This is a genomic window from Actinomycetospora termitidis, assembly GCF_030286555.1.
Classification (GTDB): domain Bacteria; phylum Actinomycetota; class Actinomycetes; order Mycobacteriales; family Pseudonocardiaceae; genus Actinomycetospora; species Actinomycetospora termitidis.
The window spans coordinates 1-57,671 of sequence record NZ_JASVWF010000007.1 but is presented as its reverse complement, the minus strand read 5'-3'; the positions used below and the strand labels follow the sequence as shown (position 1 = coordinate 57,671).

52 protein-coding genes (1 of these 52 running past the window's edge) are annotated in these 57,671 nt (G+C 71.5%); 18 read left to right on the top strand and 34 right to left on the bottom strand.

Features of this window, described 5'->3' with window-relative positions; all coding sequences use genetic code 11:
* Positions 1-1,683: the 5' portion of a dynamin family protein gene (locus tag QRT03_RS25350; protein WP_286055901.1), read on the bottom strand. The gene continues 144 nt to the left of window position 1, outside the view; the window shows 1,683 of its 1,827 coding nt (coding positions 1-1,683); it begins with the start codon at positions 1,681-1,683; its stop codon lies off the left edge, out of view.
* Between the two features lie 110 nt (positions 1,684-1,793).
* On the bottom strand, positions 1,794-2,789 hold the full coding sequence (locus tag QRT03_RS25345) for an IniB N-terminal domain-containing protein (RefSeq protein ID WP_286055900.1): 996 nt from the start codon (positions 2,787-2,789) through the stop codon (positions 1,794-1,796).
* Between the two features lie 241 nt (positions 2,790-3,030).
* Between QRT03_RS25345 and QRT03_RS25340 the strand changes: the two genes are divergently transcribed.
* Positions 3,031-5,061, top strand: coding sequence for an Hsp70 family protein (locus QRT03_RS25340; protein WP_286056214.1), 2,031 nt, complete (start codon positions 3,031-3,033; stop codon positions 5,059-5,061).
* Positions 5,062-5,084: 23 nt separating this feature from the next.
* Positions 5,085-6,602 carry a helix-turn-helix domain-containing protein gene (locus QRT03_RS25335; RefSeq protein ID WP_286055899.1) on the top strand — a complete coding sequence of 506 codons (1,518 nt, stop codon included), beginning with the start codon at positions 5,085-5,087 and terminating at the stop codon, positions 6,600-6,602.
* A gap of 281 nt (positions 6,603-6,883) precedes the next feature.
* Here QRT03_RS25335 and QRT03_RS25330 read toward each other — a convergent pair whose 3' ends face one another.
* Together QRT03_RS25330 and QRT03_RS25325 are read right to left on the bottom strand one after the other, a co-directional pair.
* Complete coding sequence (locus tag QRT03_RS25330) at positions 6,884-8,641, bottom strand: putative bifunctional diguanylate cyclase/phosphodiesterase (RefSeq protein WP_286055898.1); 1,758 nt, start codon at positions 8,639-8,641, stop codon at positions 6,884-6,886.
* A 10-nt stretch (positions 8,642-8,651) separates the two neighbouring features.
* Positions 8,652-9,995: an amidase gene (locus QRT03_RS25325; RefSeq protein WP_286055897.1), complete on the bottom strand. Its 1,344-nt coding sequence runs from the start codon at positions 9,993-9,995 to the stop codon at positions 8,652-8,654.
* Positions 9,996-10,153: 158 nt separating this feature from the next.
* Between QRT03_RS25325 and QRT03_RS25320 the strand changes: the two genes are divergently transcribed.
* Entirely contained in the window at positions 10,154-10,465 is a 312-nt protein-coding gene (locus QRT03_RS25320) for a hypothetical protein (RefSeq protein WP_286055895.1), read from the top strand.
* Positions 10,466-10,493: 28 nt separating this feature from the next.
* Positions 10,494-11,690: an FAD-dependent monooxygenase gene (locus QRT03_RS25315; RefSeq protein WP_286055894.1), complete on the top strand. Its 1,197-nt coding sequence runs from the start codon at positions 10,494-10,496 to the stop codon at positions 11,688-11,690.
* A 330-nt stretch (positions 11,691-12,020) separates the two neighbouring features.
* On the opposite strand, the gene QRT03_RS25310 is transcribed toward QRT03_RS25315, so the two are convergent.
* The 4 genes from QRT03_RS25310 to QRT03_RS25295 all read right to left on the bottom strand — a co-directional run bounded on the left by QRT03_RS25310 (position 12,021) and on the right by QRT03_RS25295 (position 18,303).
* Positions 12,021-13,955: a S9 family peptidase gene (locus QRT03_RS25310; RefSeq protein WP_286055892.1), complete on the bottom strand. Its 1,935-nt coding sequence runs from the start codon at positions 13,953-13,955 to the stop codon at positions 12,021-12,023.
* Between the two features lie 10 nt (positions 13,956-13,965).
* Positions 13,966-14,610: a TetR/AcrR family transcriptional regulator gene (locus QRT03_RS25305; RefSeq protein ID WP_286055890.1), complete on the bottom strand. Its 645-nt coding sequence runs from the start codon at positions 14,608-14,610 to the stop codon at positions 13,966-13,968.
* Entirely contained in the window at positions 14,607-16,505 is a 1,899-nt protein-coding gene (locus tag QRT03_RS25300) for an MDR family MFS transporter (protein WP_286055889.1), read from the bottom strand. Before QRT03_RS25300 ends, QRT03_RS25305 begins: the two co-directional genes overlap by 4 nt.
* Before the next feature lie 133 nt (positions 16,506-16,638).
* Positions 16,639-18,303, bottom strand: a complete 1,665-nt coding sequence (locus QRT03_RS25295; protein WP_286055888.1) for a cation:proton antiporter — start codon at positions 18,301-18,303, stop codon at positions 16,639-16,641.
* 83 nt (positions 18,304-18,386) lie between these two features.
* On the opposite strand from QRT03_RS25295, the gene QRT03_RS25290 reads away from it, so the two are divergent.
* Positions 18,387-19,346 carry an ATP-binding cassette domain-containing protein gene (locus tag QRT03_RS25290; RefSeq protein WP_286055887.1) on the top strand — a complete coding sequence of 320 codons (960 nt, stop codon included), beginning with the start codon at positions 18,387-18,389 and terminating at the stop codon, positions 19,344-19,346.
* Positions 19,343-20,155 (top strand): ABC transporter permease, encoded by an 813-nt coding sequence (locus tag QRT03_RS25285; protein WP_286055886.1) that lies wholly within the window; start codon positions 19,343-19,345, stop codon positions 20,153-20,155. The genes QRT03_RS25290 and QRT03_RS25285 overlap by 4 nt, the downstream gene beginning before the upstream one ends.
* Here the strand turns inward: QRT03_RS25285 and QRT03_RS25280 are convergent.
* Positions 20,152-20,535, bottom strand: coding sequence for a hypothetical protein (locus QRT03_RS25280; protein ID WP_286055885.1), 384 nt, complete (start codon positions 20,533-20,535; stop codon positions 20,152-20,154). The two genes, QRT03_RS25285 and QRT03_RS25280, sit on opposite strands and share 4 nt — an antisense overlap.
* Before the next feature lie 83 nt (positions 20,536-20,618).
* On the opposite strand from QRT03_RS25280, the gene QRT03_RS25275 reads away from it, so the two are divergent.
* A complete protein-coding gene (locus tag QRT03_RS25275) occupies positions 20,619-20,975 on the top strand; it encodes a hypothetical protein (RefSeq protein WP_286055884.1) in 357 nt (118 codons plus the stop codon).
* Between the two features lie 557 nt (positions 20,976-21,532).
* Positions 21,533-21,784 carry a hypothetical protein gene (locus tag QRT03_RS25270; protein ID WP_286055883.1) on the top strand — a complete coding sequence of 84 codons (252 nt, stop codon included), beginning with the start codon at positions 21,533-21,535 and terminating at the stop codon, positions 21,782-21,784.
* A 19-nt stretch (positions 21,785-21,803) separates the two neighbouring features.
* On the opposite strand, the gene QRT03_RS25265 is transcribed toward QRT03_RS25270, so the two are convergent.
* From QRT03_RS25265 to QRT03_RS25200, 14 genes are all read right to left on the bottom strand, one after another.
* Complete coding sequence (locus QRT03_RS25265) at positions 21,804-22,007, bottom strand: hypothetical protein (protein WP_286055882.1); 204 nt, start codon at positions 22,005-22,007, stop codon at positions 21,804-21,806.
* 126 nt (positions 22,008-22,133) lie between these two features.
* Entirely contained in the window at positions 22,134-23,408 is a 1,275-nt protein-coding gene (locus QRT03_RS25260; protein ID WP_286055881.1) for an alpha/beta hydrolase, read from the bottom strand.
* Positions 23,405-23,647, bottom strand: a complete 243-nt coding sequence (locus QRT03_RS25255; protein ID WP_286055880.1) for a hypothetical protein — start codon at positions 23,645-23,647, stop codon at positions 23,405-23,407. Before QRT03_RS25255 ends, QRT03_RS25260 begins: the two co-directional genes overlap by 4 nt.
* Positions 23,644-24,276, bottom strand: coding sequence for a VOC family protein (locus QRT03_RS25250; protein ID WP_286055879.1), 633 nt, complete (start codon positions 24,274-24,276; stop codon positions 23,644-23,646). Before QRT03_RS25250 ends, QRT03_RS25255 begins: the two co-directional genes overlap by 4 nt.
* 31 nt (positions 24,277-24,307) lie before the next feature.
* Positions 24,308-25,042 carry a TetR/AcrR family transcriptional regulator gene (locus QRT03_RS25245; RefSeq protein WP_286055878.1) on the bottom strand — a complete coding sequence of 245 codons (735 nt, stop codon included), beginning with the start codon at positions 25,040-25,042 and terminating at the stop codon, positions 24,308-24,310.
* A gap of 32 nt (positions 25,043-25,074) precedes the next feature.
* Positions 25,075-26,007, bottom strand: a complete 933-nt coding sequence (locus tag QRT03_RS25240) for an amidohydrolase family protein (RefSeq protein WP_286055877.1) — start codon at positions 26,005-26,007, stop codon at positions 25,075-25,077.
* Between the two features lie 14 nt (positions 26,008-26,021).
* Positions 26,022-27,215: a cytochrome P450 gene (locus tag QRT03_RS25235; RefSeq protein ID WP_286055876.1), complete on the bottom strand. Its 1,194-nt coding sequence runs from the start codon at positions 27,213-27,215 to the stop codon at positions 26,022-26,024.
* A 108-nt stretch (positions 27,216-27,323) separates the two neighbouring features.
* Positions 27,324-28,619, bottom strand: a complete 1,296-nt coding sequence (locus QRT03_RS25230) for an MFS transporter (RefSeq protein WP_286055875.1) — start codon at positions 28,617-28,619, stop codon at positions 27,324-27,326.
* Positions 28,616-29,368 (bottom strand): maleate cis-trans isomerase family protein, encoded by a 753-nt coding sequence (locus QRT03_RS25225; RefSeq protein ID WP_286055874.1) that lies wholly within the window; start codon positions 29,366-29,368, stop codon positions 28,616-28,618. Before QRT03_RS25225 ends, QRT03_RS25230 begins: the two co-directional genes overlap by 4 nt.
* Entirely contained in the window at positions 29,365-30,942 is a 1,578-nt protein-coding gene (locus tag QRT03_RS25220) for a (2,3-dihydroxybenzoyl)adenylate synthase (protein ID WP_286055873.1), read from the bottom strand. The genes QRT03_RS25225 and QRT03_RS25220 overlap by 4 nt, the downstream gene beginning before the upstream one ends.
* Positions 30,939-32,549 (bottom strand): FAD-dependent monooxygenase, encoded by a 1,611-nt coding sequence (locus tag QRT03_RS25215; RefSeq protein ID WP_286055872.1) that lies wholly within the window; start codon positions 32,547-32,549, stop codon positions 30,939-30,941. The genes QRT03_RS25220 and QRT03_RS25215 overlap by 4 nt, the downstream gene beginning before the upstream one ends.
* Entirely contained in the window at positions 32,546-34,852 is a 2,307-nt protein-coding gene (locus tag QRT03_RS25210) for a hydantoinase B/oxoprolinase family protein (RefSeq protein WP_286055871.1), read from the bottom strand. The genes QRT03_RS25215 and QRT03_RS25210 overlap by 4 nt, the downstream gene beginning before the upstream one ends.
* Before the next feature lie 5 nt (positions 34,853-34,857).
* Entirely contained in the window at positions 34,858-36,957 is a 2,100-nt protein-coding gene (locus QRT03_RS25205; RefSeq protein ID WP_286055870.1) for a hydantoinase/oxoprolinase family protein, read from the bottom strand.
* 84 nt (positions 36,958-37,041) lie between these two features.
* Positions 37,042-37,989, bottom strand: a complete 948-nt coding sequence (locus QRT03_RS25200) for a helix-turn-helix domain-containing protein (RefSeq protein ID WP_286055869.1) — start codon at positions 37,987-37,989, stop codon at positions 37,042-37,044.
* 139 nt (positions 37,990-38,128) lie between these two features.
* Between QRT03_RS25200 and QRT03_RS25195 the strand changes: the two genes are divergently transcribed.
* On the top strand, positions 38,129-38,986 hold the full coding sequence (locus QRT03_RS25195; protein ID WP_286055868.1) for an alpha/beta hydrolase: 858 nt from the start codon (positions 38,129-38,131) through the stop codon (positions 38,984-38,986).
* 76 nt (positions 38,987-39,062) lie between these two features.
* The gene (locus QRT03_RS25190; RefSeq protein WP_286055867.1) at positions 39,063-39,461 is read left to right on the top strand and encodes a hypothetical protein; all 399 of its coding nucleotides are present in this window, start codon (positions 39,063-39,065) and stop codon (positions 39,459-39,461) included.
* Here the strand turns inward: QRT03_RS25190 and QRT03_RS25185 are convergent, their stop codons facing one another.
* A complete protein-coding gene (locus tag QRT03_RS25185) occupies positions 39,462-39,809 on the bottom strand; it encodes a DUF4253 domain-containing protein (RefSeq protein ID WP_286055866.1) in 348 nt (115 codons plus the stop codon).
* 462 nt (positions 39,810-40,271) lie between these two features.
* Between QRT03_RS25185 and QRT03_RS25180 the strand changes: the two genes are divergently transcribed.
* From QRT03_RS25180 to QRT03_RS25170, 3 genes are all read left to right on the top strand, one after another.
* Positions 40,272-40,730, top strand: a complete 459-nt coding sequence (locus QRT03_RS25180; RefSeq protein ID WP_286055865.1) for a hypothetical protein — start codon at positions 40,272-40,274, stop codon at positions 40,728-40,730.
* The gene (locus QRT03_RS25175; RefSeq protein WP_286055864.1) at positions 40,714-41,268 is read left to right on the top strand and encodes a DUF3558 domain-containing protein; all 555 of its coding nucleotides are present in this window, start codon (positions 40,714-40,716) and stop codon (positions 41,266-41,268) included. The genes QRT03_RS25180 and QRT03_RS25175 overlap by 17 nt, the downstream gene beginning before the upstream one ends.
* Positions 41,269-41,503: 235 nt before the next feature.
* The gene (locus tag QRT03_RS25170) at positions 41,504-41,779 is read left to right on the top strand and encodes a hypothetical protein (protein ID WP_286055863.1); all 276 of its coding nucleotides are present in this window, start codon (positions 41,504-41,506) and stop codon (positions 41,777-41,779) included.
* Positions 41,780-41,806: 27 nt separating this feature from the next.
* On the opposite strand, the gene QRT03_RS25165 is transcribed toward QRT03_RS25170, so the two are convergent.
* The 4 genes from QRT03_RS25165 to QRT03_RS25150 form a co-directional block, all read right to left on the bottom strand.
* Complete coding sequence (locus tag QRT03_RS25165; RefSeq protein ID WP_286056213.1) at positions 41,807-42,046, bottom strand: transposase; 240 nt, start codon at positions 42,044-42,046, stop codon at positions 41,807-41,809.
* A 95-nt stretch (positions 42,047-42,141) separates the two neighbouring features.
* Entirely contained in the window at positions 42,142-43,380 is a 1,239-nt protein-coding gene (locus tag QRT03_RS25160) for a hypothetical protein (RefSeq protein WP_286055862.1), read from the bottom strand.
* Between the two features lie 167 nt (positions 43,381-43,547).
* The gene (locus QRT03_RS25155; RefSeq protein WP_286056212.1) at positions 43,548-44,915 is read right to left on the bottom strand and encodes an RNA-directed DNA polymerase; all 1,368 of its coding nucleotides are present in this window, start codon (positions 44,913-44,915) and stop codon (positions 43,548-43,550) included.
* Positions 44,916-45,579: 664 nt separating this feature from the next.
* On the bottom strand, positions 45,580-48,618 hold the full coding sequence (locus tag QRT03_RS25150; RefSeq protein ID WP_286055861.1) for a DEAD/DEAH box helicase: 3,039 nt from the start codon (positions 48,616-48,618) through the stop codon (positions 45,580-45,582).
* A 100-nt stretch (positions 48,619-48,718) separates the two neighbouring features.
* Between QRT03_RS25150 and QRT03_RS25145 the strand changes: the two genes are divergently transcribed.
* The 5 genes from QRT03_RS25145 to QRT03_RS25125 all read left to right on the top strand — a co-directional run bounded on the left by QRT03_RS25145 (position 48,719) and on the right by QRT03_RS25125 (position 50,893).
* Entirely contained in the window at positions 48,719-49,225 is a 507-nt protein-coding gene (locus tag QRT03_RS25145; protein ID WP_286055860.1) for a hypothetical protein, read from the top strand.
* Positions 49,158-49,634, top strand: coding sequence for a DUF6247 family protein (locus tag QRT03_RS25140; protein WP_286055859.1), 477 nt, complete (start codon positions 49,158-49,160; stop codon positions 49,632-49,634). The genes QRT03_RS25145 and QRT03_RS25140 overlap by 68 nt, the downstream gene beginning before the upstream one ends.
* 5 nt (positions 49,635-49,639) lie before the next feature.
* Positions 49,640-49,903 carry a hypothetical protein gene (locus QRT03_RS25135; RefSeq protein WP_286055858.1) on the top strand — a complete coding sequence of 88 codons (264 nt, stop codon included), beginning with the start codon at positions 49,640-49,642 and terminating at the stop codon, positions 49,901-49,903.
* Between the two features lie 279 nt (positions 49,904-50,182).
* A complete protein-coding gene (locus QRT03_RS25130; RefSeq protein ID WP_286055857.1) occupies positions 50,183-50,533 on the top strand; it encodes a hypothetical protein in 351 nt (116 codons plus the stop codon).
* Positions 50,534-50,653: 120 nt separating this feature from the next.
* The gene (locus tag QRT03_RS25125) at positions 50,654-50,893 is read left to right on the top strand and encodes a hypothetical protein (RefSeq protein WP_286055856.1); all 240 of its coding nucleotides are present in this window, start codon (positions 50,654-50,656) and stop codon (positions 50,891-50,893) included.
* Here QRT03_RS25125 and QRT03_RS32250 read toward each other — a convergent pair.
* The 6 genes from QRT03_RS32250 to QRT03_RS25100 form a co-directional block, all read right to left on the bottom strand.
* A complete protein-coding gene (locus QRT03_RS32250; protein ID WP_425604900.1) occupies positions 50,785-51,330 on the bottom strand; it encodes a nucleotidyl transferase AbiEii/AbiGii toxin family protein in 546 nt (181 codons plus the stop codon). The genes QRT03_RS25125 and QRT03_RS32250 overlap by 109 nt on opposite strands.
* Positions 51,330-51,860 (bottom strand): helix-turn-helix domain-containing protein, encoded by a 531-nt coding sequence (locus QRT03_RS25120; protein WP_286056211.1) that lies wholly within the window; start codon positions 51,858-51,860, stop codon positions 51,330-51,332. The genes QRT03_RS32250 and QRT03_RS25120 overlap by 1 nt, the downstream gene beginning before the upstream one ends.
* 139 nt (positions 51,861-51,999) lie before the next feature.
* A complete protein-coding gene (locus QRT03_RS25115) occupies positions 52,000-55,137 on the bottom strand; it encodes an ATP-binding protein (protein ID WP_286055855.1) in 3,138 nt (1,045 codons plus the stop codon).
* A complete protein-coding gene (locus tag QRT03_RS25110; protein ID WP_286055854.1) occupies positions 55,134-55,763 on the bottom strand; it encodes a hypothetical protein in 630 nt (209 codons plus the stop codon). Before QRT03_RS25110 ends, QRT03_RS25115 begins: the two co-directional genes overlap by 4 nt.
* Positions 55,760-56,818, bottom strand: coding sequence for a hypothetical protein (locus tag QRT03_RS25105; RefSeq protein WP_286055853.1), 1,059 nt, complete (start codon positions 56,816-56,818; stop codon positions 55,760-55,762). The genes QRT03_RS25110 and QRT03_RS25105 overlap by 4 nt, the downstream gene beginning before the upstream one ends.
* Entirely contained in the window at positions 56,815-57,318 is a 504-nt protein-coding gene (locus tag QRT03_RS25100; protein ID WP_286055852.1) for a DUF4365 domain-containing protein, read from the bottom strand. Before QRT03_RS25100 ends, QRT03_RS25105 begins: the two co-directional genes overlap by 4 nt.
* Positions 57,319-57,671: the final 353 nt, after the last annotated feature.

Genomic DNA, 57,671 nt, shown 5'->3' with positions numbered 1-57,671 from the left:
CGCCTGCGAGGTGGCGTTGAGGGACCGCTCGAGCTGCTCGGCGGTCGAGGTGAAGTGGTCCCGCAGGGTGCGCTGGACCTCGCGGAGCATGTCGCGGGAGTTCTTGCCGGCCTGGAAGATGACGTCGTCGACGTGCCGCCGGACGGCCTGCTTCGCCTCGGCCTGACGACGGCGCAGGGCGCGCTTGCGCTCGTCGATCAGGGTCTTGGAGCCCAGCAGCAGACCCGCGCCGATCGAGAACGGGTTGATCAGGGCGAGCCCGGCCAGGGTGGTCATCATGCCGATCATCAGCAGACCCCCGTAGGACCCCCGCATCCCGATCAGCATCGACTGCGAGAACCCGAACTTCTCGTGGTCGGGCGCGGCCAGGAGCCCGACCGGGTCCGCCGACATCGGCTGCCCCTCCGGCGACGTCATCGGCGGCAGGACGCCCTCGCCGTCCTCGGCGAAGTGGGTCGCGACGCGCTCCGCCAGCCACCGGGTCCGTTCCTCGGCCCACACCACGTTCGTCGAGACCGCTGCCGATACCTGCTGGTGCAGCCACGGCGCGAACTGCTCCCACGTCTTGGCCGGGTCGGTGTCGTCGAGCGCGGCCTCGGCATCGGTGGTGACGGTGCGCAGGCGGTCGCGCAGGTCGTACTCGATGTCGGAGACGAGGTCCTGGGTGCCGTCGTTGAGGGTCTGCTGCCAGCGGGCGGCGCGGTCGCGCAGGGCGGCGACCCGGGCCGTCGAGCGCTCCAGCTCGTCGGAGATGCGCTGCGCGCGGGCGGGGTCGGCGAGGGCGTCACGCTCGGCGCGGAACCGGGCCGCCAGCTGCTCGCACACCACCAGCACCTCGTCGGCGGCCATCCGCGTCCGCCGGGCGTGCCGCCCACCGACGACGTCCTCGCGCAGCAGCCGCCGCACCTCGACGACGCCGGACTCGGTCACGAGCGACGCCTCGTCGTTCTCCGCCCCGTGCAGCGCGAGCGCCGACGACGTCGTCAGGACCGGGACCGCGCGGAGACGGTCACCCGCCCGGTCGAGGTGGGAGCGGTCGATCTCGGCGATGCGGCGCCACTGCGGGTGCAGGTCGGCGCGGGTCAGCACCACCGCGACCGTCGGGCACACCGCGGCCGCCGTCCGGACCAGCGCGAGCTCCGGCGCGGTCAGCTCCCGACCGGCGTCGCAGACCAGCAGCACCCCGTCCGAGCCCGGCATCTCGGCCATCGTCGAGACCGACGCCGGCGAGGCGAGACCACCGGCGCCCGGGGTGTCGACGAGGCGCAGGCCCTGCAGCTCCTCGATCGGCAGGCTCGCCTCCGCGTGCGACCAGCCCGCCGCGTTGTCGGGGTTGCCCTTCTCCGTGACGTGGTCGGCGAGCTGCGTCGGCGAGATCTGCTGCTGCTCCTGGCCGCCCTCGACCGCCCGGACCAGCGTCACCGACCGCTGCTCGCCGTGGACGCAGACCGTCGGGACCGTGGTCGCCTTGTGCGCGTCCGTCGGCAGGGCCCGGCCCCCGAGGATCGCGTTGACCAGCTCGGTCTTGCCGGCCTTGAACTCCCCCACGACGAGCACCCGGGCCCGGTCGTCCGCGACGGTCCGGGCCACGACGGCGAGCCGCGACTCCAGGTCGGGCCGCTCGTAGGCCTTCGCGGCCTGCCGGGCGGTGTTGACGAGATCGCCCAGGTTCTTCGTGCTCACGTGTCTCCCCCACACACACGAAGGCCGGGACACGGTGTCCCGTGTCCCGGCCTCGTCGTCACGCCGCAGACGTTACGCGGCCGTGATACCGCTCGAAGCGGTTAGCCCGTTCAGAGCGGCAGCAGCGAGGAGTGCGTGATCTCGCCGCCGTGGCTGGCGTCGTCGGTGTGGCTCAGGTCGTTGTCGCTGAGCAGCTTGTTGTCGTGGATCGACGAGTCGGTGTTCGTCGAGTTGTCCTGGTCGGAGTTGTCGACGTTGTTCGAGTCGTGCTGCGAGTTGTCGACCGAGTTGTCCTGGTCGGAGTTGTCGGTGTTGTTCGAGTCGTGCTGCGAGTTGTCGGTCGACGCGTCGGTGACGGTGTTGACGCCGGCGCCGAAGTTGATGCCGCCGTGGTCACCGGCGTTCACGTTGCCGGTGTCGAAGACGGAGCCCTCACCGAAGGCGGCGTTGGCGCCCTGGCCCGCGACCTGGTTCTCGTCCCCGACGACGTTGCCGTCCCCGTGGGTGATCGGGGCGTTGTTGTCGCCGCCCACGAAGGTGCCGCCGTCGCCGACGTTGGTCGTGGTGTTGTCGACGCGGATGTCCGCGTCGTCGCCGGCCCAGATCTTCGTGATGTTGTTCGTCGTGTTGTACGTGTCGTGCGAGTCGTACGAGTAGTTGTTCGTGACGTAGTTCAGGTGCGCCACGACCTGGTCGGTCGGGCTGCAGTGCGGAGCCGGGCGGCCCTCGTCGTCGCAGTCGATCGGCTTGTGGTGGTGGTGCTCGTGGCCGTCGTCGTGCCGGGGCTCGGAGTCCCAGCAGTCGTCGTCGTCGCAGTCGTCCTCGTACTTGGCGCACTTGTCGGCGTCGACCTTCTCGAGGACGACGGGCAGGAGCTCCTTGATGTCGTCGACGCACACGTCGCCGAGGCCGGCCTCACGCAGCGCGGCGTGCGGGTCGTCGCGGAACTCGGCGAGCGCGTCGTGGTTGTTCAGGAGGTCCAGCAGGAACTCGAGCAGCGTCTTCTCGGCCACGGCCATGGTGTGCCCCCACAGGTCGAAGGTGTTGGCGCTCTCGGCGGTGCTGCCGGAGCGGCGTGGTGAGAACAGTCGTCGTCGGGGGCCCACCGGCCATCGGGGCTCCCGCCGGGTTCGCCGGGCGACCCCCTAGGGGATTTCCGTGCGTCCCCCCGGTCGGCACCCCGGGGTCACGGCGAGTGACGCAGGTCCTCCGACCGAACGGAGCAAGCTCACACGATCGAGCTACGAACGTGTAACGACGCCGCGGAGCGGGTCGATGATGGCCACGAGTCAGCGACACGGTGCCGCCCCGTCCGGGCGGCCGGGGCGGATGGAGCTGGGCGTGACGATGGTGGACCCGCGCGCGGGGACGACGAGGCCGGGCACTCCCCTGGCCTACGACCTCGGTATCGACCTGGGCACCACCTTCACCGCCGCCGCCGTCCACCTCGACCACGCGCCCGACGTGCGCGTCGTGGGCCTCGACCGCGGCCGCGTCCAGGTCCCGTCGGTCCTCCTCGTCGACGACGACGGGTCCCTGCTCGTCGGCGGCGAGGCCGAGGCCCGGGCGCCGTGGGCGCCGCAGCGGGTCGTCCGTGAGTTCAAGCGCCGCCTCGGCGACGACACCCCGATCGTCGTCGCCGGCGAGGGCTTCTCCGCCGACGGCGTGGCCGCCGAGATGGTCCGTTGGACCGCCGACCGCGTCGCCGAGCAGCAGGGCCGCGAGCCGCGCCGGCTCGCCGTGGCCCACCCGGCCGGTTGGGGCGCCTACCGCCGCCGCGTGTTCACCGAGGCCCTCGCCGAGGTCGGGCTGCACGACGTCGTCCTGCTGACCGAACCCGAGGCCGCCGCGGCCGCGCACGCCGCCGCCGGCCGCCTGCCCGTCGGGCGCACCGTCGCCGTCTACGACCTCGGCGGCGGCACCTTCGACGCCGCCGTCGTCCGGGGCGTCCCCTCCTCCCCCGCCGCGCCGGTCGGCCTGACCGTCCTCGGCCGCGGCCAGGGCATCGAGGCCCTCGGCGGCATCGACTTCGACGAGGCCCTGTTCTGGCACGTCTGCTCGGAGCTCGGTGGCGCCGTCGCGGCGCTCGACCCGGCCGACCCCGCCACCGTCCGCGCCGTCGCCGGCCTGCGCCGCGCGTGCGTCGCGGCCAAGGAGCAGCTGTCGGTCGACACCGACGCCGTCGTCGACGTCCGCCTCCCGAACGTCACCACCCGCATCCGCGTCACCCGCGGCGAGTTCGAGGAGATGATCGCGCCGGCGCTGCGCCAGACGATCGACGTCCTCGGCGAGGTCCTCGACTCCGCGCGCGTCCGCCCCGCCGACCTCGACGGCGTCCTGCTGGTCGGCGGCTCCTCGCGCATCCCGCTGGTCGCCCGCATGCTCTCCGCCGAGCTCGGCCGGCCGGTCTCCGTCGACCCCGACCCCACGACCGTCGTCGCCCGCGGCGCCACCTGGGCCTCGGCCGCCGCCTCCGGCGTCGTCCGCCCCCCGACCGGACCCTTCCCGACGCCGGGTCGTGCCCCGATCTCGGGGCCCTTCGAACGGCCCGAGCCCCGCACCGAGTTCGTCGGCCCCGCCGCCGCCCTCCTGGCGCACGCCGACGCCGACCCCCGCACCTCCTTCGTCGGTCCCGCCGCGCTGCTCGCCGAGGCCGCCGACCCGGTCACCACCCCGGTGCGTCTCCGGCCCGCGTTCGACGAGCCGATCACCGACACCCTCGGCGGCGGGCTCCCGAGCCGTACCCCGATGCCCACCTCGGCCCTGCCGCCCGCCCGCGCGGCAGCCCCGATGGCCGCCCCCGGCCCCTTCGTCCCGACCGACGCGCCCGACACCCGCCGACGTCGGATCGCGATCGGCGCGAGTGCCGCGGCGGTGCTGGTCGCGGGCGGTGCCGTGGCGGTGACGGTGCCGATGGTCAAGAACACCGGCTCCTCGAGCGCCACGGTCGCTCCTTCCCAGGCCCAGGCGGCCGCCCCGGCACCGGGCGCGGTGCCCGCGATCGGCGACGCCGGCACGCTGCCGGCCGGCACCCTCGACCCCGCGACGACCACCGGCTCGGACGACGTCTCCCCCGCCGCCGCGACGAAGAAGTCGACGGCGACCAAGGCCCCCGTCGTCCCGGCCGCGGTGAAGCCGGCCCCGGTCGTGCCCGCGCCCGCCGTCGTTCCGCCGCCCGCCGCGCCGGCGCCGGCCGCACCGGCGCCCGTGGTCAACAACCCGACGCCGTCGACCCCCGGCACCACGACCAAGGACACCCCGAAGGTCGACCCTCCGCCGAACACCCCGCCGGTCTCGACCCCGCCGTCCTCTCAGCCGGTCACGCCGCCGGTGCAGAACCAGCCCGCTGACCCTGCGGCGCAGACGGCCGCGGTGTGAGCGCGCCCGAGCTGGAGCGCCCGATGACGTCCGACCTGGTCGCCGTCGCCGAACAGGCCGCGCTGACCGGCGAGCTCGTCGAGGCCGCCCGGTGCGCCGACGAGGTCCTGGCGTCCGACGCCCCGCTCCCCGAGCTGGTCCGTGCCGCGCACGTCCTCGCCGGCGTGCACGCGCACCGCGGGATGTTGGCCGACGCCGCCGAGCTGCACGCGTGGGTCGCCGCCGTCGCCCCGACCTGCGCCTCGCCGGCGGCCGCGGTCGCGCTCGTCGGCACTGGTCGCGAGGTGCCCACGACCGCCCCCGACCCCGCCCGCCCCGCACCCCCCACCCTCCGAACTGGGGCCGACGGCCTTGTCGGGAAGGCCGTCCGGGCGTCCGTGCAGCCCGGGGGCTCGGCGTCCGCGCTGTCCGACCTCACGCGAGCCGCGTCCCTGCTCGAGTGCCGCGCCGCGCCGGTGCTGCACGACGACTCGCCCGCCGCCCTCGGCGCCCTGGTCGCCCTCCACCGCGGCGAGCCCGACCTCGCGCGCACCCTGGTCGACCGTGCGCTCGTCGCCGACCTCGGTGGTGCCCCCTACCGGCGCCGCCACCTGCTCCTGCGGGCCTGGGCGGACATGACCGGCGGTGACCTGATCGCCGCCCGCGCCGGGCTCGACGCCGCCAACGCCCGCCCGGAGCCGCTGCACGCCCGGGACGAGCTGCTCGCGGTCGCCCTCGAGGCCGGGCTCGTCCGGCGGGCCGGGGACACCCGGGGCCTGCTGGCCGTGTGGTCGCGGGCGCGGGAGGCGGTCCTGCGGCACGCGATGGACCTGTGGTCGCTGCTGGCGGTCGGGGAGCTCGCGGTGGTCGCCGGCCGGCTGGGGCAGCTGGGCTGGCTCGCTCCGCACCTGCAGGCGGGCGACGAGCTGCTCGCCGCCCTGGGGCAGCCGGTGCTGTGGGCGGCTCCGTGGCACTGGTGCGCGTTCCTCGCCGCGGTCGCCGCCGACGACCCGCCGTCGGCCCAGCGGCACGCCGCCCACCTGGCCGAGGCCGCCGTCGACCCGGCCGCCCAGGCCGGCTCGCTCGCCGCGGTCCTCGCCCGCGCCGCCCGCACCTGGCTGCACGTCCTCGCGGGCGACGTGCAGGCCGACGAGGTCAGCGCGGTCGCGGCGTCCCTGTCCGACGCCGGCCTCGCCTACGACGGAGCGCGCCTCGCCAAGGAGGCCGCCGTACGGACCAGCGACAAGAAGGTCCTCGCGACGATGCTCGGCCTCGCCCGGGGCCTCCTCGCCGGCCCGGCGACCACGGCGGAGATCGTCGCGCCCGCGGCGGACGCGCCACCCGTCGTCGTCACCCCCTCGCCGCGCCCCTGCGTGCTGTCCGACCGGGAACGGGAGGTCGCCGAGCTGCTCCTCGACGGCCTGACCTACCGCGAGATCGGCGACCGGCTCTTCATCACCGCGAAGACCGTCGAGCACCACGTCCGCGGCATGCGCCAGCGCCTCGGCTCCGAGTCCCGCACCGACCTCTTCGCGGACCTCCGGGCCTCCCTGGCGAGCTGACCTGTCCGCGCCCGGCCGTCGACGCAGAGTGCCTTCCCGCCGATCTGAGACAACCGCCCGTCGTCGGGATCGGTCAGGGACACAGTTGCGCGCAAGAAGACGCTACCGTCGACGAATCGAGGACTAGGGCCAGAACATACCGGGCACCCTGTTTCTGCCGCCGGCGGGAGGAGACCGAGATGAGCATGCTCCTGGGGAACCTGCGCGACCTGATCGGCGACCTCGCCGATCCGCTCGAACCGGAACTCCCGCCGACCGTCGAGCCCGACGACGACGAGGACCTACTGCGCCCGTGAGTACCGCCCGGGGTTCTGTCCCCGGAGCGTCGTGCCCAGCGCGTCCGCGGTCATCGGCCGCGAGAACAGGTACCCCTGCGCGACGCGGCAGCCGAGTTCGACCAGGGTCGCCGCGGCCTCCTCGCTCTCCACGCCCTCGGCGATGAGGTCCAGTTCGAACGACTCCGCGAGCTTGACGATCGACCGCACGATCGAGAAGTCGTCCGGATTGCGCCCCAGGTCGTGGACGAATCCGCGGTCGATCTTCAGCGTGTTCACCGGGAACCGCTTGAGCTGCGCCAACGAGCTGTAGCCCGTCCCGAAGTCGTCGATCGCGATCGCGACGCCGAGCTCGCGCAGCCCGTGCAGGGTCTTCAGCGCCGCGGCGTCGTCGCTGACCACGGCGTGCTCGGTGACCTCGAGGATCAACTCGTCACCGGAGAGACCGTTGCGCTCGAGGACCCCGGCCACCGTCGAGACGAAGTCGATCGCGATCAGCTGCACCGGGGAGATGTTCACCGAGATCGCGAAGCCGGCCAGCGCGCCGGGCGGCAGCTCGGACCGCCACGCCGCGAACTGCCGGACCGCCTCGGCCAGCACCCAGTCGCCGAGCTCGCCGGCGAGGTTGGTGGCCTCGGCGACGCCGACGAAGAGCTCCGGGGCGACCGGCCCGAGCGTCGGGTGGTGCCACCGCACGAGCGCCTCGACCCCGACCATCGCGCGCGTCCGCAGGTCGACGATCGGCTGGTAGGCGATGGTCAACGATCCGTCGCGGATGGCCGTCAGCAGGTTCATCTCCACCGCCACGCGCACCTGCTCGCGCGTCTCCATCTCGGCGGTGAACACGACGACCTCGTTGCCGCCGCGACTCTTGGCCACGAGGACCGCCTGGTCCGCCGACCGCAGCCACTGGGCGAGCGCGACCTTCGCCGGCTCCATCACCGCGATCCCGACGCTGACCGTCCGCCCCAGCGACTGCCCGCCCAGCTGGATCGGCCGGGCGATCGCGCGCTGGACCCGCTCGGCCAGCGCGACCGCGCGGGACTCGTCGCACGTCCCGTCCACCGCGACCACCATCTCGTCGCCGCCCAGCCGCGCCACGACGTCGCCGGGGTCGACCGCGGACCGCAGCCGCTGGGCGATCTCGACGATGAACCGGTCCCCCGCCTCGTGGCCGAGGAAGTCGTTCATGGCCTTCAGCCGGTCGACGTCGATGAACAGGAGCGCCCGGGTGCCCGGCTCGGCGGCGGCGAGGATGCCGCTCAGGTGCTCCATCAGCGCGCGACGGTTGGGGAGGCCGGTCAGCTCGTCGTGGTGGGCGATGTGGCGCAGCCGGTCCTCGGCGGCCATCCGGCTCTGCATCTGCGCGAACAGCACCGCGATCGTCGTCAGCGCCCGTTGTTCGTCGTCCCGCCACGGGCGGTCGCCACCGAAGCCGAGCGTCCCGGTCGTCGTCCCCGCGGTCTGCAACGGCACGACCAGCCCGGCGCCGGCGGCGTCCTCGTCGAGTGGCAGCACCCCGACGGGGTCCGGGTCGGGGATCTCCGGCCGCGCCGGCCACTCGGCCACCAGCACCGAGACACCCCGCCGCGCGTCGTGGAAGCGCAGGACACCACTCTCCAGCCCGAGGGCGCGCACGGTCGTCGCGAGGACGGACGCGGCGGCCTCGTTCAGCCCGGTGGAGTCGACGCCCATGAGCGTCGTCGCGACCGCCGTCACCAGCGCGTCGAGATCCGTCGGCTCGGGACGGGGATCCGACTCCACGCAGCGGAGATTAACGAAGAGCACACCGCTGGGGCACCCGTGTCGCCTCCAGCTCGTACGCCACCTCCAGCAGGCGCGCCTCGTCCCCCGGCAGGCCCGCGAGCTGCACCCCGACCGGGAGGCCGCGCCCGTCCCGCCCCGCCGGCACCGCGACGGCCGGGGCACCCGCGACGTTCTGCAGCGGCGTGAACCCGACGTAGCGCACGAGTCGCTCCCGCAGTTCCTCGAACGGCACCGCCGGGTGCAGCCACCCCAGCTCCGGGGTGCGGTGGGCCAGCACGGGCGAGAGCAGGACGTCGTGGTGGGTGAACTCGGCGCGGTAGGCGACCCGGCGCAGGCGACGCAGGAACCCCGGCCGCCGCGGACCCGTCGTCAGGAAGTGGCGGGCGAGGCCGCGCGTGAGCGGGTCGAGCCGGGACCGGTCGAACGAGCGCCCGAAGGCCGTCCGCCCGCCGGCGGCGACCGAGAACGCGAGCAGGCCCCAGTACACGAGGAAGTCGTCCACGAACCCCTTCCCGACGGCGGGTCGGTGCGGTTCGACGACGTGGCCGGCGGCGTCCAGCACGGCCGCGGACCGCTCCACCGCGGCACGCGTGTCGGCGTCCACCTCGCCCCCGGCCGGGCTGTGCAGCATCACGCCCACGCGCAGCCGTCGGCCGGGCCCCTCCACCCGCGGCCGCCCCGTCATCGCGGACAGGACGAGCGCCGTGTCGCGGACGGTCCGGGTGACGACCCCGTCCGCGACCAGGTCGATCGGCATCATCGCGCCGTGGGCACTCGGCGCGAGGGCGCCGCGGCTCGGCTTCAGCCCCACCAGCCCGCACGCCGCCGCCGGGATGCGGATCGACTCTCCGCCATCATTGGCGTGCGCCAACGGGACGGCCCCGGCGGCGACCAGGGCGGCCGCACCGCCGCTCGAGGCGCCCGCGGAGAAGGCCGGGTCGACGGGGTTGCGCGTGGGCTCGACGTCGACGAACTCCGTGGTCGCGTTCAGCCCGAACTCCGGCATCCGGCTCGTCCCGACCAGGTCGAGGCCCGCTCCGAGCAGCTGCTGCGTCACGGCCGCGTGGGCCCGGGCCGGTGCGGGGACGTAGGCGGCGGAGCCGTTGGTCGTCGGCCACCCGGCGACGTCGGTGTTCTCCTTGACCAGCGTCGGCACCCCGGCGAGCGGCCCCTCCGGGTTCCCGACGACGGGTGCGTCCGTCCGGTCGAGCCCGAGCCCGTGGAGTACCGGGTCGACCGTCGCGAGCCGCCCGGCCACCGCCGCGCGCAGCTCCGCGGCCGACACCTCGCGGCGCCGGAGCCGGGCCACGAGGGCCGTCACGTCGTCGTCACCGAGGGCGTCGTCTGGCACGGCGCCCAGGAGATCACGGCGAACCGTCCGGGCGGCGGAAGGACCGGGAACGGTCCCGCGACCGACGTCACGGGCCGCCGTCGCGGGTCACACCCGTTCGGAATGGCGCGGGGCGCCCGGTCTGCGGACCATCGGAGGCTCCCGACCCGGAGGTGCCCATGAACTCCCAGGAGCGCTTCGACCGCTTCCGTTCCGCCCTCGGCTTCCGCGCCGACCTCGCCGACGCCCCGGGCCTCGCCCTGGCGGCCCTCGACGGCGAACCGATCGACCCGCCGGTCCAGCTGCACGTCGACGAGACGAGCCTGACCGAGCACCTCGGCGCCCCGGCCGACGACGACCACGAGGCCGCCCGCCTCCAGTCCCTCCTGGCCCAGATCGAGGAGGCGCTGCTCGAGCGCGAGCAGGGGCAGGACCACCTGGTGCTCGCCGAGGGCGGGCCGGTCGCGGTGAGCAACGCCCCGGCCCGTTAGAGCCGCAACGGACGGGGCACCCGACGTCGTGACCCGTCATGCCCTCGTCTCCGGTGCGAGCATCGCCGGCCCCGCCCTCGCGCTCCAGCTGAATGCCGCCGGTTGGCGCACCACGGTCGTGGAGCGCGCCCCGCGACTGCGTGACGAGGGGCAGAACGTCGACCTCCGCGGGGCAGGACGCGAGGTGGCCCGCCGGCTCGGGCTCGAGGACGCCGTCCGCGCCGCGAACACGACCGAGGTCGGGCTGCGGCTGATGGACGAGGTCGGCGGCACCGTGGCGGAGTTCCCGGCCGGTGAGAGCGGCACGGACGGGCCGACGGCCGAGCTGGAGATCCTGCGCGGCGAGATGGCCCGCATCCTCTACGAGCGCACCGACGAGGCGACCGAGTACCGCTTCGGCGACTCGATCACCGACCTGGCCGAGCACGACGACCACGTCACCGCCACCCTCGCGAGCGGCACGACGGTCGACGCGGACGTCGTGGTGGTCGCCGAGGGGACCCGCTCGCACACGCGGTCGCTCGTCGTGCCCGAGGTCGACATGACCGAGCTCGGCCTCTACATCGCCTACCTGACGATCCCGCGGACGGCCGACGACGACCGCTGGTGGCGCTGGATGCACACCACCGGCACCCGCGGGGTCAGCCTGCGTCCCGACAACCTCGGCAGCACCCGCGCGATGCTGAGCTTCCTCTCCGACGTCCGCGGGCTGGAGGCGCTCGACCGCGACGGCCAGCTGACGATCCTGCGCCGGACCTTCGCCGACGTCGGGTGGGAGGCCCCCCGCGTGCTCGAGGCCCTCGACGACGCCTCGATGTACTTCGACGCCGTCGCCCAGGTGAAGCTCGACCGCTGGAGCCACGGCCGCACCGTGCTCCTCGGCGACGCCGCCTGGGCCGCCGGCCCGTTCGGCACCGGGACGAGCCTGGCCCTGACCGGCTCGTACATCCTGGCCGGGGAGCTGGCCGCGCAGCCCGACGTCCCGACCGCGCTGGCCCGCTACGAGCAGCTCATGCGTCCGTTCGTCGACCGTGCCCAGGACGTGAAGCCGGCGATGATCCGGGCGATGAACCCGCGGACCGCCGTCGGGCAGAAGGTGCAGCGCGGCGCGGCCAAGGTGGCCGCGGAGGCGTTCGACAAGCTCGGCGGGCTCGTCAACCGCATCGCCGGCCCGCCGGCGGACGCGATCGACCTCCCCGACTACGGGCACCTCCCGGCGGCCTGATCGCACGACCGCGTTGCGTCGCGCACACGGCCCAGCCACTCGACCCGGCGCCGCACCACCGTTGCGTCCCGCACACGGCCCGTCGGGTCGGCCCGGCGCCGCACCACCGTTGCGTCGCGCACACGGCCCGGCCCGTCGACCCCACTTCGCCACCGCGTTGCGCGACGCAACGCCTCGCCCGGCCCGGTCGAATGCTCCCGACCGTGTGCGTGACGCAACGCGTGCGGCCAGGAGTTCCTCCGTCTCCAGCCGTGTGCGGGACGCAACGCCCACGCCGAGGAGGACCTCACTCTTCGGCCGTATGCGGGACGCAACCCCCAACGCGGGCCGTCAATCCAGGTTCTCGATCTCCACCGGCTCGATGCCCTCGTCGGGCGGCAGCGTGAACCCGAACAGCTGCGCGTAGAACGACAGCTCCGCGTCCAGGGCCCGGCGGATGTTCTCGGCCCGCCGGAACCCGTGCTGCTCTCCCGCGAACAGCAGGTACGCGACCGGCACGCCCTTCTCCCGCAACGCCGAGACGATCATCTCGGACTGGTTCGGCGGGACGATCGCGTCCTCGTCCCCCTGTAGCACGATCAGCGCGGTCGAGAACTCGCCGACGTGGGTCAACGGCGAGCGCTCGACGTAGACGTCCCGCGCCTCCGGGTACGGCCCCACCAGTCCGTCGAGGTAGCGCGACTCGAACTTGTGCGTGTCCGCCGCGAGCGCCTCGAGGTCGGCGACGCCGAAGTGGTCCGCGCCCGCGGCGAAGGGGGTGTCGGCCCGGGCGAGCGCGGCCAACGTCGTGAACCCGCCCGCCGACCCGCCCCGGATCGCGAGGCGCGCGGGGTCCACCCGACCCGCGTCGGCGAGCGCCCGGGCCGCAGCCAGGCAGTCGGCGACGTCGACGATCCCCCACGCACCCTTCAGCTGCTCGCGGTAGGCGCGGCCGTAGCCGGTCGACCCGCCGTAGTTCACGTCGACGACCCCGAACCCCCGGGTCGTCCAGTACTGCAGCCCGACGGACAGCACCGGCGACGCCGCGCCCGTCGGACCACCGTGGATGACGACGAGCAGCGGCGGCAGTTCCCCCTCCACGCTTCCCGACGGCGGGTAGAACAGCGCGTGCGCATCGCGCGGGTTCCCGTCGCCGTCGACCGAGGAGAACGTCATCGGCTCGGGGACCGAGAGGATCGCCGGGTCGAGGCCGAGATCGCGTGGCGGCCGGAGGGTCGTGACGGCGCCCGTCGTCGAGACGTGGTGGACGCCGGGCTCGGCGGTCGGGCCACCCGCGACGCAGACGACATCGTCGCCGTGCGCGCGGACGGAGCGGATCACGGAGAAGCCGGTGTCGAGCTCGGTCGTCGTACCGTCCGGTCGCCTCAGGACCAGCGCGTCGAACCCCTCCGACGACCGCGCGAACACCACCGACCGGTCGTCGAGCATGGCGTACCGCGACCCGCCGAGCTGCCACCCGGGCACGCCGATCTCGGCGTCGAGCAGCACCACCGGCTCGCTGATCGAGCCGTCGTAGCGGTAGAGGTTCCACCACCCGGTGCGGTCGGAGAGGAACGTCAGCGACCCGTCGGCCTGCCACCGCGGCTCGGTGACCGACTCTCCCGGCCCGCCCGCGACGACCGTGTCGGTGCCGGAGGCCAGTGAGCGCACCGTCAGGACGGTGTCGTCCCACGGCATCGACGGGTGGTCCCAGGAGATCCAGGCGAGCGTGGAACCGTCGGGCGAGAGCCGCGGTGCCGCGACGAAGTCCGGGCCGTCGACCAGCACCTCCGGCTCGGAGAGCGCCCGTGCGTCGCACCGCACGACCTCGTTGACCACCTCCGTGGCGGGTGCCCCGACGGACGGGTGGCGCTCCCGGACGCACACCAGCCACGTGCCGTTCGGGGCGACGTCGCCGTCGGCGTAGCGGTCACCGCGCGGCACCGCGGGCTCGGGCGTGAGGAACGTGATCCCGTCGTCGTCGAGGCGGCGGAGACGCTGGTCGGCCCAGTCGACGAGGAAGACGACGCCGTCCGCGACCCACCACGCGCCGCCGCCGTACTCGTGGACCCCGGTCCGGACGTTGATCTCGGGCGGGACGACGTCGGCGGTCGCCCCGTCGGGCGTGCGGCGCACCAGGGCGATCCGTCCGCCCTCGGCGGCGCGCCCCTCGGCCCAGAGCAGATCCTCGCCGTCCGGGTGGACCTCCCCGAGCCCGACGGCGGCCTGCACCACCAGCTCGGAGGTCAGCGGGGTCGGCCAGGATCCGTAGGGAGCGTTCGGCACGGCCCGCACCCTACGAGCCGAGGGCGGCCAACTGGTCGAACACCTCGTCCAGGCTCGCCCGCAGGCGGTCGCGGTCGCGCGACCCGCCGTCGGTCCAGCGCTGCATCGCGACCCGCACGCCGGCCATCGACGTCGCCGCCAGGAGGGCGGCACGCAACCCGACCGACCCGTCGTCGGGAACCCGTTCTCCGAGCCGCTCCGCGATGACGACGCCGAGCTCGCGCTCCCGGTCCGCGTAGGCCGCGAGCTGGTGCGGCAGCAGCGTGGGGCTCTTGCGCATCATGCGCAGCGCGTCCATCCGGTCGTCGCCGGCGAGGTCGTCGACGTGCGCGAGGACCGCGTGCCGGAGGGCCTCGAGCACGCTCTCCGACGCGGGCCGCTCGCGGACCAGGTCGACGAGCACGTCGCCGCGGGCGGAGTCCCCCGCGACGACGGCCTCCTCCTTGCTGGAGAAGTAGTTGAAGAACGTCCGCAGGGAGACGTCGGCCGCGTCGGAGATCTGCTCGATCGTGACGTGCTCGACGCCGTGCTCGAGCGAGAGGGCGACGGCGGCCTCGCTGAGCGCGGTCCGCGTCTCCTGCTTCTTGCGCTCCCGCCGTCCCACCACCCGACCAGTCTCGCGTGAGGCGTGTCGGGTGGTGGTGGCGGTGCTCATCGCGCCACCGCCGGGATCACCTCGGTGTCGGCGTCGACCGCGTGCCGGCCCTGGTGCGGGTCGGTGGTGAACCGCAGGTCGCGGCGCTGGCGTCCGACGGTCCCGCCGAGCAGCTCGACGTGCGGGGTACCGCGCCACTGGGCGACCAGCAGGTAGGGCACCGGGTCGCCGTCGATCGCGAGGCGGTAGCGGCCCTCCTCGTCGGCGACCGCCCGGGCGAGCTGGTGCCCGGCCCGGTCGACCACCGTGAGCACCGCCCCGGCCCCGAGCCGGTCGCCGTCGCGGACGGTGCCCTCGACGACGGAGGTCGGTTCGACGTCGTCGGTCTCGTCCGTCGTTGCGGCCGGGGCGTCCTCGGTGATGTCGATCGTCTCGCGCAGCGGCACCTCGCGGAGGAACAGGATGGCGACCAGGGCGATCAGCGCCAGCGGTGCGGCGACCAGGAACATCAGCGCGACCGAGTCGCCGTAGGCGTTCTCGACGACGCCGCGGATCGGGTCGGGCAGCGTCGCGACGTTCGGGATCTGCCCGCTCGACGAGCTCGTGGCGCTCGCCGGGATGCCGACCGCGGCGAGCCCGGAGCTGATCGCCGACGAGACGTGGCTCGAGAGCAGGGCACCGAGGGCAGCGACACCGGCGGCACCACCGAGCGACCGGAAGAACGCGACGGTCGAGCTGGCCGCGCCCATGTCACGCAGGGCGACCTGGTTCTGGACGGCGAGCACCAGGTTCTGCTGCGTGGCACCGACACCGACGCCGACCAGGACCATCGCGACGGCGAGCTCCCAGTACGGGGTGTCCGCGCCCATCACGAGCCCCTGCATCAGCAGGCCGACGACGAGCGAGAGGCCGCCGCCGACGAGGTACGGCTTCCAGCGGCCGTACCGCGAGATCAGCTGGCCGACGGTCGTGGAGGCGATGAACAGCCCGGCGATCATCGGCAGGGTCAGCAGCCCGGCCTCGGTGGCCGAGGCGCCGCGGGCGAGCTGGAAGAACTGGCTCAGGAACACCGACGAGCCGAACATCGCGACGCCGACGAACAGGGCGGCGACGGTGGCGAGGGCCACGGTGCGGTTGCCGAAGAGCTTCAGCGGGATGATCGGCTCCTTGGCCCGCGACTCGACGAACACCGCGAGGGCGAGCGCGACGATCCCGGCGGCGAGCCACGCGAGCGAGGCCCACGAGACCCAGGCGAAGTTCTTGCCGCCGAGCGAGGTCCAGATCAGCAGGGCCGAGACACCGCCGGCGACCAGCAGCGCGCCGAGGTAGTCGATGTGCACCTCGCGCTTCTGCGTGGGCACGGTCAGGGTCCGCTGCAGGACGACGAGGGCGATGACGGCGATCGGGACGGTGACGTAGAAGCACCAGCGCCAGCCGATGGTGTCGACGATGACGCCGCCGATCAGCGGGCCGCCGACCGTCGCCACGGCCATGATCGCGCCGAGGTAGCCGGAGTACCGGCCGCGCTCGCGCGGCGGGATGATCGCGGCGATCACGACCTGCGCCAGGGCGGTCAGACCACCCATGCCCAGGCCCTGCAGCACGCGGAAGCCGATCAGCTCCGGGGTGCTCGTGGAGAGGCCGGCGAGCATCGTCCCGACGACGAAGACGCCGATCGCGAGCTGGACGAGCAGCTTCTTGGAGAAGAGGTCGGCGAGCTTGCCCCAGATCGGGGTGGACGCGGTCATCGCGAGCAGCGACGCCGTCACCACCCACGTGTACTGGGCCTGCGTCCCGCCGAGCTCGGAGATGATGCGCGGGAGTGCATTGGACACGATCGTCGACGAGAGGATCGCGACGAAGAGGGCCATCAACAGGCCCGAGAGCGGCACGAGCACGGCGCGACGGCTGGTCAGCGGCGGTGCTGCGTCGGCGGTGTCGACGGACGCGGTCATGGAACCGGCTTTCACGAGTGACGGCGGTAGGCACCCGGGACGTTCGTTCGCCCGAGCAACGACCACGCTACTCGTTCATGCACGACGTGCAAGTTTGCGCGCTGTGCTCTGTTGCACACCACGCACGGGTTTCTCAGCGGGCGCGCATCTCGATGGCGATCTGCGAGGCGTCCAGGTTCGCCAGCGCGTCCTCGAGCACGTCGGCGTCGAACGTGCCGTCGTCCCGGGCGACCAGCAGTGCCTCCCGTTGCGCCTCGAGGACCGCGACCCGCCACCGGGTGGACGCCTCGACGTACGCCCGGTCCGGCGCACCCTCGGGCGGGGCCGGTTCGGGGATGCCGTCGCCGGCGTGCCGCATCAGGTCGAGCAGCTGGGCCCGTTCCGCCTCGGCCTGCTCGTCGACCGCGTCGGGGTCGGCCGGCGGCGCGAGGCGGCGCACCAGCGGGCCGATCGTGCCGCCCTGGATCAGCAGCGACAGCGTCGCGACGGCGAACGCGACCAGGACGAGGACCGAGCGCTGCGGGGTGCCCTCGGGCAGCGTCTGCGCGGCGGCCACGGTGACCGCGCCGCGCATCCCGGCCCACACGACGACGGTGCCCTCGCGCCGGCCGAGGGGTTGGCGCAGGAAGTACCGGACGGTCGCGAGCCCGCGGGTGATGCGGGTCGCGAACTGCTGCATCTGGCGCTCGGAGACGCGCCGCCGGCCGCGTTCCAGGAACTCCGCGGCCGTCTGCTCCTTGCCCTCGGGGGTGCTCAGGCGGTCCTGCATCCCGGCGAGCCGGCCCTGCAGCGACACGTGCTGCCGGGCCCGGGCCGCGAGCACGCGCAGCAGCGGGGCGACGTAGGCCGCGCGCACGAGCACCGTCAGGACGAGGGCGCCGACGGCGATCAGCACCGCGAGCCCGACGCCGCCGTGGTCACGCTCGACGCTCTCCACGATCGACCGGATCTGCAGGCCCATCGTCAGGAAGACGACGCCCTCCAGGACGAGCTCGACCGTGCGCCAGTTCTGCGCGTCCGAGAGCCGGTTCTGCGTGGACAGGTCGTGCGGGGCCCGGAAGCCCGTGACGAGCCCGGCGACGACGGCCGCGACGAGTCCCGAGGCCTCGAGCAGTTCGCCGGGCACCGCGGCGACGAACGGCACCGCGAAGGAGATGACGGTGTTGACGGTCGGGTCGGGGACCCGCTTGCGGACCTGCAGCGCGAGCACCCCGACGAGGCCGCCGAGCACGACCGCGACGGCCACGGAGTACGCGAACGTCCCGAGCGCACCCCAGAACGAGAAGGCCGCGGCGGTCGCGACGATGGCCGTGCGCAGCACGACGAGGGCCGTGGCGTCGTTGAGCAGGCTCTCGCCCTCGAGCATCGCGACGACGCGCTTCGACACGGGTGTGCGCTTGATGATCGACGTGGCGACCGCGTCGGTCGGGCTGACGATCGCGCCCAGGGCCACGCCCCAGGCGAACCCCAGCCCGGGGATGACGAGCGAGAAGAACAGCCCGAGCACCAGCGCGCTCGCGACCACGAGGAACACCGACAGGCCGCTGACCGCCCCGAACTCGCGGCGGAAGTTCATCGCCGGCATCGAGACCGCGGACGAGTAGAGCAGCGGCGGCAGGAGGCCCTCGAGGATCCACTCCGGCTCGATCTCCACCGCGGCGAACAGCGGCAGGAAACTCGCCCCGACGCCGACCGCGACGAGCACGAGCGGCGCCGCGATCCCGAGACGAGGACCGAAGGTGGCCGCGGCGGCGATCACGATGATCCCGCACACCAGGACGACGAGCAGCTCCGTCACGCGGGCAGCCTGGCAGGGAACTCCGACGACGTTGTCGGACCCCGTCGCTACGCTCACGCCGAATCGGACATCAGGGGGTCGGAGTGAACACGCCCGACGTGGCGATCGAGGTCGCCGGGCTGGTCAAGCGGTACGGCGAGGTCACCGCCCTCGACGGGGTGGACCTGCAGGTCCCGCGCGGGACGGTGCTCGGTCTGCTCGGGCCGAACGGCGCGGGGAAGACGACGATCGTCCGCATCCTGACGACGCTGCTGCAGCCCGACGCCGGGCGCGCGGTGATCGACGGGGTGGACGTGCTGGCCGAGCCGCGGGAGGTGCGGCGCCGGCTCGGGCTGTCCGGGCAGTACGCGGCGGTCGACGAGTACCTCACCGGGTTCGAGAACCTCGACATGATCGGGCGGCTCTACCACCTGGGGCGCCGGCGCAGCCGCGAGCGCGCGCGGGAGCTGCTCGAGCAGTTCAGCCTGACCGATGCGGGCGACCGTCCGACCCGCACCTACTCCGGGGGCATGCGCCGCCGGCTCGACCTCGCGGGAGCGCTGGTCGCCCATCCCCCGGTGCTCTTCCTCGACGAGCCGACCACGGGGCTCGACCCGCGCAGCCGCACCGAGATGTGGGGCGTGATCCAGCAGCTGGTCGCGGGCGGCACCACGCTGCTGCTCACCACGCAGTACCTGGAGGAGGCCGACGTGCTGGCCGACGACATCGTCGTCATCGACCACGGCCGCGCGATCGCCCGCGGCACGGCCGACCAGCTCAAGGCGCAGATCGGCGGCGAACGCCTGGAACTGACCGTGAGCGACGAGGGCCGGCTCGACGAGGCCGCGCGCCTGGTCACGCCGCTCGGCGTCGCGCCGCCGGTCACCGACGAGCACCGGCGGTCCCTGACGATGCCCGTGTCCGGCGGGGTGAAGGCGCTGCGGCAGGCGCTGGACCTGCTGGAGTCCGAGGCCCTGGAGGTCGACGACGCCGGGGTGCGGCGCCCCACGTTGGACGACGTGTTCCTGACCCTGACCGGTTCCACCACCGAGGAGTCCCCGTGAGCACGCTCGACGTGGTCACCGACGCGTCCGTCGTCGCGAAGCGCAACCTGATCAAGATCAAGCGGGTGCCCGACCTGCTGGTCTTCACCACGCTCTCGCCGATCATGTTCGTGCTGCTGTTCGCCTACGTCTTCGGCGGGGCGATCGACCCGACCGGCGGCGGCGCGGCCTACCGCGAGTTCCTGATCGCCGGGATCTTCGCGCAGACCGTCGTATTCGGGGCGACGAACACCGGCGCCGGCCTGGCCGACGACGTGAAGAAGGGCATCATCGACCGGTTCCGGTCGTTGCCGATGGCGCCGTCCGCGGTGCTCACCGGCCGCACGCTCTCCGACGTCGTGAACAACGTGCTCGTGCTGGTCGTCATGTCGATCACCGGGTTGATCGTCGGGTGGCGGATCAACACCGGGCCGCTCGAGGCGCTGTGGGGCTTCGTGCTGCTGCTGATCTTCGCCTACGCGATCTCGTGGATCATGGCGTGGCTCGGCCTGCTGATCCCGAGCCCCGAGGTGATCAACAACGCCTCGTTCATCGTGATCTTCCCGCTGACCTTCGTGGCGAACACCTTCGTCCCGCTCGACACGCTGCCCGGCCCGCTGCGGGTGTTCGCCGAGTGGAACCCGGTATCGGCGGTGACGCAGGCAGCACGGGAGCTGTTCGGCAACCCCGACCCGAACCCGATGTCCGCGGCGTCCCTGGCGTGGCCGCTGCAGCACCCGCAGCTGTACACGCTGATCTGGGCGGTGGCCGTGGTCGCGGTGTTCGCGCCGCTCGCGAGCTGGCAGTACCGCCGCGCGGCGAGCCGCTAACTCTTCACGGCGGAGACGATGGCCGCGATCAGCAGTCCGACGAGCAGCAGGACGAGCGCCACCGGGCTGAGCACGCCCAGCAGGATCAGCCCGAGGACGATGCCGATCTTCGGCCCGGTGCCGAGCGCGCCCCACGCGCCCTTGACCGCGCCGAGGACCGGGTTCTTCCCGCTCATCAGCGCGTTGCCGGCGCCGAAGATCGCGCCGAGCTTGACCCCGCCGCCGGAGGCGAGCCCGTCGAGCTGCCCCTCGAGCTGGTCGGACAGGTCGTCGACCTTGTCGGCCACCGCGCCCGCGGCCCGATCGACCAGCGCCACGGCGATCTTCAGCCCGGCGGCCTTCAGGCGCTCGGTCGGGGTCAGCTCGGTGGCAGTGGTCATGGGTTGGACGCTATCCGTTGGACGCGCGTGTGCCACTCCGCCGAGTGCAGGCAACGATCTCGGCGGGTGGCTCAGAGGTCGCCGTGGGTGACCGGCCGGACGTGCCCGAGGAGTTCGTCGCGCGGATCGACGCCGTCCTCGGCGGGTGGCGGGGCGTGACGCGGGAGCCGGCGTGGGTGGGCATCCGCTGGAAGGTCCGCGACGCGACGATCGCCCACGTCTTCGGCGGCGAGGACTTTCTCTTCCGCATCATCTTCCGCGGCGAGCCCGACGAGGTGGCCGCCTTCGACCACATGGGCCCGCCGTACTTCAAGGTCGCCTGGGGCTCCAACGTCATCGGCATGACGATCGACGAGCACACCGACTGGGACGAGCTCGCCGAGGCACTGCAGGACTCCTATCGCATCCAGGCCCCGGTCTCCTGGGCAGCGGACGCCTGATCGGTGCCGAGGGCCGCGTCGAGCGGGTACGGGGAGCTGTCCCGAGGCCGTCCGCGCAGCGCTGCGTGCCCGCTCGCCCCGCCGGTCCGACCCTGATGTCAGTGGCACCGCGCCGAGCTGGGCGTGCGCGGTGCCGCTGACATCGAGGCCCGGGGGGGATCGCGCCGGTCGCCGCCGCCCACCCCGGCGCCGCCACACCCTGGACTGTCCGCGTCACCACGACCCGGACGCGCCCCACCGTGCGCCGCCGTCGAGCGAGCACTCTCGGCGCTTCCGCGGACGGGGCAGGACCGACGGTGCTCGTTGATCACGGATCGGCGAGTCGGCGACCGTCGGGTTGCGAACCCGGGAGAGCATGCGGCGTGCCTGCCGCGCTGACCGTCACCCGTTAACGGACCGAGATCGGCGAGGGACTGGCCGTCGGCTGCCTGGTCGCCGGGGTCACCGCTCTCAGCCCGGCCGCGCCGCTCGATGCAGCTCTGCGGCACGCACTCGACGGGTGGCCGTGGGCCGTCCGGTACCCGACGGTCCGCCGCTCTCCGCAGGTGGTCGACACCTTGCACGCCAGCACCGGCCGTCGCGGGGTGAAGATCGCGCAGTGGGTGTTCTCCCGGGGCCTCGCCGTGCCGCAGTTGCGCGACGACGAGTGGGACCTGCCGGGCGCCTGCCGGCATCTGGAGGAGGCCTCCGGGGTTCCCGCACGCCGTTGGGCCGAGCTGGCGACGGTCTTCCTCGACCGCCTGGGCTCCACCGACGTCTGGCGCGCCCCCGACGTCGACTCGGACCCGGGCGAACTCATGCCCTCGTGAACCGCGACCCCGACCCCGTTCAGAGGAACGACTCCCGCGGATCGACCGGCACACCGTCGCTGCGGAAGTTCGTCCCACACGCACGGCAGCGCCGGTCCTCCACCGAGACGCAACAGCCGCCCAGGACGATGCCGGGGTTCGCCCGGAACGTCTCGAAGTCCATCAACCCGTACACGATCTCGGCGGCGTCCGGGGAACCGCAGGACGGGCACGACGACTCCATGGCGATCTCCTCCGGTGCATCGGAACTCCCCGCACCGTAGGACCGACCCCCGACAACCTCACCGGGGTCGCGCAACCGTGTCGATCGGACACGGTTGCGCCGCACCCCGCGCGCCTCCGGCCCGGGTCAGACCGGTGGCGCCAGCTCGTGCCGCTTCCCGAGCCACTCGGCGATCCGGCCTGCCGCCAGCTCGTTGCCCGTCGGCTCTCCCGAGGCGATCGCACCGCCGAAGTGCGTGCCGCGCACGCTCTCGTGCGTCAGATCGGTGGCACCGAGGGCCGAGACCATGCGCTTCGAGTCCGACGGGAACGCCGCCTGGTCGCCGGTCAGCTCCAGGAACAGCGTCGGCACCCGCACCCCCGGCGCGCACCGCACGAAGTCGGCGTTCGAGCTCAGTCCGGACCACGTCGAGAGCCAGGCCTCCGGCGTCGTCAGGCGGCAGAACCCGACCTGGCCGTAGTTGATGAGGTCGGGCCGCGCTCCGAACAGCGAGCCGTAGGGGCGCTCGCTGGGGTCGAGGGACAGGTCGACGGTCCGCGGGTCGGCGTCGGTCCGGAACACCGTGATGATCTCCGGCGCGAGCGCCCGGCGGCGATCCGCGGCCGCACCCGTGCGCTTGTGCACAGCCCGCGCCTCGGCGGTGCGCTCCAGGTGCGCCCGGGCCCGCGCGTCGATCCGGGCCACCCGGGCCCGCTGCGCCGCGCGGTAGTCGTCCAGGAACTCCGCGGAGTAGGACGAGCTCGTGGGCGGCTCGGCGAACCCGTTGCGCGGGTCGAACGCGTCGAGCCCCGGCACGGCCGCGAGCGGGTCGGCCTCGTCGGCCACCGACGGATCGATGCACCCGAGCAGCAACCGTCCCTGGCCCGGGTGCGGCGCGAGGAACACCGCCCCGTCCACCTCCGGCATCGACGCGTCCGCGAGCTTCGTCGGCCGCCCGCCGGGTGTCGTCGCGATCCGCTCCGCGCCCGCGAGCCCGGCCTGTTCGAGGTAGAACGCGAACAGCGTCCCGCCGCCCGAGTGCCCGAGCGGGACGATCGCGTCGAAACGCGAGCGCAGGAACACCATCCCCGCCGCCACGTCGAGCAGCGCCTGCTCGTGGACCAGCGTCAGGTCGTTGTTCACCGACCGCGTGTGCTGCGTCCACACCGCGGCCCCGGCCCGCAGGAGCGCAGGCACCAGCGGGTGGTGCGTGACGTCCTGGCGCGGGTGCATCAGACACACGACTGTCGTCGCTCCCGGCACGGTCGCGAGGACCCCGCGGACACTGGCACCGTCCGCCGTCGTCAACTCGTGGACGGACGTGACGGTCGAGGCCGGGCGTTCGTCGGCCTCGATGTGCCGCCCCGCGCCGAGCCGTGCCTTCCCCGTCGCTCCGCTCGCCCGAGTCGTGGGAGCGCTCATGCCGGGTCGACCTGCAGGGCGTTCTTGTCGTGCTGCACGATCGTCCCGCCGCTGACCCCGGCGATGCAGGAGTACCAGACGGCGTGCCGGCAGCCCGTCGCGCGGCGGTCGATCACGATCGATCCGTCGGCGGTGATCTCGAAGTACGGCCCGATCTTCCCGACGGACGCGCCAAACTCCGCCGCCACCTTCGCCACGGTCGTGTTCTCCGGGACGTCGAGCACGTAGAGGGCGGTCATACCTGCGCGCCTTCCCGCGCCGCTTCCCAGTCCGCCGCCCGCGCGACGATCAGCTCCGCCTTGCGCGCCAGCAGCTTGCCGAACGACGGGTCCGGCTCGGCGACGACGTCGAGCAGCGCGTCGATCGTCAGGTTCGCGTCGAGGTCCTCCTGCGGCGTCACCGGACGCATCGCGCGGGTGAACTCGACCATGTAGCCGTTGGGGTCGTGCGTGTAGATCGACTCGATCGTCTCGTGCTGGATCTGCATCTCGACCGGCCACTCGGAATCGTCGAGCCGGCGGCGGTACTCCAGCAGGTCGGCGTCGTCCTCGACGTGGATCGCGAGGTGGCGGGACCGCACGAAGAACTCCGGCACCTCCGGCCCGAACCCGGCGTAGACGTCGCCGCGCTCGTGGGTGTGCTGCGGCTCGAGGCCGAAGTAGTAGAAGAACGCGATCCGGTCGTCGTTCCCGATGTCGAAGAAGAAGTGGATGAAGTCCGGATGGTTCTCCGGGCCCCACCCCGCCGCGCAGATCGAGTGCACGACCGGGAAGCCGAGGACGTCGCGGTAGAAGCGGACGGTCCCTGCGGGATCGAACGTCGGGAACGCCGCGTGGTCGACACCGCGGACCTTGTGCTCCAGTGCCATGCCCCCAGCGTAGAACTCGTCTACGCCTGCGTCAATCTTTCGACGCCTGCGTCTGGATGACGCTCTCCAGGTAGTCCAGGTCCTGCCGGAGCAGGCTCAACGCCGCCGCCGGGTCACCCGGGCGCGGGGTGTCCGGCAGCCGGTCCGGCGCCTGCGCGACCGTCGCGACCGCCATCTCGGCCATCTGCTCGCCGATCTCCTCCGGCGTCTGCGCCCCGCCCGCCCGGAACCAGAACGCGACCCAGTTGCACATCCCGATCAACGCCAGCGCCGTCGACCGGGCCGGCCGCGGCCGGAACTGCCCACTCCGGATGCCCTCGTCGACGATCCGGACGAACCCGTCGAGCACCCGTCGCTTCGCCGCCGCGTGGGCCGCGGCGAGGTCCTCGGGCAGCTCGGACTCCGAGCGGATCACCAGTTGGAACCGCGGCCCGTGCCGGGCCTGCTGCGCCGCGGTGACCCGCACGAGGTCGCGCAGCTTCGTCTCCGGGTCCGCGTCGCCGCCCGCGATCTCCTCCGCGGTGTCGGCCGGCCCCTCGGTGATCTCGGTGACGAGCCGCGCGAGCAGCTGGTCCTTGTTCTTGACGTAGTAGTAGAGCGAGGGCCGCGTCATGCCCATCGCGTCCGCGATGTCCTGCAGGCTCGTGCCCGCGAAGCCGCGCTCGGCGAACAGGCGTGTGGCCTGCTCGTAGATCTGGGCCTCGACCAGTTCCCGACGGGGCCGCCGGGCGGGGGTCTCGTCCGGGGCGGGTTCCGGCAGGCTCATGAGCCGCGACGATACCGAGGCCCCCTCGGTGGTCATGACGTCCGGAGGCGCGGGAGCAGCGCCTCGGCGTTGCGGCGGTCGACGCCGACGAGGACCGGATGCCCCTCGGCGACGGCCTCGTCGAGCACGCGGTCGAACGTGACGCCCCACGATTCCGGCGCGAACGGGAAGTCGCTGCCGTAGAGCACGTGCCCGGGCGGGAAGAACGCCGTGATCGACGGGAGCGCGGTCGGGGTGGCGGAGAGGGCGGTGTCCACGAAGAAGCTCCGCAGTTCGTCGAGGACGTCGTCCTCCGAGACACCGTCGGTGAACCGCGCCGCTCCGGCGAGCCGGCTCGCGACGAACGGCACGAAGCCACCGGCGTGGGACAGGATCACCCGCAGGCGGGGGTGCCGCGCGAGGACGCGGCGCGTGGCCATCTGCAGTGCGGCCCGCGTGGTGTCGAACGGGAAGTCCAGCAGCGGGCTGGGCAGGCCCGGGAGCATCGGCAGTCCGGGCGGGGCCGTCGGGTGGACGAAGACCACGGCGTCGCGCGCGTCGAGGATCTCCCACAACGACTCGACCGACTCGTCGCCCAGGTACGCGCCCCCGGCGTTCGACAGCAGCACCACGCCGTCCGCGCCGAGCACGTCCAAGGCGTACTCGGCCTCCGCGACCGCCCCCTCGACGTCCGGGAGCGTCAGCACCGCGAACTGCCCGAACCGGTCCGGGTGCCGCGCCACCAGCTCGGCGTGCTCCTCGTTGACCGCCCGCGCCAGCTCGCGCGCCGCGGCGTCGTCCCCGAAGTGCACGCCGGGCGCGCTGATCGACAGCACGCCGGTCGCGATGCCCCGACGATCCATCATCGCGAGCGCCGCGTCCGGGTCCCAGTCCGGCGTCGGCCACCCGCCCGCGGTGAGGCCGCGCTCGTCGAGAGCGGCCCGGTACCGCGTCGGGATCAGGTGCTGGTGGACGTCGATCCGCATGCCGTGAGCTTCGCTCACCCGGCCGCAGGCCACACCACGTCGACGCGCTGCGGACCGCAGAACATCGGGCTCTCGACATCGCGCCACTCGGCGTCGTCGGCCAGGCGCAGCCCGGGCAGGCGGTCGAGCAGCGCGGTGAGCACGGTCGAGATCTCGATCCGGGAGAGCTCCGCGCCCAGGCAGAGGTGCACCCCGTGGCCGAACGAGAAGTGCTTCCGGGCGGTCGGACGGCCCACGACGAAGTCGTCCGCGTCGGCCCCGAACACCGTCTCGTCCATGTTCGCCGACTCCAGCCCGACGACGACGCGCTCCCCCGGCTCCATCGACGTCCCGCCCAGCTCGACCGGCTCGGCCACCGTCCGCAGGACCCACCGGATCGCCGACCCGTGCCGCAGGCCCTCCTCGCGCGCGGTGTCGAGCAGCGACCGGTCGGCCAGCAGCGCCTCCCAGCGGCTCCGGTCGGCGAGCAGGTGGTACACGGTCGAGCCGATCGTGTACGCGGTGCTCTCCAGGCCGGCGACGAACAGCTGCCAGGCGTGGAAGGCCACCTCCCGGTCGCTGAGCTCACGGCCGTCGACCCGCCCGTGGACGAGTCGGGTGATCATGTCGTCGGGAGGGTTCTCCTCGGACCGCCGAGCCACCGAAGCGGCGACGAAGTACTCCTCGAGGCGCTGCCAGGCCTCCGTGCCGACGAACGGCGCGGGCAGGATCGCCGTGATCTCGAGCGAGAGCCGGGCCAGTTCGTCGGAGTCCTCGGCGGGCACGCCGACCAACCGGGCGATGACGCGGGCCGTCAGCGGCATCGCGACGTCCCCGACGATGTCGGCCGGCCCGCCGTCGGGCAGCGCGTCGATCAGCTCGTCGGCGTACTCCCGCACCCACGGCGTGGCGTTCGTGATCGCCGTCCGTGCGAACCCGGGGCGCAGCAGCGCACGCAGGGCGGTGTGCTCGGGCGCGTCGCTCTGGGTGATCAGGGCGGGCGGCGCCTCGCCGTCACCCTCGTCGCCGAGGACGAAGTTGCCGGCGTTGCTCATCGCGCGCCCGTCCAGCAGCGCCTGGCGCGCGACCTCGTGACCCGCCAGGAACGTCAGCCCCGGCGCGACGTGCGACACCGGGCACCCGCTGCCGCGGACCTCCCGCAGTGACGCCCGGATCTCGGTGACGGACCCGCCGGCGAGCGGGTTGAAGGTCTGGTCGTCCACGGTCATCGGGCACGCTCCGGGGGGTGGTGGGGTCGGGCGGGTGGCGGCGCTGGGTTCGCGGAGGGCGTGTGTGGTGCGCAGGAAACCTGTGCACCACACACGGCAGTGACCGACCTACTGCGCCTGCAGGTCATGACGACGGGCCCCCGCACCCGCCGTCTCCGGTCGCGGCGCGACCGCGCGCGGGATCGACGCGACGACGACCGCGCCCAGCAGGGCCGGCGCCGCGAAGGCGAGGAACAGGACGGCGGTCGGCAGCTGTGTCGTCAGCAGGAAGGCGCCGTACAGCGGCCCGACGATCCCGCCGATCCGGCCCACCGAGAGCGCCACGCCGATCGCGGTCGCCCGCACGTCGACCGGGTAGCGGCTCGCGATGAAGACGTTGATCAGGATCTGGGTCCCGACGGTGCCGATGCCCGCCAGCACGACCGCGACGTAGAGCAGGACCGTCGGCAGCGGCTGGCTCAGGACCGCGATCCCGACGACGGCCAGCAGGAACGAGCCCGCCGTCACCACCCGCGACCCGTACCGGTCCGCGAGCCGACCGAGCACCAGCGGACCGACCGCCGTCCCGACGTTCAGCACGACCAGGAACGTCAACGCGGAGCCCAGCTCGTAGCCCGCGGAGCGCATCAGCTGCGGCAACCACGTGTAGAGGCCGAACAGGACGAGCAGCGAGGCGAAGGTCGCCAGGCAGAACATCACCGTCGTCACACCGAAGCGGCGCGAAAACAGCACGCCGATCCGCGAGCCCTCGCGGGGCGGCTCGGCCACCTCGGCGTCGACGCCGAGCCGCGCGGCCCAGCCCGCGGCCTCGTCGTGACGACCCCGGGCCCGCAGGTACACCAACGACTCCGGCAGGAACCGCATCGCCAGGGGCAGGACGACCAGAGCCGCCCCACCGCCGACGAGGTAGACCACGCGGAATCCGAGGTCCGGGCCGAACAGCGCGGCCACGAGCGCCGCGAGGGCACCGCCGACGCCGACCCCTGCGAACGCCAGCGCCGTGTTCACGTGGTGGCGGCCGGCCGCGGAGTACTCGTAGACCAACGCCGCGATCGAGGGCAGCACGCCGCCCACACCGAGCCCGACGAGCAGCCGCCCGACGGCGAACACCACGACCCCCGGTGCCAGCCCACAGGCCAGCATCGCGACCGAGAAGATCGCCGTGGAGATCAGCACGAGGCGGCGCCGGCCGAGCCGGTCGGTCAGCAGCCCGACCACGACCGCGCCGACCAGCATCCCGACCGGCGTCAGGCTCCCGAGCACGCCGGCCTGCGCTGTCGTCACGCCCCAGCCGGGGTGCGCGAGCAGGAACGGGAGGGCCGCGCCGTAGGCGATGACGTCGTAGCCCTCGAGCGTCATGCAGGCCAGGCAGAGCGCGAGGACGCTCGCCGGGGTGCGCGTCACCGGACGGCCCCGACCGGGCTCGCGAGGAGCGACCCGGCGTCGGGAAGTTCCGTCGACAGACCGAGCGAGCGGAGCAGGCAGAACGCGCCCGCGGTGGCGGCCGACAGGACCGGCAGGCCGAGCTCGGCCTCGACGGCGGGGATGATCGGCAGCGAGGGCATCTGCACGCAGCAGGAGACGACCAGGGCGTCGGCGCGGGAGAGGTCGAGCCCGCGGGCCGCCTCGACGACGCGGTCGCCCGGGATGCAGCCGACCTCGGTGTTGTCGCCGACCTCGAGCGCGGCCCAGTCGACGATCTCGATCCCCTCGGCCTCGAGGTACGCGACCACCTGCTGCGCGAGCGGCTTCATGTACGGCATGACCAGCGCGACCCGTCCCCACGACTTCGCGGCCAGCGCGTCGACGAGGGCGCCCGCGCTCGAGACGAGGCTCGCGGGCAGGCCGCGCTCGGCGAGCTGCTCTGCGACGGCCGACTCGACGCGCCGGTGCTCCCCCGGCCCCTGCGCCATGACGGCGACGAGGCAGGCGTAGAGCAGGGCGTCCACGCCGGCATCGGCCAGCTCGTCGACGCACCGCTCGCGCTGCGCGTTCATCGCGACGAGCTCCTCGGGCGTCACCTTCGCCATGCGCATGCGGCTGCCGTGGAAGGAGAAGGTCGCGTCCGGGTGCCGCGCGAGGAGAGCCGGGATCTCGGTCTCGACGGTGACGTTCGAGCTCGGGACGATCATGCCGATGCGGTAGTGGCTCACGGGTTCTCCCCCGACAGGCGTGCGGTGATGTCGGCCGTCATGACCTTCTTGTCGAGCTTCCCGACCTTCGTGCGCGGCAGGGCCTCCACCAGCTCCACGCGCTCGGGCCACTTGAACTTCGCGACGTCGAGGCGGGTCAGGTGGGCGCGCAGGTCGTCGAGGGTGACGTCGGTGCCGTCGGTCGCGAGGTAGGCGCAGCCGCGCTCGCCGAGGCGGGGGTCGGGCATCGCGACGAGCGCCGCCTCCACCACGTGCGGGTGCGAGAGCAGCAGCAGCTCGACCTCCTCCGCGTTGATCTTCTCGCCGCCGCGGTTGATGAGGTCCTTGATGCGGCCCTCGATGGAGATCGCGCGGTAGCCGTCGAGGAGGCGGACCGCCGCGAGGTCACCGGTGCGGTAGAAGCCGTCGGAGGTGAACGCCTCCGGCCGGTCGACGCCGAAGTAGCCGCGCAGCGTGTACGGGCCGCGGCAGCACAACTCGCCGACCTCGCCGTCGGGAACCTCGTTCTCCGTCCCTGGCTCCACCAGACGCACCTCGTCGGCCGGCGAGATAGGGACGCCGACGGTGGTCCGGCGCAGCTCCGGCGACCCGTCCTGCGGCGTCACCAGGAACATGCCCTCGGCCATGCCGAACAGCTGCCCGACCCACGCACCGCCGCGACCCGTCGTCGTGAAGAGGTCTTCGGAGACCTTGGCGCCGGAGAGGACCGCGACGCGCAGGGTCTCGGCGAGCCGGTCGTAGAGCGGGTGCTCCGGGGCGCGGTAGTGGACGTGGCCGAAGAGCACCGAGGTGGTGCGTTCGGCGACGAGGAGGGGCATGGCGGTGTCGAGGTCGTGGTCGGTGAGCACGAGGCAGGCACCGCGGGTGTGCGGGCCGTGCACGCCGCAGACCACGCCGGCGTTGTGGATGACCGGGATGAGGTGGCCGACGCGGTCGTCGGCGGTCCAGCCGAGGACGTCGCCGTAGGCGCGGGCGTTGTACCAGTACTCGGCGTGCTGCCGCGGGATCAGCTTCGGGACCCCGGTCGTGCCGCCGGAGAGCTGGAACACCGCGACGGCGTCCGGGTCGATGCCGCGCTGGATCTCCTCGACGCGCTTGCGGGCCTCGTCGGGGTCGATGTCCGCCGCGGGGAGGTCGCCGAGGACGAGGACGTGCCGCATCGTCGGGTGGTCCAGGGCCTGCTCGTGGGCGAACGCGACGAGGTCGATGCCCTTCGTCCCGGCCTCGACCAGGTGCGCCCGGGCGCCGACCGCCCGGCTGATGTGGGCGATCTCGTGCCCGCGGTGGGCGGCGAGGGTCGCGACCGGCACCAGCCCGGCCTTGAGCAGCGCGTACCAGGCGACGACGGTCTCCAGGCGATTCGTCACCTGGATGATCACCGGGTCGCCGGGGTGCAGTCCGAGCTCGGCGAGCCCGACGGCGATCCGGTCGGTCTCGGCGTCCAGCTCGGCGTACGTGCGCCGGCCCTGGGCCGTGACGACGGCGTCGCGGTCGGGGTGGGCGAGCGCGACCGCGTGGAACTCGTCGGCGATCGTGCTCGTGCCCCAGAACTCGCCGTACTCGTCCCGGGTCATCGCAGCGCCACCAGGTGCGCGCGGTCGGCGACCAGCCCGTCGGCGAAGTCGTGGCGCAGGGCCTCGGGGCCGGCGACGACGACCAGCGCCGGCGTCTGCCGACGGAGCCGCTCGGCGACCTCGAGCCGGGTCAGGACGCTGGCCCGGTCGTCGGCGCCGGTCAGCCAGACCGTGTCCATGACCAGCGAGCCCCGCCGCACTGCGTCCTCGACGACCTCCTCGGAGCCGGACGGGCGCTCGTCGGTGCCGAGGTCGAGCACAGTCGCGTCCAAGGCCTGCGGGTCGTCGGCGACGACCCGGGAGTCGAAACCGCGCGACCCCTCCGGCTCCCCCTCGACCTCGGGTTCCTGGCCTGGGGTCGACGGACGCAGGGCCCGCGCGAGGGCCCACTCCGCCAGCGAGTCGACGTTGGGGGAATCGTGCCGTCCAGTGTCAGCATGGCCGCACTGCTGACGCCCGGAGGGCGGCTCCTCCCCCGCCCACTGCTGCAGCGCCATGGCCACGAGCTCGGGCGAGCCCGCGGCGAACCGGTCGAGCGGGACGTTGCCCGCCCGGCTCATGTAGGCCACGAGGAGCTGCTCGACGGGGAGGTCCAGGCGCTCCGGGAACGTCTCCCACCAGCGGCGGGAGCGCTCGGCGATGTCCTGGATCCGCGCGACGGCGGGGCGGCGCTCGTCCTCGTACGCACTCAACGCCGACTCCAGGTCGTCCGACTCCTGCAGCGAGCCGACCAGCGCGATCGCGTCCTCCATCGCCAGCTTCGTGCCGGACCCGACGGAGTAGTGCGCGGTGTGCGCGGCGTCCCCGAGCAGCACCACGTTCCCGGCGTGCCACCGGTCGCAGCGCACCGTCCGGAACTGCATCCAGCGGGTGCGGTTGCCGATCAGCCGGTGTCCGTCGAGGTGGTCGGCGAACACGTCGGAGAGGTACTCGAGCGCCACGGTGTCGGACTCGTCCGCCGGCACCGCGTGGTCGAAGCCGGCCGCCCGGTACGTCGCCTCGTCGGTCTCGACCAGGAACGTGCTGCGGTCGGCCGCGTAGGGATAGGCGTGCGTGACGAACACGCCGTGCTCGGTCCGCTCGGGCGCGAACAGGGCGTGCGGCAGGGCGACGTCCGTGCCGGCCCAGAGGTACCAGCCGGTGCCGGTCTCGACGTCGGCGCCGAAGTCGCCGGCCGAGCGCGTCGCGCTCCCGACCCCGTCCGCCGCGATCACCAGGTCGGCGTCCAGCTCGTCGGCCGAGCGCCGTGCCCCGAACTCGAGCTTCACGCCCGCGTCCTCGGCGTGGCGCTGCAGCACCCGCAGCAGCTCCGCGCGCCCGACCGCGACCAGGCTCGACACGCTCATCCCCGCCGCCCGGCCCCCGACGACCATCCGCATGTCGTGCGACCAGGAGGCGGCGAGGATGTCGTCGAGCGAGGCCGGGTCGGCCTCGGCCAGCCGGCGCTGCGTGCGCGCGGCCAGTCCGACGCCGAACCCGAACGTCTCGTCCGGAACGCCCTGCTCGTGGACCACGACCTCGCAGTCGGGCCGGGCGAGCTTGCACAGCCGCGCGGCGTAGAGACCTCCCGGTCCCCCGCCGAGCACGGCGACCCGGTCCAGCCTCATGAGCGGGCGTCCGCGAGCACGCGGCTCGTGCGGGTCACGTCGTCGACGTGGTCGACCGGCACGACCGCCGTCGACACCGCCGTGAAGCACCCCGGGCAGCAGTACTGCCGGAACTGCACCGCGCCGTCGACGTACTCCCCGGCGTTGTCCACGACCTGCGGGCCCGCGTCGGACACCGGCCCCTCGTAGCGCACGAGGTCCAGCTCGCCGACCGCACCCGACCCGAGCACCGTCGCGCAGTGCCGGCAGGCCACCTGCTCGCCGACCGCGACGAGGTTGTCGTCAAGACGGCGGGCGTCGGTCAGGTCGACCGTGTCGCGCGTGCCCTCGGCCGAGCCGCGGGCACGTCGGGCCTCCCGGAGTTCCTGACGGCGGGAGTTGGTCGCCTGGGCGTCGACCGTCCCGGCGTCGTCCACGACGACGCCGTACGCGGTGAGCGCGGTGGCGGCGGTGACCTTCTCCTCCCGCACGTCGCGGGCGACGTCCTCCGGCTCGCGGACCAGCGGGTCGCCGTAGCCCCCGCCGCCCTGCCAGAACATCGTGAACACCTCGCCGGGCGCCACGTACGTCTCGCCGTAGCAGGGCTGGAGCTCCGCGGTGCCGCCGACGTCGGCGAGATCGGTCGGGAGACGACCGGCCCCGAGCTGCTGCGTCACCTCGCTGCCGCGGGCGATGTACTCGACCCCGGTGTTGCCGGGGTAGCCGCCGGCGAGCCCGTTGTTCTGGCTGACCGCCTTGCCGTTGGAGGCGAGGACCAGGCCGATCGGGAAGCTCGTGCCGTGCGGGGTGATCGCGAGCGACGCCCCGACCCCGCCGCGCTGGCGACCGGGCCCGCCGGAGTCCGGTTCCTCGCGCCGCCACAGGGCGAGCACCGGGTAGAGGAACTCCGTCATCTCGACGTCGGGCACGCGGCCGAGCGGGATGCAGAACAGCCCGCCGGTGTCCATGCCGTCGGCCTGCGGCTGGGCGCCGTAGCCGCCCGCCATCGGGTCCATCATGATCGACAGGAACGGCGTCGGGACCGCCCCGCGCTGGTCGAGCCCCGCGATCACCGCGGTGTCCCACGTGCCGCAGCAGCTGGACTGGACGTGGGCGGCGAGGTCCGGTGCCTGGTCGAGCATCTGCGAGAGGCACTCGGCGACGAGGTTGCCGGTCAGCCACGCGGGCCCGATCGGCCCGCGACCCACCGCGGCGGGGAAGCTCGCGTTGTTGATCGTGCCTTCTTCGCTGACCAGGTCGAAGCAGCGCATCAGCCCGCCGGCCGACCACGGGATGTCGCCCGCGAGGATCGGCAGCAGGGCGAGCATGACGCCGCCGCGCATACCGGCGTAGGTGCAGTTGACGACGCCGGACTGCGGGTCGGTGCCGGTGAAGTCGAAGGTGATGTGGTCGTCGGCCTTCGTCATCTCGACGGTGATCTTGTGGAGTCCGCGGTCGCCCTCGTGGGACTGGTCCTGGTACCCGGTCGCGTGCCACCTGCCGTCGGGAAGGGCCTTGAGCTTGCCCCGCAGCCGCGACTCGGCGTCGGACATCATCCGCTTCATGACGGCCTTGACCGTGTCCGCGCCGTACTGCTCGATGACGGCGAGGAGGCGGTCGCGGCCGACGGTGTTCGCGCCGACCTTCGCGCGCAGGTCGAGGCCGATCATCATCGGGACGCGGGAGCGGCGGACCCAGACGTCGGCGACGTCGTCCTGCAGCAGCCCGTCGCGCACGACCTTGATCGGCGGGGTGGGCAGCGACTCGGAGAAGACGTCCTGCGCGCCCGGGGAGAACGAGCCGAGGCCGACGCCGCCGAGGTCGGGCTGGTGGGCGATCGCGGAGGTCCAGCCGAAGAGCTTCCCCTCCCAGAACACCGGCTGGTAGACCATCGCGTCGTTCTGGTGCAGCCCGCCGCCGACCCACGGGTCGTTGGTGAGGAACATGTCGCCCTCGGCGATGCCGGGGTTGGTCGCGCGATGCTGCAAGGTCCAGTAGATGGCTAGGTCGACGGCGCCGACGAGCATCGTGTTGTAGAGCCCGACCTGCACCTCCTGGCCGAGCTCGTCGGAGACCGCGAAGTCGAAGTCGTTCGCGTCGGTGACGATCGGCGAGCCGGACATGCGCTTGAGCGCCTCGCCCATCTCGTCGGTGACCGACCAGAGGCGGTGCCGGATGACCTCGTAGGTCAGCGGGTCGACCGCGTCGATCTGCTCCTGGGTGACGGTGTGGACCGGCAGGCTGGCCGGGAGCTGCGCGGCGAGCGTGTCGGGGTCGATCGGGCGGCTCGAGAAGCGCTCGGAGCCGGGGACGGCCATGGCCATGGGGGTCAGGCTCCGTTCTTGGAGATGTGGAGGTTGCCGAGCTCGTCGACGGTGCCGGTGCGGCCCTCGGGGACGACCACGGTCGTCGTCGGGACCTCGATGACGGCGGGTCCGGCGATGACGTGGCCGGCGCGCAGGGCGGTGTAGTCGTAGATCGGGGTGTCGACGAAGCCCTGGCCGATCTCGAGGTAGACGGGCCTGTTTCCCGACGACGGGGCGGGTCCATCGGCCTGGTCGAGCGGCGGGAGCTCCGGGCTGAACGGCAGGACGCCGCGGCCGCGGACGCGGTAGGTGATGGCCTGGATGCCGGCGGCCGAGAAGCCGGAGCCCTGGCCGTAGAGGTCGGCGTACTTCTGCTCGAAGCGTGCCGCGGCCTCGTTCATCGCGTTCTCGTCGAGCGGGCCGTCGCTGACGGGCACCGTGACCTCGGCGAGCTGCATCGCGTAGCGCATGTCGACCTCGCGGACGATCTCCACGTGGTCGAACTTCAGGCCCTGCCGGTCGAGGCCCTGGCGCACCTGGTCCTCGAGCTGGGCGAAGTTCTTCTCCGCGCGGACCGGGTCGACGGGGAGCTGGGCCGGGTCGGAGAGCTCCTGGGCGAGGGCGATGTCGGACGCCGCGAGGCCGTACGCGGAGAACGCCGAGGCGACCGGGCCGAGCGGGACGACGACCTCGTCGACGCCCAGGTGCGACGCGTACTTCGCGCAGAACGCCGGGCCGGAGCCGCCGAAGGCGTAGAGGACGAACTCGCGCGGGTCGTGCCCCGCCTCGACGACGCTCTTGCGCAGCAGATCGCCGGTCTGGGCGTTCTGCGCGGCGTGGATCGCGGCGGCGGCGTCCTCGATGCTCAGTCCGAGCGGGTCGGCGACCTTCGTCCTGATGGCCTCCCGGGCGCGCTCCACGTTCAGCGCCTTGCGGCCGCCGAGCAGACCCGTCGTCGGGAGGATGCCCAGGACGAGGTTGGCGTCGGTGTTGGTGGGCTCGGTGCCGCCCTGGTCGTAGCAGGCGGGGCCGGGGACGGCCTGCGCCGAGTGCGGGCCGATGCGCAGGTTGCCGCCGGCGTCGACCCACGCGATCGCGCCGCCGCCGGAGCCGATGGCGTGCACCTTCAGCGTCGGGACGTTGATCGGGTGGTGGTTGATGACGGTCGTGGTGTCGCGCTCCGGCTCGCCGTCGACGATCAGCCCGACGAGGAACGTCGTGCCGCCGACGTCGGTGGAGATGATGTTCCGGTGGCCGAGCTTCTGGCCGAGCTGGGTCGAGCCGATGACGCCGCCGGTGAGGACGGAGCCGACGGTGGAGATGGCCTGCTGCGGGGCCTCGGAGGCCGCGACCGCGCCGCCGTTCGACTGCATGACGAGCAGCGGGCCGCCGAGGCCCTTCTCCTTCAGCGCCGACTCGAGGTTCGTCAGGTAGTCGCGCAGACCGGGCCCGACCTGCGTCGACATGATCGTCGTGGAGTTGCGGGCGAACTCGCGGATGCGGGGGCTGACCTCGCTGGAGAGCGCGACGTAGATGTCGGCGTCGATCTCGGCGACGATCTCGCGGATACGGCGCTCGTGGGCGGGGTTGCGGAAGGCCCAGAGCAGGGAGACCGCGATGGCGCGGATGCCGTCGGCGCGCAGCTTCTCGACCTGGGCGCGGACCTCGTCCTCGTCGAGCGCGACAATGACGTTGCCGTCGCGGTCCATCCGCTCGGTGACCTCGAGGGCGTGCCGCTTGGGCAGCAGGTAGTGGTCCTTGTCCTGGGCGAGCACGTGCTGCAGCTCGTGCGGGGAACGGCCCAGGTAGCGGCCCTCGACGTTCATGATGAAGATCGAGTCGCGGTGGCCCTTGGTGGTGAGGAACCCGACCTCGGGGACCTTGCGCTGGACCAGGGCGTTCAGGGACGACGTGGTGCCGTGGGCGATGTGGTGGGTCTCGGCCAGCATCTCCTCCACCGACCGCCCCAGCTGCTCGGCCAGCAGCTCCAGCACGTCGAGGACGCCCTGGGAGTAGTCCGGAGGCGTCGACGGGGCCTTCGCGGCGATGACGGACCCGGAGTCGTCATCGAGCACCGCGTCGGTGAAGGTCCCGCCCACGTCCACGCCGATCACGTAGGCCATGCGCCTGCTCCTCGTTGAACTCGCTCGTGACCCGCGCCACGACTTTGACGGTGGCGTCGACTATCTGACACGAGCGAAGGTTCGTCAAGGGCGAGGTGCGGCGGCCGCCCGTCGTTCGCTCGGGGTGAGGCCGAACGCGGCCTTGAAGCGGCGCGAGAAGTGGGCGGGGTCGCGGAAGCCCCACTCCGCGGCGACAGTGGCGATCGCCTTGCGGGAGCCGGGCCGGCCGAGCTCGTCGTGGGCACCTTCGAGGCGCCGCGCGATGATCGACTGCTCCAGGCTCGTGCCCGTCCGCGCGAAGAGCTCGAAGACCTGCCGCCGCGAGATGTTGTGGACCGCCGCGATCTCGTCCGCGTCGAGGTCGGGGTCGCGCAGGTGCTGGCGGACGTACTCGTGGATGCGGACCAGCAGGGTCTCGCGATGGACGGTGCGCGTGTCCGCGTCCGCGCTGGTCGACGAGGCGATGAGGGCCCGGACCAGGTCGATGCTCGCCGCCCCGACGGACGCGGCCTGCGCTCCGGCGGCGACCTGGTCGGCCACCCGGAACAGGTCGATCACGTGCCGCGCCACGAGCCCGGCGAGGGGACCGTCCTGCAGTCGCGGCGCAGCGGCACGGACGACCTCCGGCGGGAGACCGAGCGCGTCGAGGGGCACCTGCAGTGCCCGGGAGGCACCCGTCGTCGTCCAGGAGAAGGCGAACGGCGACGCGAGGTCGACGAGCATCAGCTCCCCCGCGGCAACCTCCCGACGGTGCCCGAACTGCTCGTGCCGGGCCGTGCTGCGCTCCTGCACCGCGAGGGCGATGATCGGCGCCCCGTCGCTGCGGGCGCGGCGGGCGTCGCGGGACATGGCCATGCCGGACGAGGCGCTGCGGAACAGGGTCAGGCGGCCGAGCTGCCAGAGCTCCATGCGCGCTTGGAGGTCGTTATGCGGCGTGAGCGAGACGCTCGCGGCGCTGGCCTCGGCCATCAGCGACGTGACGCGCTCGGCGCGGGCCTCGGCCGGCACGTCCCGGGAGTCGAGTACGAGCATGAGGTCATTCCTCCGGCGAGGTCCTGCTCACCGAGCGTAGAGAGTCGTCGGCCGTGGCGAAACGGGAATCCGCACTCAGGGACCAGAATCCGGCATCGTCGGTCAAGAACGTGCCGGCGTGACTACTTATCGTCACCATATGACTGATGCGCCCGACACCATCGTGCTCGTCCACGGCTTCTGGGTGACCCCGCGGTCCTGGGAGCACTGGATCGCCCGCTACGAGAGCAAGGGGTACCGGGTGATCGCGCCGGGCTACCCGGGCTTCGAGGTGGAGGTCGAGTCGCTCAACGCGGATCCCTCCCCCGTCGAGGCGATCACGGCGTCGTCGATCGTCGAGCACCTCGATCAGGTCGTCCGCGCGCTGCCGACGCCGCCGATCATCATCGGGCACTCCGCCGGCGGAGCGTTCACGCAGATCCTGCTCGACCACGGTCTCGGCGCGGTCGGCGTCGCGATGAACTCGGCACCCACCGAGGGCGTGCCGGTGGTGCCGTTGTCGCAGGTCAAGGCCACGTTCCCGGTGCTGAAGAACCCCGCCAACCGGCACCGGGCGATCCGCTACGACTTCGAGCACTGGAACTACGCGTTCACCAACACCTTCCCCGAGGCCGAGGCGCGCGCCCTCTACGAGCGGTACGCGGTGCCGGTGTCCGGCAACATCATCTTCGAGAGCGCGCTGGCCAACCTCACCCCCGGCCACCAGGGCACGTGGGTCGACTACCACAACGAGAACCGCGCGCCGCTGCTGTTCGTCGCCGGCAGCCGCGACAACATCATGCCGCCGAAGGTCCAGTGGTCGAACGCCGCGCACTACAAGGCGGAGTCGACGATCACCGACGTCGTCGAGTTCGGCGGCATGCCCCACCTGCTGCCCGCCGCGCCGGGATGGGAGGAGATCGCGGACTACGTCCTGGCCTGGGCCGTCCGCCACGCGACGACGCCGCCGCCTGTCGTCCCCGAGCCTTTGGCGCCGTCGGAGGCGATGACCGTGTGACGCTTGGGGCTCGTGTGTCGTCCCTCAGTGCCGCATCATCATGCCGTCCCTGTCGTCCGGGCGGTCGGAGGTGTGCGTGCACGTCGAACTGCTGACCCACCGCGTGGTCGAGCTGATCGAGGGCTCGCCCTTCCCGCACCTCGACCACCGGTCGGTCCTGGCCGCACTGGCTCTCGTCCTCGCGGGGGCCGGTCTGGTGATCGTGCGGGACTACGCGCTGGGCGGCGGCGACCGGCTCCCCCTGCTGGTCGCGGAGCCGTTCCCGCGGGTCGAGGCGTCGCTCGGCGTCGTCCCGGCGCTCGGGGGTGTCGACGACGAGCTGGGCGCGCGGCTCGTGCGCTATGCGCAGCACCCGGCCGTGGACGGCCTCGTCGTCGTGAACGCCTTCCCGGAGTTGATCCCTCGCCCCAGGACGGTCGGAGGGATCCCGTTGCGTACGGCCGTGGCGGGCGCCCGCGCGGGCAGCGAGGCCTGATCAGTCCCACCAGAAGCGCCAGTGGAACTGGCCGCGGATCGTCTGCGCGTAGGCGCTGATCGTGAGCGGTCCGGTCTCCTTCCCGGTCTGGGGGTCGACCTGGTCCGGGCAGAAGGCGAAGTGCTCGGTGGCGACGAGGCGGGCCTCATCCAGGGTGCGGGGCGGGCAGGCGACGGAGAGCAGCAGCGTGGCGGTGCCGACGTACACCACCATCGCCCCGAAGCGCTCCTCCCAGCTGCGGAGGACCGCGCCGGCGCGGGACAGGTCCTGGTGCCAGTAGTTGCACATCCCGGTCCACTGCAGGGCGAGCGGGACGTCCGCCGGCCGCGCGGCCTCGACCACCGCCATCGTCGCGCGGCCGTGCGCATCGCGTGCATATTCGCTGGCTGAGGCGATGGTCGCGTGATGCCGGGACAGGTCCCGCCCAGCTCGCGTCAGTGGTGGCAGCTCGGCCGTGAGCGGCTCGTCGCAGGGGCAGTCCGGCAAGCACGGGCCGGACCACCACTCTGCGAGCACGGTGTAGGGGTCGGCCTCGTCGATGCCGATCGGCGGCAGGTCGCCCCTCGTCTCGTGACCGCACCGCTCCAGCGTCGGCTGGTGGAGCAGGACCGGGCACCGGCGCGAGCGCCGCGCATCTCGGAGGAGTCTCCGGTAGAGCGAGGCGTCGGGCGTGTCGTGAAGTTCGAGGAGGGACGGGAGGGCTGTCTGGTCAGGCGTCACGCCTCCTCTGACTGTGGCCGCTCCCGATCGGTTCCATCGAATTTCCCAACGGCCCCCGACATCGGGCCGGGGCGATTACCGTCCCTGGGTGTGAGTGAGCCGGTGCCACCCGGGCTGTACACCGAGCCGCCGCTCGGGCAGGCGGACTGGCTGCCCGGACGCCGACTCCAGGCCTCCGACCCGACGGTCCTGAGCACCGGCCAGGTCATCCCGCGCGACGTCGTTCCCGGCCCTGGCGGCGGCGACGCCTTCACGGTCGGCCTGGACACGGCGCCAACGGTGCTGCGGGAGCTGCGAGCCGCGCGGGACGAGCTCCAGCAAGTGCGGAGCGATGCCTTCGCTCTGGGCACCATCGACCCCGGCAGCCAGGACGAGGTCAGCCGCGACACGGCAATCGTTCTCGGTGCGGTCGCAACCGGCGGCACCGGCTCACTCATCGAGGCGGTCGACGGCGGCATCCGACGGCTGGGCGAGCTCATCGATGCCATCGAGGCCGAACTCGCCGCGTACTGGTCGACAGAGCAGGCGAACCGTGGGCGTTTGGCGTAGCGCCACACTCGTTCTCGTTGCCGCCCTCGCGGGGTGTGCCGGTCCGGTCGCCCCGCCACCTTTTGCACCGCCAATCAGCGAGCGCTACGGCGCACCCGCAGTCGAGCGACCTCTGGACGTCACTGCCATCTTCGCGGACGCCTGCTCCCAGCTCACCAACGCCGAGCTCGAACAGCTGACGATCTCATCGGAAGGAAAGCACAGAAGCTTTCTCGGGGACAGCCAGTGCCGGTGGACCTCACGCAACGACGACATTCTCGCGATGTCCATCTACCGTGATCGCGATCTTCTCGTCGACGCTTACCGCTCCCGCTTGCTACCGGTCTTCCAGCCAACGACCGTCGCTGGCTATCCGGCTGTTCGCGAGGCGACAAGTCCGCAGAACAACAACTGCGTCGTCACCGTGGGCCTCGGTCCAGAGCAGGCCCTCCGATCCGATTGGACGGGACTGGGCGCTTTCCGACCCGGCGACCCCGACCCGTGCGAACGCGCGGAGTCCGCGGCCGCGTTCGTCGTACGCAAGCTCTCGCCCCGCTGACCTTTCCGAACGACCACCACCGCGTCCTGCGGCGTGCTTGGCTACCAGCCGTGCCGCTGCCCGGGGACCCGGGCGCCGTCCTGGCGGCCTCGCGCGACCTCGCGTCGGCGGCGGAGGGGCTCACGTACGCCCAAGAGGCCGTAGCGGTTCGCGGTCGCTCCATACGGCCAACTGGTCGGGCCGAGCTGCTCCCGCGGCGCCCGCTCGCGTCGAGCAGTACGCCCGCACCGTCGCGTTGACCGCCGAGGCGATCTCGCGTGCCGTAGCGCCGCTCGAGCGGTACGCCGACGACCTGCGTCAGGCGCAGCTCGACTACGCGCGCGGCGAGCAGATGTTGCTGGACGGCCGGACTGCGTTCGCTGTTGGCTCTGGCGCAGCACCAACGGCTGACGCCGAACGCGACACCGCCTCCCACGCGATGTCGGACGCGACCCTGCTCATGGAGCAAGCGGAAGAATGGCGCTCTTCCGTAATCAGGGTGCGGGGGCTCCGCAGTGAAGCAGAGAACTGATCCGTTAGTTGACGGGGTTGCGGAAGCCTAGGGCGTCGCGTCGGAGGCTTCGAGGCGGCCGTTGATGGCTTCGGTGGACCCGTTGGAGGCGCGGTGATCGAAGTACTGCAACACGTCGTCCCGGCGCCGGTGCAGGATTCGGCCGAGGGTCGCGAGTTCCTCGAGCCACGCCGGCAGCCCGGATCGGAGACGGTCGACCACCTCGGTGAGCAGGGTCTTGCCGCGGGCGCGGTCAGTGGGACTCGCAGGGGGTGATGATCTGCTGATCAGCCCACCAGGTCACCTCGACGGCCGCTACCCTTTCGCTGCGCTCGCTAGCGGATAGCCCGAACTGCGACGACATGGCGTCAACACCACGACGATTATACGCGGAAGATGTTCGTGAAGTGCCAGTGAAAGTACAAACGACTAAGATCGCCGAACGCAGGGCAGTCTTTTCCCTCGATCTTACCGAGGTGATCGCCGAGCGCCCCACCGCCATGACGATTAGTGGCTACCACGACACCGCTAGGAGCCACTGAAATGTATCCGGCCTCGTAGAGCGCGTCGCACCCGAAGACGCACGCCGGCATAGCAATGGCGTCGAGATCACGTCGTTCCTCGTCCGAGCAGATCGACCGGCGTTTGATATGGGCAGCGTGAAGGAAACGCACGGGGTACGTCTCCCCACAAAGAGCACACGCTCCCTCCTCGCGGGAGCCGAAGAGCCGACCGCGAAGGGCCGCCTGCTCACCCCGCTGCTCCGCGAGGCGCACCTGGACGAGATCACCCTCAAAGGTGACCTGGTGGCTGTCCAGGTCCTCTCTAGGCGCCGCGCCAGGTCTCACCAAAGTCAACACCGGAGGACTCCCGTAGGGACGCACGCCCGGCAGAGTGAGAAGCACCGCACCTACGAACGCACTGCGGTAGCCGATGTGACCAGGGTCCACGGTCACCGAGCCCTCGACCCGAAGGGTGGTCAGCGCATGTTCAACTTCTGCGATCGACACGGGGCGCCCCTCCGGCGACCGGTCGGTCGCTACCGTGACGGTGGGCGGCTGCACCGTCAAGATGCGGTTCGCTTGCCCTCGAACGGTCCTCAGAGGGACACCGATGAGTCGACGGAGCAGGTCGGTGACGTTCTCACGGACCTCGGCCGCCGCCGGGATGTCATCACCGATGCTGTCGGGATCAGCGCCCGCCCAGAGCGCCTCGACCGCCACGGTCTCCTCGTCGGTCATCGCGACACCGGAGCCGAAGAGGTAGTTCCACGGCACACCTGAGACCTGCTCTAGCAGAACCTCGGTAGGTACGCGATCCCCGACGTCAACAAAGCGCGACCAGTCAACGTCAACGTACCAAGCCTCCCGAGCAGATCCGTCCCAATGTGGCCCTGGACATGGTGTGCGCGACACGAGGCCGACAGCGACGATTCCTCGCCGGTCGTCGCCTTGACGAAGGAGGAAGGCTTTCTCGCCCACGACGACGTTGTGCCGCCTACCGCCAACTGACCACCGAGTGAGAATCCGCTCTCCGCGCTCAGTCGCCTCGATATGACGGTCGTACTCGCCCGGCTTGAAGTCCCATTTCAATGGGTTCCATGTCAAGATCAACGAGGTCATAGCACTCCTACCTTAAGGGGCCGCGTCGCCATGAGCAGCGGCAACGGCCCTGACGATCCACCAAGTTGGCCAATAGGGGCTGCGAGTGCGGCCTCTGTCGCCTATACATCGGCGCCAGCTTCGTCTGATGCAAGTCGGGCTTAGCCGCGCTCCTCGCGTCCTTGCCATTACGAAGAGCAGGCCTCGCCCGGACCAGCGTCATCGTCTTCGTAATCCTCGTAACCTTGAATGTGAGCTAAGGCGTCGGGCGGCTGCCAGTTCCGCGACTCTAGGTACTTAATCGTCAGGGCGTTGCGCGCGTCTCGGAGCAATACTGCACGTACAGAATCTCTGTCGTCACCTGCCCCCAGCAGGGCCATCGCCAGTGCCCGGAGCAGCAAGGGATCGTTGAGCCGATCAACGCGTCGTCGAATACGATCCCGACAGCTCGCCGGCTCATACGCGCCGAGACGTTGGCCCGCAATCGCGACCTTCTGCACGTTCTCGCTAGACTCTAGCCACGAGCGCAGAAGGTCGCGCTGGAACTGGCCCAGATACTTCACCGGCAGGCTCAGGACGACCTGGGAAGCCACCCAATCAAGGGTCGCCCATTCCGAAGTAAGGAAGCTCTCCGCCCATTTCTCGTACACGGCGTGTGCGGCTCCAGCTGGCGCCTGATCCGTCTCTTCGGCGAAATCTCGAAAATAACTGGCCAAGACATCGATCAAGTGCGGAAAAGTGTGGGCCTTGGCCATCCACTCGCGAACTCGTCCATACTCACCCATCTTTTCTAATGTCGCCACAACGGCTCTGACGACCGAGGGGTGGATCAACCGACCGGAAAGTACCTCCTCCTCGAACTTCAGCAGATCGTCGAGGTCGGGCCAATACTCAAGATCGCCATAAGCTCCTCCGCCAAGAAGGGTGAACGGGACGTCAATTTCTCTAAGCTCGTCAAGCTGTAGGGACTCGTTCATCGTTGAAGCTGGGCGAAGGAAACTCTTGGCGTGATTGAGGTTTAGCCCGATCTGCCTGCATCGCTCTTCCAGCTCAATGTGAAGTCGGTACAGCCGGGATTCGCTGCCCACGGCAGTAATATCGTCCATCCATCTCGATACCTGCCGCACACGCGGGTCTCCCAGCGCGCTCTCGAGAGTATCATCGAGTGGTCTTAGGTAGAGGTGGGCGAGCGCAGCGGAGGCAAAGCTGCGTTGCGGAAGCCCACTTCGGCTTGTGAGTCCATCGTGAGCTTGAACGACGTCAAGCATTACGGCTGTTGGAGTGGATGATCCCAATCTACTTCGTAGGATTGTCTCTAGTCGACCAAGATCGATGGATGCGAAACAAGATGTAACGTCGACGGAGAGAGCAAACTCAGAACCCTGCAACTTTTGAAGGGATTCAAGGTATCTTGGCCACTCGTCACGGTTGTCCCCAATGCTGCGATCTCCTCTCGCTCGCCAGCCCCAGACCCACTCCGGCAACCCCTCCTGGAGTCTATCTACAGATGCCGAGGTGGCCGCGAGATAAGCGATCCGCGAGAGCGGGTCCTGCACTACCGCGGGTCGAACTCCCAGACGACTCTGTTTTGGAACCTCAATCAAGTGAAAGTGCGGCCGCTCCCGGAGACGGACCCCGCCATCAGTTCGGACGAGTTCTTTTGCAGGCAGTGCGTCCGCGTGGTCGACTAGCCAGCTAAACTCTGGCCAAGCCCAGGGATCGGTGTACCAGTCCCTGTCGCGCTCAGATCGAGCGAGCTTTGCCCCACCCTGGATATCGAGACCCAGATCAGACGTCACTACTTCCCCCTCCTCGCTCGATCATTCTGGAGAACCGCGATAGCTTTGTCGTCGTGGCGCTTCGAGCGCGGCTCCTCAACTCCGTGAGGATCAATGTTGCATTCCCACTCACTCTCGTAGATCCCGCGCAACCAAACTGCAAGCATCTCGGACGACGCCCAGCTGGCGCGCGGAGGTGAAGTGGACCGCACGCCGTCGCTCGCGACGACCACTACTTTCGAAGCGTCCGATGGCCACCGCATGATGTTGGCGTGAAACGCAGCTTCCGGTACGGCCTCGGCGATCCAACGTCGCGAGGCCTCGCAGAGAAAGCCGTAGACCGGCCGGTCCAGCAGCGAGGGGACGTCCGACGTGCCGACAACCACACCACAGTGGCCTCCCCGCCAACGCTCGGTCGAGTGAAAATGCCGCCGCCGTGACTTCACGCTGCGTCGAGGGCACTCATCTGGAGAACGTGCTGAGGCATGGCCCGGTCGAGGCGCCAAGTGACCGAGATCGGGCGCTCTCCCTGGTGCTCGACCGCCGTGGCCGTGCCGAGGCAGATGAAGGGGGCGCCCCCGCCGAGCTCGTCGTTGCGAGCGGCGCGGGTGAAGAGCAGCGCGTGGCTCGTTCCCTCTAGATAGCGGCGGCCGACCGCGGAGGTGGTAGTCGTCGAGTTCTGGGACTCCCAGTGAAAGAGGTCAGCGGAGATCGGGTAGTCGCGGTATCGCGTCGTCGGGGCGAACTCCTTGTCCTCCTTTCGCAGCGTGACGAGTAGCGCATCGACGTTCGTCGTCTCGCTGTACACGACGCCGGCTGCCTGGCCGCGGGTCTTTCGAACCCCGTCGGCCCAGCCGATGCCCGCGAGGATCTCGTCGCGGCGATACGTGCAGTGGGAGCGGAGTTCGACGCCCGGGATGCCAAGGTCACCGGGAACGACGCGGGCCTCGTCAGCACCGAGGCGCATCAGCATCCACGCTTCGCGCACGAAGGACGGGTGCTGGCGCAGCGTGTCGAGGGCGTCGTCGATCGAGGCGTGGCCGCCGAGGTCGGGCCAGATCGTGTAGACGAGCATGTGGGCCATGACCCGCTCGCTGGCGGGCAGATCGGCGAGTCGTGGGCCGCTCGGGAGCATGAGGCGCATGTAGGTCGACGCACGCTCGAGGTCGTCGACGTGCACGAGGCTGCTCACCCGCTTCAGCAACTCGGCTTCGCGAGGTCCTGCGGCGTCCGTCGGTAGGCCGGCATCACGGCGGAGCGCCGTCCAGCTCTCCCCTGGGCGTCCGTAGACATCTGGCATCTCGTGGCCACTCTCGCGGAGGTATCCGAGGAGCGAGAGGTCGCCGTGCGAGCGAATGTCGTCGACCAGTGCTTTGCGGCCACCGCGCAGACCCTGGTTGACGTTCTCGAGGACCACCTCCTGCGCGACGCGGTCGAGGATGAGCCGGCAGCCGGAGGGAAGGAACGGGAAGCCGTGCTTGATGTCGTCGACGAGGCCCTTGCGGCTGGAGCCGGTAAGAGCGCGATAGCGGACGTCGAAGCGGAACTCGCGGCGGTGCTGGCCAATGAAGTCGAGCACCGTCAGCACGGCCTTGTCCTGAGCGCGGCGGAGCCCACGGCCGAGCTGCTGGAGGAAGATCGTCGCGCTCTGCGTGGGGCGGAGGAAGAGCACGGTGTCGACGAAGGGCAGGTCGACGCCCTCGTTGTAGAGGTCGACGGTGAAGAGGACGGCGACGTTGTGGTCACGGAGGTCGGCAGCCGCCGAGGCCCGGTCGTGCGCCGCGGTCTCGCCCGTGACCGCCCGAGCCGGCACACCCGCCGTCGTGAAGGCCTCTGCCATGTAGCGGGCGTGGGAGACCGAGACGCAGAAGCCGAGGGCGCGCATGCGTCCGACGTCGGTCACGCGGTCGCGGAGGGCATTGAGGACGATGCGGGTGCGGGCGTCGTTGCCGGTGTAGACGCGGTCGAGGGCGTCGGTGTCGTAGGAGCCGCGCTTCCACTCGACGTTGTTGAGCGGTACCTCGTCGTGGATGCCGAAGTAGTGGAACGGGCAGAGCAGGTCCTGTTCGAGGGCTTCGCCGAGGTCGATCTCGACGGCGACGCGATCCTCGAAGAAGGACCGGACGTCAACGCCGTCCGCGCGCCCGGGGGTCGCGGTGAGGCCGAGGAGTTCGGTGCAGTCAAGGCGGTCGAGCAGGGATCTGTATGACGGCGCTTCGGCGTGGTGGAACTCGTCGATGACGGCGACGTCGTACTGGCGCAGGTCGACGTCGCGCAGCGACTGGACGGATGCGAAGACGTGCTTCCACTGCGTCGGTCGCTGTCCGCCGACGAGAAACTCGCCGAAGGTGCCGTTGCCGAGGACCTCGCGGTAGGTGCGGCGTGCCTGCTCGAGGAGTTCCTTGCGGTGGGCGACGAACAGCAGCGACTTGTCGGCGCCGCCGAGGCGGCGGTAGTCGAGAGCGGCAACGACCGTCTTGCCGGTGCCGGTCGCGGCGACGACCAGGTTGCGGTGGTGGCCGCGGAACCGCTCCGCCTCGAGGGCTTCGAGGATGTGCTCCTGGTGCGGTCGCGGGAGGACCTCGAGGCCGGAGAGCTCGAGGATGTTCGCGCCGCCGCCGGCTTGAGCACCGAGGGCGCGGTCGAGGAGGTCGGCGTCGCGGTTGGGGTCGTACGCGCGGAAGTCGGGGCTGTTCCAGTACGTGTCGAAGGTGGCTTCGAACTTGCGAACGAGGGCCGGGGTCGCCACCGAGGAGATGCGGACGTTCCACTCGAGGCCGTCGACCAGCGCGGACTTCGAGAGGTTCGAGCTGCCGACGTAGCCGGTGTCGAATCCGGAGTCGCGACGGAAGAGCCAGGCCTTCGCGTGGAGGCGGGTCGCGTCGCTCTCGTAGCGGATGCGGACCTCCGCGCCGTAGCGGCGGATGAGCTCGTCAACGGCGCGGCGTTCGGTGCCGCCGAGGTAGGTCGTCGTGATGACGCGGAGCGGCTTGCCACGAGCCTTGAGGTCGTCGAGCTGGTCGGTCAGCAGGCGCATGCCGTGCCACTTGACGAAGGCGCAGAGCAGATCGACGCGGTCGGCGGAGGCGATCTCGGCCTGGAGCTCGGCGCCGAGGGAGGGCTCGTCCTTCGTGTTGGTCAACAGCGCGGTGTCGGAGAGCGGCATGGCGGGCCGGACCTTGTAGACGCCCGGCGAAACGGAGATCGCGAGCAGCTGCTCGAGCTTGGTGATGGCGTCGTCGTCCTGGGCCTGCAGCAGGGTCAGGACCTGATTGACCACGTCCCGACGACGGGTGTCGTCGCCGTTTGCGCTGAGGGCACGACGGACGACCTCGGCGACGTGACGGGCGAGGACGTCGGGAGCTGCCGCCGCGTCGAGAGGCCGGAAGACCGCGGCATCGTCAGGAAGGGCCTCGAGCCGACGTTCGAGCCCCGCCGTGCGCAGCGACTCGTACAGCCCCTCGTCCACTCCCCCAGGCACGGGCGCAGCCTGCCACGGCTGCGATGCCCGCCGACAAGCGACGCCTGTAACGAGATCTCGACCGAGGCGATGTCCGATCTAGACCTTGATCGGAGGATCGGTGACCATCGAGACCCGTCTCGCCCCGCCCGTTGCTGCTGTAGTCCCGGACCCGCGCCTGGCGAGCATCATCGCTTCTGCTGAGGCCGGCGAGGCGTGCCCCGGCGTCATCAACCTGCTGGTCGGGAGCTGGCTCATCCAGGGCCGACCGGTCAGCTCGGAGACCTTCCTCCAAGCGTCGTTCGACTCCATGTGCCAGTCCGTGCTTGCTGTCAAGCAGCCCCGTCGGTCCCGAATCCCCGAGGCTGAGCGGATACAGCGCGCGCAGGAGGCCGTCGCCCCTGGGTTCGCTGCTGTCGAAGCACCTGAAGCTGATGCCGACACGCTGTGTCTTGTGGATGTCTCCCTGGCTGCCAGCAGCGGGCCGTCGTTGCATCCGCCGGCCATCCGAGTGGCAGCGTCGTCCGTCATGGCGTGGTGGATTACCGACTTCGAGGTTCGTGAGGAGAGGGCGAGGGGCACGGGTGTGGGCGTGGGAGTCGGGGTGGAGTTCGTCTACGAGGTGTGAGCTGACAACCTCACCGCGCCGTGCCTGTGCCCGGCTGGTCGCCGAAGCCGCCGTGGCTGTCGGGTGCAGCCGCTACGTTGATGCCTTGACCACGTCGACGTCCCCTCGCCCCGAGCGGCGAGGCTCGCTGGCGCGAGGCGCGTCGCCCGCCTCGATACGGGCATGGCTGTTGCCCGAGGACAAGGCCGTGTTCGACGCCGCCTACGAAGACGCACTCGACCAGGTCCGCCGCGACTACGACCTCGCGGCCCTTCACGAAACCCTCAAGAACTGGCGCAGGCAGGCTATCGCGCAGTCCGATCCCGAGGCCTTCCGGCTGATGGTCCGTCGTGCCGCAGCCTTCTTCAGCGGGGAACCGGTCCCGTCCGATGAGCCCTTCGCTGTCACCCGAGCCAAGGCGGGCATGTAGCGGGTGTGTACCGAGTTGAGCCGGTCGACGAGGAGATTGCTGCGGCCATCGATGAACTGCCCGAGCGATTCCTCGTGACGTTCACGGAGCTGCGCGTCGCGTTGGAAGTCGCTCCATGGAGTGTCGGCGGGCCCTACCACCCGGCCAATCCTCCCGGCTCTCGATCCGCCACCTTCGGACCCGACGACCGCGGGTTGGTGGTCTTCGCCGTGAAGGACAGCGACCGGCACGTCCTCTGGCTCTGGTCAGTGCTCGTCGCGCCTGACTAGTGGCGCCGCCTTCCGCCGCTGTCCCTTCGCAGCGTCAACCGGCCGTGGACTTGGCGGCACGCGGTAACGACCGACGGCTCTGTCCCGACATGATCATGACTCCTCCCCGAGAAGGGTGTTCTCTTGTCGCAGACCCAACCGCCGCCAGTTCAGCCGATCTGGGATGCCTCGTCGGGGCGCTGGTACTTACCCGCCCACCCGACGCAGTCCGCGGGGATGGGGGTTGGCACCAGCGCCGAACCGAGGCCGCGTCGCCGCCTTCCTCTCTGGCTGACCATCGTGATCACGTCCGTGGCGACAGCACTCCTGACGCTCCTTGTGGTTGGAGCCGTCATTCTTGCCGTGGGTGGCGCGGGGAGTAGTGACGAGCGGGTTCCCGGCACAGAGCGTGAAGCCATAGCGGGCTGTCAACAGTTGAGCCGGTCGAAGCTTGCGAATCCAGGATCTGCTTCGTACTCCGAGACAGAATACAAGACCTCGAAGGACTACAGGTCGAGGAAATGGGAGGTTGTGGGTAGTGCAGTTGCCATAGACACGAGCGGCGTCGTGCGCCCCTTCACCTACGCCTGCGTTGGCGCTTACCCAGGGCCGGACGGCAACTGGTACGCCGACAGCATGGTGAATAGCTGAGATCGGGACTGGCTTACGGCACTCCGAAGTCTGTTTGTGTCTGGCCGGCGTCGATGAGTACGTGGCGGCCGCTGATTAATTTGTCTGGGAGAGGGCCGATCCGACACGTAGCATCCGTGCATGCGCACCACGCTGTCCATCGACGACGACGTCATGATCGCCGTCCATGAGCGTGCTGGACGTGAGAAGCGCGCGGTCGGTGAGGTCCTCTCCGAGCTGGTTCGGACCGCGCTGCGCATTCAGGTCCTCGATCAACCCAAGGTTGAGGCGTCCCGTCGCGGCTTCCGACCACTGCCGCGGCGCGGCCCCGTGGTCACGAACGCCTTGGTCGATGAGCTGCGCGACCCGCAAGAACCGTGATGCTGGAGCCGCTCGGGCGCCTCTTTCCGTGAGCGCCGATCACTCGTTGATGGGGTCCCCGCCGGAGGCGCTGCGCGCAATCCTGGCGCAGCACCGCTGCGGCCTGGCACACGCGCTGCTCGCGTCCCTGCCCGTCGCGCAGGCCGTGACGACGACCCCACCTCCATCTGACAGAAAGTCGGCGCCCGTCGGACGATCGACACAGACCACCCACGCCGTTCGATCTCCGCGAGGAAGGCATCCAGAGCGTCGTCCACGGTGCCATGGGAGCTGAAGAGATCGAGATCCCTGCTCAGGCGGTCGGACAGACGAAGCGCTGCCAACGCACTCCCACCCGCCAACCGGAACTCCGACGCCTCGGTCAGCGACGAGAAGGCTCGCGCGACCTCGGCCTGGAAGCGCGTCAGACCGGCGGGGATGTCGTCGTTCTCGGCCATCACGCGGCCTCCCCCGCCTGTTCGAACACCGCCTCCCACGCTGCCCGGATGGGTCGCGGGAGCACCAGGTCAGGCCACACCTCGCACAGCAGAACTCCATCGACGTAGGCCAAGACGTCCTCCGGCAGGCCCTCGCGCAGGATGATCTCGTAGGCGCGCGCCCGCTGGTGGCGATCCGAGAGATCGAAGGCCCTGGGTGACGGCGACCAGTCCAGGTGCAACGGAAGCGTCACCGTGGCCAGCGCACGCCGCACGTCCAATCGAGGCAGGACCGTCGGGACGGAGGCCGGACGGCCGCGCGGGACCTCAACCGAGACGAACCGAGGCCGAGGCACGAGCCGCACTTCGTGGTCGAGAGCCTCGAGAAGTCGGGTCACGGTATCGAGTGTCGGCGACTTCCGGTCATGCTCGTAGGCCGAGAGCGTTTCTCGAGACGTTCCGACCCGCCGAGCCAGCTCGGCCTGGGTCAGCCCTGCCGCTCGGCGAGCAGCCGCTATCGACTGTCCGATCACAGACCTAGCGTATCCCATCGGATACATCTTCTCCTGGCGTCCTCAGTCAACGTCAAAGCCGGCGCGAGCGTGCGGACCATGAACGCGACGAGTCGGTAGACGTCGACCGGCAACTCGACATCGCGCCTATAGTTCGTCGCAGGACGGACCGGTCACATCAGACGTCCACCGAGGACGCCGCCGCCCGACGGACAACCTCGTCCTCGCTCGGCGGACTCGACGGGTGGTGGCTCAGGCACTGCGGGGTCCGGATGCGTTCGAACCCGGCTCCCTCCGTCGCGAGGTAGAACTGGCCGGTCCGCAGGCGCGAGATGTCGTCCACCCGACCGCCCTTCGCGCGCGCCAGCTCGGCGGCCGCGTGGATCTGGGCCGGCGAATTCAGGAACCCGAAGAACTGCGTCGCAGCGTTGCCCGAGATGCGGTTGTGCAGGCCCTTGGGCGCCTGCGTCGCATAGACCAGACCCAGACCGTACTTGCGGGCCTGCTGAGCGAGCGCGATCGTGCTCGCGGTACAGGCCGTGAACGCGCCGGACGATGCGAAGTTCTGGGCCTCGTCCATGACGAGCAGCCCACCGAGCGGCCGATCGCCGGCAGGGTTCGCCTTGATCCACGAGAACAGCGTCATCTGCAGCTGGTTGACGAAGCTCTCGCGCTGCGCCGCCGACGGCAGGCCAACGAAGCTGATGATCGACACCCGGGCCCGCCGGCCCGGCGCCGGCGTCAGGAGCGCGGCCGGGTCGAGCGGCTCACCCGTGCCTCCGAGCAACGGGTCGTTGATCATCGCTGCGCGCAGCGCATCAGACATTTCCGAGGCCAGCTTCGGTCCGGACCGCAGCCGCGTGAGCTCCTCCGGGAGCTCCTCGAGCATGTCGATCAGACCGTTGAGTGACGTACCACCGTTGCGGGCGTAGTACCTAACGGTCTCGCGGAGGACCGCATCGCCCTGGGCCACCTTGCGGCCCGTCAGGCCGGCGTGCGGGCTGAGGCTCGCGACGGCCGCGTCGATCGCCAACCGGAACTCGTCCTCGTCGTCGAGAACGCTCGCGAAGTCCGGGAGCGGGCGAAGGGTCATCGGCCTGCCGCGTGATCGTCCGGGGGTCCAGATGACGACGTCGGTCGAGCTCAGGTAGTCCGCCGCGCGATCGGCGTCCCCCGGGAGCCAGTGCGCCGGGGTCTGCGGCCACGGGTCGCCCAACCGCGACAGGTCGTTGTTGATGTCCAGCACGATCGACGACACGCCCTGCAGCGCGCACTCCTCCACGAGGCGGCGCAGGAGCACCGTCTTGCCCGAGCCCGACCCGGCGAACACCGCGGTGTGCATGCTGAGCTTCCTGATGGGGATCTCGATGTGCCTGCCGGCGTCGCTGACGCCGACGAGTGCACCGTCGATCCGGGGCACCTCGGGCACGTCGTCCTCGCCGCCCGGAATGTCGACCGCGTCCCGCGTCTCCTCGTCCGGCGGACCGTCGTCCTCGGTCTTTTCGTCGGGTGCGCCGAGCTGGTCGGGTGCCGGGAGGAAACGGCGGAAGAGCTCCACCGACGACGCCGGGCGCCGGCTGCCCAGCCAATCCAGCCACCCACGCAGTCCCTGACGCTGCATGACGTCGAGGGCGGACAGCGTCCGCAGGTCGGCCTCCCCGAGGGGAACGGCCACGCCGCCCTGCGACTCGATCTCGCTCACCTTCTCCGCCGTGACCCTCCCGCTCGGCCACTCCCGATTGCGGATGAGGACGAGCCGGCGGTGCTCGGCGTCCCCACCGAGACCGGCTTCCGTCCGAGCCGCGGTGAGGCGGCTCTGGACGGCGCGGTGGTGTGCGTGGGCGACCGCTCGGAACGCGTAGTGCGTCTCGGTCTCGGTGCCCTCGTCGAGGGTGTGCCGTAGACGCCCGTGGACCGGCGGCTTCTTGGCCCGGACCTGGTCGACGGTGAAAGCGAGCCCGGCGTCGCCGAGCTCGGCCACCCACGCCCGCAACCCGGCGGCCAGCAACGCCGGGATGCGATCGTCCTCCTCATCGGGGTCCAGCGGCGCCGACACGTCGGCTCCGCGGCGCAGCGCCTCGAACTCGCGGTCCAGCTCGAGCAGGTGCTGCGGGTCGACGACGACGCCGGGCTCGACCGGGCGGGCCAGGTCGTCGAAGGTGCGCAGCTCCTCAACCCGGCCCGCGTCGCAGCACGCGCGGATGTGTTGGTCTACGGCCTGGAGGAGACGGCGCGGGGTGTAGTGCTTGGCGCCGTCGAACGCCTCCTCGCGAACCGGCCACGTCGGGTACGGCGGGGTGAAGCCTGCCTCACCGTAGAGGCTTCCGAGGTGACCCCCGACGATCGCACGTGCGACGTCGGCACCGGGCATCCGTCCTTCCAGGGTGAGGACCCGGAACCGGTCCTCCGCCGACGTCACGGCGTTGCGCGTCAACATCGCCCACGACGCCGGCAGGCAGGCCACGACGGTCAACGCGCGGCGGGTGTTCTCGCGGAGGTCCATCAGACCGTCCGCCATCATGCCGATCACCCGGCTCGGCGCGGCCGATTCGCTGACCGTGCTCGTGGCGTGGCTGATGAACGGGTCGATCTGGTCGACGGCGAAGACGGTCGGTCCGGTCAGGGCCAGGAGACGCGAGAGGTCCCGCAGCACGAGCTGCCGGGACCGCGGCGCCACGGAGCGGAATCCCCACTCGGCTCGCGCGGGCGGTTCGACGTCGCCGTCGTTGCTCAAGTAGCCGTTGCCGACCTCGTGCACCTCTGGCCGAGCCGATCGATAGAGCACGAGCGCCCGGAGCGTGTCCTGGCAGTCATTCCATACCTGCGTGTCGACCTGACGGAGTCCGGCGATGAGAGCATCGAGGTCGGCACGGGCGACGGGGATCATCCCGGCGATCCGCTGCTGCTCCAGCGGCGCCATCCCGGCGAGCTTGGCGAGACCGCGCAGCAGCGGGGTCAGCTGGTCGGTTTGCCCGGCGTGGAAGCCGTCGAGGACGCCGTGGACGGCGTTGCGCCAGAAGTCGTCGCCCTCGGTGAGGCGGAGCAGGAAGAAGTAGCCGCCCTGGTCCTGCGTCCGGTGCCGCAACCACCGCAGCATGTGGGTCTTGCCCACGCCCTTCTCGCCCTGCAGGACGATCCCGACGGGGTTCGAGTTGCTCGACGCCGTCCGGGGCACGGCACGCTGGAGCATCCTCGCCGCCTGCTCGTGGAGCCCTTCCACGTGGTGTTCGACCGGGCTCCACACGTCCTCGGGGGTGATGGCCCAGTTGAACTGGAACTGGACCTCCTCGAGCACGGTCAGCTCGTCGTCGCTCATCGACCCTCAATCATGATCATGTGCCGCTCGAGGCCTCCGAGGACGATCGCGGCGTCACGGTGGCGGTCTTGGAGCGCTTTCCGGTTCGGTTCCTCCTGCAGGTGCACGCCCGGTCGTTCGGCCAAGTCGAGCAGGGCGGCGTCGACGGCCTCGCGCGCTAGGCCGTTGACCTCCGCGCGCAACCGGTCGAGGCCCACCCACTCCCCCGGCGCCGCGAGACGGTCGTAGGCCTCCCGGACCGAATCGACGGGGGCCGTCGCGGTGTCGGTGGGAGCCGCCGCCACCTCCGGCCGGTAGGGGAACAGCTCGGCCAGTGGAGTCCCGGTGCGGCCGAGGGCACGCAGGATCGCGTAGAGCGCACCACCCAGCGTGCCGCTGCGGACTGGACGTCGGCCGGTGAGCTCGGCTGTACACCAGGCGACCCCGTCGTCGGTGAGCTCGTGGGAGTAGCCGCGACCGACCCGGGTCGAGGTCACGAGCTTGCGGTCGTTGAGCCGCCGCCGCTCCTCACCGTCGAGCCGGACCCCGCCGGCCTCCTGCATCTGCGCGTTCGTCAGCTCGCGCCCCTCCGCGAGCAGCGTGAGCAGCACCGCGCGCTCCTTGACCCTCAGTTCGTCCCGGCTCACTCCGACTCCCCGGCCCCTTCTCCACCCATGTCCGCCACTCCGTTCTCGCCCGCCACCAGCTCGATGCGCCCGTCGCGGCTGGCCAGCTCTCCCGTTACACGAACCGATCGCGCCTGGTTGTAGTGCTCGACCATCCGGTCGTAGGCGCGCTGGCTGTCGAACCGGACCCAGACCACCCGGCCGCGCACCGACCCGTCGTCGGGAAGCACCTCACCGCGCACCCGGGCACGCCACCGGTCGCGTGAGCCCGGCTCGTCGTGCAGCCCGTCGACCACGCCCGACGCCGTCCCCTCCCCGTGGCTGCCGTCGCGGCTCAGCTGCCTTCGCGCCGCGCGCAGGACCACCCCGGACATCGGCGGGAAGGTTACGTGCGCGGGCGATTCGAGCCCGCCTCCGGCCGCGTACCGGATGCCCAGGCCGAAGCCGCGACCGGGAACACCGAGGTTGGCGAGTGCGGTGCAGCAGCCGACCGAGAGCCCGAGCAGCGCCGCCTGCACGAGTAGGGCCGGTTCCTCGTTCTCAACTCCCCGCGCGGCCGCGACGACGACGTCGCGCACCTGCCGCGTCACCTCGCGGCCGGACAACCCGGTGTCCTGCCCTGCCGGGACGTGGAGCGAGAAGCCGCTGCGCACCGTGGGTGACGAGCCGAGGAGCACCGAGTCGACGAGGCCGACGACGGGGGGAGCGTCCGGCCCGTGGAAGCGGCGGTGCGGGCCCTCGACGACCGATCGGGCCGACTGGACGAGCAGCAGCCGCAGCCCACGAAGGCTCGCCGCCCCGGCCTCGAGCGGCAGGTCCCCGTCCGGGGCGAACGTGAGCTCGTCGTCGAGCGGGTGTCGCAGGCCGCGGAGGACCGCGTCGACGGGGCGTTCTTCGACCTCCGCCACCGTGTTCAGCAGGTCGTGGAGGCGCTCGGCGTGGTCGCGCACCTCGTCGGCGGGAACGAGCACGGTCACGTCGTCGGTGGCCCAGAGGGCGCCGCCACGCCAGGTCCGACCCGTGTCGTGCCACCCTGTGGCGGACAGGTAGGCGATGACCTCGGCGGTATTGCTCATCGGGCCATCACGGGGTCGCGGAGGACCAGCTCCCGCAGCGATGCGGCCGTGAGCACGTTCGCCGTAGACAGCTTGGTGCGGAGACTGCCACGGGCGCCGTCGTCGAGCGGGCGCTGGTCGCGCAGGGAGTGGAAGTACGCGATCGTGCGCAGCAGGAGCCCCGAGGTGTAGAGGTCGCTATAACGGTCTGCGTCGCGGGGCACGACCGCCACCACGAGGTAGCGCTCGATCTGGAAATCGCCGCCCGCTAGTCGGTTGAAGGTTCGGCGGTCCAGGCCGTCGAAGACGAGCTCGCTGCCACGCCAGGTCGGCGAAGCCGTCGTCTTGACCTGGACCTCGATGGCCCGGGCGAACCCACGGCCCGGGTTGGGCATCCGAATTCCGAGGTCAATGCCGTCGCGATCGACGCTGTCGGTGTAGACCGTCAGGCCCGCCGCAGCAGCGAGCACCCGCAGGTAGGCCTCGCCGTACGAGCCACGATGTTGGTTCGCGTCGAGCATCGCGATCAGTATCCCGCGACTCCCACAGCCATCGGCAGAACACGGCGCGATCGGCGGATCTCCATCACGTGCGGCGCATCGTCGGGCGCCCCGTCCTGGGTTAGCTTCAGCCTTCAGGTTCACCCACGTGGACGCACCATGCGTCGGAGGAGCACGGGCCGGAGGGCCCGACGCGCAGGTCGCGGGACAGCTGCCCTAGGCAGCTGTGGGCGGCACTTGAAGGGTAGGTCCTGAGGCTGGACCGCGTTCTCGGCAGAAGCGCGGATCGAGGACGAGCTAGTGTCGAGCGTCGTTAGTTGCTTGACATGGCTGGAGGTGAGATCTTGAGGGGGTGAGCCCCTCGGGATTGGCTG

Excerpts from the sequence above, each read along its gene's own strand:
- QRT03_RS25200 (WP_286055869.1), bottom strand. The coding sequence starts at position 37,989 with ATGCTCGTACTCGACTCCCGGGACGTGCCGGCCGAGGCCCGCGCCGAG.
- QRT03_RS25220 (WP_286055873.1), bottom strand. The coding sequence starts at position 30,942 with ATGACCCGGGACGAGTACGGCGAGTTCTGGGGCACGAGCACGATCGCC.
- QRT03_RS25300 (WP_286055889.1), bottom strand. The coding sequence starts at position 16,505 with ATGACCGCGTCCGTCGACACCGCCGACGCAGCACCGCCGCTGACCAGC.
- QRT03_RS25210 (WP_286055871.1), bottom strand. The coding sequence starts at position 34,852 with ATGGCCATGGCCGTCCCCGGCTCCGAGCGCTTCTCGAGCCGCCCGATC.
- QRT03_RS25250 (WP_286055879.1), bottom strand. The coding sequence starts at position 24,276 with ATGGCACTGGAGCACAAGGTCCGCGGTGTCGACCACGCGGCGTTCCCG.
- QRT03_RS25255 (WP_286055880.1), bottom strand. The coding sequence starts at position 23,647 with ATGACCGCCCTCTACGTGCTCGACGTCCCGGAGAACACGACCGTGGCG.
- QRT03_RS25215 (WP_286055872.1), bottom strand. The coding sequence starts at position 32,549 with ATGAGGCTGGACCGGGTCGCCGTGCTCGGCGGGGGACCGGGAGGTCTC.
- QRT03_RS25100 (WP_286055852.1), bottom strand. The coding sequence starts at position 57,318 with ATGCTCGACGCGAACCAACATCGTGGCTCGTACGGCGAGGCCTACCTG.
- QRT03_RS25235 (WP_286055876.1), bottom strand. The coding sequence starts at position 27,215 with ATGACCGTGGACGACCAGACCTTCAACCCGCTCGCCGGCGGGTCCGTC.
- QRT03_RS25340 (WP_286056214.1), top strand. The coding sequence starts at position 3,031 with ATGGTGGACCCGCGCGCGGGGACGACGAGGCCGGGCACTCCCCTGGCC.
- QRT03_RS25240 (WP_286055877.1), bottom strand. The coding sequence starts at position 26,007 with ATGCGGATCGACGTCCACCAGCACCTGATCCCGACGCGGTACCGGGCC.
- QRT03_RS25195 (WP_286055868.1), top strand. The coding sequence starts at position 38,129 with ATGACTGATGCGCCCGACACCATCGTGCTCGTCCACGGCTTCTGGGTG.
- QRT03_RS25125 (WP_286055856.1), top strand. The coding sequence starts at position 50,654 with ATGCGCACCACGCTGTCCATCGACGACGACGTCATGATCGCCGTCCAT.
- QRT03_RS25305 (WP_286055890.1), bottom strand. The coding sequence starts at position 14,610 with ATGAGCACCGCCACCACCACCCGACACGCCTCACGCGAGACTGGTCGG.
- QRT03_RS25335 (WP_286055899.1), top strand. The coding sequence starts at position 5,085 with ATGACGTCCGACCTGGTCGCCGTCGCCGAACAGGCCGCGCTGACCGGC.
- QRT03_RS25185 (WP_286055866.1), bottom strand. The coding sequence starts at position 39,809 with ATGGCGGTGGTCGAGGCCGCGCGGCCGGCGGACGTCCCGCTCGCCCTG.
- QRT03_RS25265 (WP_286055882.1), bottom strand. The coding sequence starts at position 22,007 with ATGGAGTCGTCGTGCCCGTCCTGCGGTTCCCCGGACGCCGCCGAGATC.
- QRT03_RS25205 (WP_286055870.1), bottom strand. The coding sequence starts at position 36,957 with ATGGCCTACGTGATCGGCGTGGACGTGGGCGGGACCTTCACCGACGCG.
- QRT03_RS25105 (WP_286055853.1), bottom strand. The coding sequence starts at position 56,818 with ATGAGCAATACCGCCGAGGTCATCGCCTACCTGTCCGCCACAGGGTGG.
- QRT03_RS25245 (WP_286055878.1), bottom strand. The coding sequence starts at position 25,042 with ATGAGCCTGCCGGAACCCGCCCCGGACGAGACCCCCGCCCGGCGGCCC.
- QRT03_RS25320 (WP_286055895.1), top strand. The coding sequence starts at position 10,154 with ATGAACTCCCAGGAGCGCTTCGACCGCTTCCGTTCCGCCCTCGGCTTC.
- QRT03_RS25260 (WP_286055881.1), bottom strand. The coding sequence starts at position 23,408 with ATGAGCGCTCCCACGACTCGGGCGAGCGGAGCGACGGGGAAGGCACGG.
- QRT03_RS25280 (WP_286055885.1), bottom strand. The coding sequence starts at position 20,535 with ATGACCACTGCCACCGAGCTGACCCCGACCGAGCGCCTGAAGGCCGCC.
- QRT03_RS32250 (WP_425604900.1), bottom strand. The coding sequence starts at position 51,330 with ATGGCCGAGAACGACGACATCCCCGCCGGTCTGACGCGCTTCCAGGCC.
- QRT03_RS25115 (WP_286055855.1), bottom strand. The coding sequence starts at position 55,137 with ATGAGCGACGACGAGCTGACCGTGCTCGAGGAGGTCCAGTTCCAGTTC.
- QRT03_RS25120 (WP_286056211.1), bottom strand. The coding sequence starts at position 51,860 with ATGGGATACGCTAGGTCTGTGATCGGACAGTCGATAGCGGCTGCTCGC.
- QRT03_RS25160 (WP_286055862.1), bottom strand. The coding sequence starts at position 43,380 with ATGACCTCGTTGATCTTGACATGGAACCCATTGAAATGGGACTTCAAG.